Here is a 57,671-nt window from a genome sequence, read left to right on the forward strand (position 1 = left end):
ACCACCTGGGACCAGTTCGTGGACGTCTGCGAACGGCTCAAGTCGGCCGGCATCACGCCGATCTACGGCACCTTCCGCGACCCCTGGACCATCGCACAGGGGTTGTTCGACTACACCGTGGGCGGCATGGTGGACGTGCGCGCCTTCTACAAATCGATGCATGACGTCGGCGAAAAAGTGGGCCCGGATTCCGAGGTTTCCTTCCAGGAGACGCTGCTGGAGCCCGTGCGCCGCATGGTCCAGCTGACCGGCTACGTCAACCCCGACGCCTCAAGCCGGGGCTACGGTGACGGGAACACGGCCATGGCGCAGGGGCAGGCGGCCATGTACTTCCAGGGTCCGTGGGCCTTCGGCGAAATCGAAAAAGCCGGAACGGACCTGGACCTGGGGACCTTCCCGCTGCCGATGACGGGCGATCCCGCAGACCTCAAGGTCCGCGTCAACATCGACCTCTCACTGTGGGTGCCCGAGGCATCAAACGGGCAAGAGGGCGCCCGAGCCTTCCTGCATTACCTCCTGAAGCCGGACATCCAAAACCCCTACAACGCGAAGTTCCTCGGCTTCGGCACGGTCAAGGATGCCCCCGCGGTCACCGATCCCCGGATTGCAGACATGCAGGAATACTACGACGACGGCCGCTTCTACATGGGTGCCTCGCAATTCATCCCGAACACCATTCCCGCCGCCAACTACCTCCAGTCGATCGTCGCCGGAGCAGACGCCAAAAGCACCCTGGCCCGGATGGACGCCGACTGGGCGCGCCTGGCCTTCCGCGCATAACCGGGCATCCCAGACCCATGCATGAAACGGAGACATCCCCATGTCCATCATGACCAAGCCCTCCCCGGACGCGGCGGTAAAAGCCCCGCCACGGGCCACGACGCCGCGGGCACGCAAGTCCCGGGTGGACCCGCTCTACTACCTCTTCCTCCTCCCCTCCCTGGCCATCTTCACGCTGGCCGTCACGCTGCCGGCCGCCCTCGGGTTCGTCTACAGTTTCACCAACTCGATCGGCTTTGGTGACTTCAGCTTCATCGGAGTCCGGAACTTCATCGCCGTCTTCCGCGATGAAGGCATCCTCGGCGCCTACGGCTTCACGCTGGCGTTCTCGCTGGTCACCGTCGTCGTGGTGAACGCAGTGGCCTTCCTGCTGGCCCTGGGCCTCACGTCGCGGATCCGCTTCCGCACGGCACTGCGCACCGTGTTCGTGATCCCCATGGTGATCTCCGGCATCGTGATCGCCTTCGTCTTCCAGTACCTGTTCTCCAACTCGCTGCCGCTGGCCGGCAAGGCCATGGGAATCGAACCGCTGGCCAGCAGCATCCTGGCCAACCCGGACCTGGCGTGGCTGGCCATCGTGTTCGTTACGGCCTGGCAGTCGATTCCCAGCGCCATGCTGATCTACATCGCCGGCCTGCTCACCGTCCCTCCGGAGGTCTACGAGGCCAGCTCCATCGACGGTGCCACCCCCTGGCACACCCTGCGGCACATCACGTTTCCGCTGGTGGCCGGGTATGCGGTGATCAACACCGTCCTTGGCTTCAAGAACTACCTCAACACCTACGACATCATCGTTGGCCTCACCGACGGCGGCCCCGGAGTATCCACGCGCAGCGTCGCCATGGCGATCTTCCGCGGTTTCGAAGGCGGCGACTACGCCTACCAGATGGCCAACGCCGTGATCTTCTTCCTCATCAGCGTGGCCATCGCCCTGATCCAGCTCCGCTTCACCCGTGGCAAAGGAGGGACCGCCGCATGAGCAGCGCGCCCAGCACCATCCCCGCAGTGCCGGCCGCGAAACCGCGGCGGATCCGTTCCGGCCAGGAACGCACCAACTGGCCCACAACGGCCATCCTGCTGGTCTGCACGCTCGGCGTGCTCGTGCCGCTCTTCGTCACCGTCAGCATGGCATTCAAGACCACCGGGCAGGCCGTGGACGGCAATGCCTTCTCCCTGCCGAGCCCGCTGACCTTTGACAGTTTCGCGCAGGCCTGGACCCTCACGAACTTCCCCCGCGGCTTTGCGATCTCCGTCTTCGTCTCCGTCATCGCCGTAACCGGAGAGATTGTGGTTTCGGCGCTGGCGGCGTATGCGATCCTCCGGAACTGGGACCGCCGGATATTCCGCTGGTCCTTCTTCTACCTGCTGGCCGCCATGTTCATACCATTCCCGGTGGTGGCGCTGCCGCAGATCCAGCTCACGGGCATGGTGGGCCTGGACAACCCGCTGGGCGTTGCCGTCCTGCACATCGTGTTTGCCCTGGCCTTCAACACCATGCTGTTCACCGCGTTCCTGCGCTCCATCCCGCTGGAACTGGAGGAAAGCATGCGGATGGACGGGGCCGGCACCTGGCAGGTCTTCTGGAAGCTCATCTTCCCCCTGCTCGGGCCCATGAGCGCCACGGTGGGCATCTTCGCCTTCATCGCCTCGTGGAACGACTTCATGATGCCCTCGCTCATCATCTCCGACCCGGAAATGCAGACCATTCCCGTCCTGCAGAAAATCTTCCAGACGCAGTTCAGCAACAGCTACAACGTGGCCTTTGCCTCCTACCTGATGGCCATGGCCCCGGCCATCGTCGTGTACCTGTTCACCCAGCGCTGGGTCATGGCCGGCCTCACGCAGGGCGCCGTCAAGTAACCCCGCTCCCCCGGAGCCACCGAACCAACCACCTTAAGGAACTCCCTGTGTCCATCACCGCCGCCACGGCACCCTTCCACTCCGACGCGATCCTCTCCGACGACCCCAACTGGTGGCGCCAGGCCTCCGTGTACCAGATCTATCCACGGAGCTTCGCCGACTCCAACGGGGACGGCATCGGGGATATCAACGGCATCACCGCCAAGGTTCCCTACCTCAAGGAACTGGGCATCGACGCCGTCTGGCTGAGCCCGTTCTACCCCTCGGCCCTCGCCGACGGCGGCTACGACGTGGACGACTACCGCAACGTGGACCCACGGCTGGGCACGCTGGAGGACTTCGACGCGATGGCCGCCGCCCTGCACGGCGCCGGCATCAGGCTGATTGTGGACATCGTCCCCAACCACTCCTCCAACCGGCACGAATGGTTCCAGGAAGCCCTCGCCGCGCCGAAGGGGTCTTCGGCGCGGGACCGCTACATCTTCCGTGACGGGCTCGGCGTCGACGGCGGGCTGCCGCCGTCGGACTGGGACTCCATCTTCGGCGGACCGGCCTGGGAGCGCATCACGGAACCCGACGGCACCCCCGGCCAGTGGTACATGCACATCTTCGCCAAGGAACAGCCCGACCTGAACTGGGACAACCCCGAGGTGCGCGCGGACTTCCTGACCACCCTGCGCTTCTGGTCCGACCGCGGCGTGGACGGCTTCCGCATCGACGTCGCACACGCCCTGACGAAGAACCTCGAAGAAACCCTGCCGTCGAAGGCTGACCTGGACGCCATGGGCGAGGCGGCGTACCTCGAAGGCATGCACCCCTACTGGGACCGCGACGAAGTCCACGAAATCTATGCCGAGTGGCGCAAACTCTTCAACGAATACACCCCGCCGAGGACCGCCGTCGCCGAAGCCTGGGTGCATGCGGACCGGCGCGCCCGCTACGCCAGCCCCGAGGGCCTGGGCCAGGCCTTCAACTTCGACCTGCTGCAGGCCGATTTCGACGCCGTCCAATTCCGCAGGACCATCACCAAGAACCTCGCCGAGGCCGACGCATCCGGTGCCTCCTCCACGTGGGTCTTCTCCAACCACGACGTCGTCCGGCACGCCACCCGCTACGGCCTCCCCGTCTCCGGACCGGGTGCCGACGGGGAAATCATGGCAGGGCAGGCGGGCAAGCACTGGCTGCTCGGGGGCGGCCGGCAGGAGGACGTCGACATCGAACTCGGGCTGCGGCGTGCCCGCGCCGCATCGCTGCTGATGTTCGCGCTGCCCGGCTCCGCCTACCTGTACCAGGGCGAGGAACTGGGGCTGCAGGAAGTCGGCTGCGAAATACCGGACGCCGAACGCCAGGACCCGTCCTTCTTCCGCAACAGGGGCGTGGAAATCGGCCGCGACGGCTGCCGCGTCCCGCTGCCCTGGACGGCGGAAGGTACCTCGTTGGGCTTCGGCCCGGGCGGATCCCACTTGCCGCAGCCGGCATGGTTCGCGGGCAGCTCCGTGGAAGTCCAGGAACTCCAGGACGACTCCACGTTGTCGCTCTACCGGCGGGCGCTGGCCCTCCGTTCGGAGCTGCAGGCGGCAGAGGCACTGGAATGGCTGGACACCGGCCGCGATGACGTCCTGGCCTTCCGCCGCCCCAACGGCTGGACCTCCGTGACCAACTTCGGCACCGAACCGTTCATCCTGCCCGCAGGTGCCCTGCTGGTCACGAGTGCGCCGGTTGACGGCGCCTCGCTGCCGGCAGCCACCACAGCCTGGCTGCAGGCGTAGCCGTGGGACTCGGCATCGGAATCGACGTGGGCGGGACCTGGATTAAGGGTGCCGCCGTGGACCTTGCCACCGGTGCGCTGGTGAGTGGTGTGCGGCGGGTGGCCACGCCGGCCGGAGGAACCGTGGCCGGGGTGGCGGATGCCCTCGACCGGCTGGTCGGGGAGCTCGACGCCACGGTCGGATCCGCCGTTGCCGGGCCTGCCGGGCTTCCCGTGGGCGTCGCCATCCCCTCGATCGTCCACCGGGGAGTGGCCAGGTCCGCGGCGAACATGGACAGCAGCTGGATCGGCCTCGATGTCCGGTCCTGCCTGGAGTCCCGGCTGGGCAGGCCGGTGACGGTCGTCAATGACGCCGACGCCGCGGGCATGGCGGAAGCCCGCTGCGGCGCGGGCCAGGACCGGACCGGCGTGGTCCTGGTCCTGACCCTGGGCACGGGCATCGGATCGGCCCTCGTGGTGGACGGCCGTCTGGTACCCAACCTGGAGCTGGGCCACCTGGAGGTGGACGGCCGCAAGGCCGAGTCGAAGGCGTCCGCCGTGGCCCGCGAGTCCGAGGGCCTCGACTGGGCCGCATACGCCGCCAGGCTGCAGCGCTACCTGTCGCATGTGGAGTTCCTGTTCTCGCCTGACCTCATCATCCTGGGCGGGGGAATTTCGGCGTGCAGCCAGGAATACCTCCCCCGCCTGTCGCTGCGCACCCCGGTCGTCCCCGCCGCGCTGGAGAATACCGCCGGAGTGGTGGGCGCCGCCCTCTACGCCGCGGCAGGGCAGGGAGCGCTGCTCCCGGCCTGATCCCGGCACGGGACAGGTCGCTGGGCCGCTGAATTTTCCCGGGTTCGGCCCGCGGCGCAGGGCGGACGACGGCGCGTTGCCGGGACACGCCGTCGTCCGCCCTGAAAAGTGGGGAAAGTCAGCGGCCCGCACCTGCCGCACCCCACCCCAATGTGTGACGTGGCATACTTCGGTACAAAAGCCGCCTGCTTCATTCAGCGCAGGCTTAGCGTCAGCGGAAAGGGCCGTGACATGCAGGAATCCGTCAGCGTGGAGGACGGCCCCCGGCAGCGGGTTCTGGCGGTACTGGCCAGCGAACAGGCTGCCGGCAGCCTCACGGCGGATCCTGCCTTCGGGGGGCGGCTGGACCGGTACCTGCCGCTGCTCACCGGGCTGTTCCGCTCGCTGTATGGATCCCGTCCGGACTGGCAGGACCAGCTGGCGGCGCTGGTGGTCCAGGCCGCCCGGTCCTGGCAGGAACGTTCCCCGGAACTCAAGGCCCTGGACACGGAACGGGAAGCGCACCCGCAGTGGTTCCAGTCCAACGGCATGCTGGGCGGGGTCTGCTACGTGGACCGCTACGCGGAGAGCCTGGAGGGCGTGCGGGCCAGCATCCCGTACTTCAAGGAACTCGGGCTCACCTACCTGCACCTTATGCCGCTGTTCCTGGCCCCGGAGCCGCATTCAGACGGCGGCTACGCGGTGTCCAGCTACCGGGAGGTCAACCCCGCCCTCGGGACCATGGAGCAGCTGCGGTCGCTGGCAGCGGAACTGCGGGACAACGGCATCAGCCTGGTGGTGGATTTCATCTTCAACCACACCTCCGACGAGCATGAGTGGGCACGGAAGGCGGCTGCCGGGGACCCGGAGTACAGCGGCTACTACTGGATCTTCCCGGACCGGACCATGCCGGACGCGTTCGAGGAGAACGTCCGGGAAATCTTCCCCGAGAACCACCCGGGCTCCTTCATCCAGATGGAGGACAGCCGCTGGGTGTGGGCCACGTTCCACACGTACCAGTGGGACCTGAACTACTCCAATCCCGAGGTGTTCCGGGCCATGGCGGGTGAGATGCTGTTCCTGGCCAACCAGGGCGTGGACATCCTGCGCATGGATGCGGTGGCTTTCATCTGGAAACAGCTGGGAACTCCGTGCGAGAACCTGCCCGAAGCCCACACCCTGCTGCGCGCCTTCAACGCCGTCTGCCGGCTGGCCGCACCGTCGCTGCTGTTCAAGTCGGAGGCGATCGTGCACCCGGACGAGGTGGCGCTCTACATCGACCCCGCCGAATGCCAGCTCTCCTACAATCCGCTCCAGATGGCCCTTATCTGGGAGTCCCTGGCCACCCGGGATGTGTCCCTGCTGGCCCAGGCGCTGGAACGCCGGCACAATATCCCGGAGGGCACCGCCTGGGTGAACTACGTCCGCAGCCACGACGACATCGGCTGGACCTTCGCCGACGAGGACGCAGCGGAACTGGGCATCAACGGCTTCGACCACCGCCGCTTCCTCAACTCCTTCTACGTCAGCCGGTTCCCGGGCAGCTTTGCCCGCGGTATTCCGTTTCAGGACAACCCGCGCACCGGGGACTGCCGGATTTCAGGCACGACGGCGTCGCTGTGCGGCATGGAGGACAACCCGGCTGAGGCGGTGGAACGGATCCTCCTGGCCCACTCGGTGCCGTTCAGCACCGGCGGCATCCCGCTGCTGTACCTCGGCGACGAGGTGGGGCAGGTCAACGACTACGGCTGGGCCGAGGAGCCAGGCCATGGGGAGGACAGCCGCTGGGTGCACCGGCCGCACTACCCCGCGGAACAGTACAGACTTCGGAACGATCCATCCACGCCCTCGGGCGCGGTCTTCGCGGGGCTGCGCCGGATGACCGAGGTCCGGGCGGGCACGCCCGAGCTGGCCGGGACGCACCTGGTCGATTTCGAAACCCACAACCGGTCCGTCCTGGCCTACCAGCGGCCCGGCGGGCCCGGGAACGGCACCCGGGTCCTGGTCTTGGCCAACTTCAGCGACTCACCCCAGGCCCTCCCGGCGGAAACCTTCGGCGGATTCGCCCCTGCCGCCGTCGACCTTCTCTCCGAAGCTGAGCTGCAGCTGGACGCCGGCATCACCCTCCTCCCCCGCCAATACCTCTGGCTGCGCGTCACTCCCGTCTGACCTCCCCCTCCCAACTAAGTCGCGCCAAGTGCCCTTTTGAGCCCCTAAAACGGCACTTGGCGCTACTTAGTTGGGAGGGCGGGGGTGGTGCGTGAAACCATACGGATCATGGCCTCCAAGATTGCGTACCAGGGTGAGCCCGGCGCCAACTCCAATATCGCGTGTCAGCAGATGTTCCCGGACATGGAAAGTGTTCCCTGTGCCAGCTTTGAGGACGCTTTTGAATTGGTGGCCGGCGGCGAGGCGGAGCTGGCTATGATCCCCATCGAGAACTCCATCGCCGGGCGGGTGGCGGACATCCACATCCTGCTGCCGCAGTCCAACCTGCAGATCGTGGGCGAATTCTTCCTGCCCATCCACTTCGATCTGCTGGGCATCCCCGGCAGCACCATCGAGGGTGCCACCGAGGTCCACAGCCACATCCACGCCCTGGGCCAGTGCCGGAAGCTGATCCGCGACCACGGGCTCAAACCGGTGATTGCCGGTGATACTGCCGGCTCCGCCCGGGAGGTGGCGGAGTGGAACGATCCCCGCAAGCTCTCCCTGGCTCCCCCTCTGGCGGCGCAGATCTACGGCCTGGACGTCCTGGCCTCGCGTGTGGAGGATGACCCGTCCAACACCACCCGCTTCGTGGTCCTGGCCCGGGAGACGGCACTGCCGGACCGGGACGAACTGCCCGGGCCGGCAGTCACCAGCTTTGTGTTCCGCGTCCGCAACGTTCCCTCGGCCCTCTACAAGGCTTTGGGCGGCTTCGCCACCAACGGCGTGAACATGACCCGGCTGGAAAGCTACATGGTGGGCGACGAGTTCGCCGCCACCATGTTCATGGCCGACGTCGAAGGCCACCCCGAGGACCTCCCGTTGAAGCTGGCGCTCGAGGAACTGGACTTCTTCACCACCGAGGTGCGGATCCTGGGCGTGTACGCGGCGGCGGACCACCGCGTGGGCCGCACGCCTGCCTGACCCGGAAGTCCCCGGCGGGCGCGGGTGCTGCCGACGTCACTGCCGGGATTGGCCTCGGTCGTCCTCCACCACGGCCATGCTGCCTGTGGCCACCGGTGGGGTGAGCACCGATGCGTAGTCGTGCTGGGTGGAGTAGGTGAGGAAGCCCAGGTGCGCCTCGTAGCGGTCCAGGACGTCGTCGATCACCTGCTGCTGGGACAGCCCCATCAGGTCGTAGCCTTCGGAGCCGGTCTGGGCGAACACCTCCACCCGGTAATAGATGTCCGTCTGCCTGGACATGCGGCCGCCGAACATCGGCACCGGCGCTTCGACTGCCTGCACCTGGTAGTGGAAGTCGCGATGTTCCGGGATGCTGACCACCAGGGCGTGGCTGGAGATGCCGGCGTCCGGGTTTGGCAGCAGGTCAAGTGTGGCCTGGTAGCCCTGCCGGGTGAACTCCTTGACCACGTCCGCGAGGGCAGGCCGGACGGTGCCTTCCATGAACAGTGCCACCTGCTTCTTCGACGGGTACGCGCGCATGCTGGCCAACCGCTGCCGCCAGGTGCGGTCCGGCACCTGGCCGCCGTGGGCCGCCGTCGACTGCCGCCGCAGCACCTGTCCTTCCCGCTCGGCCCGTTCCATCCGCAGGGCTTTGGAGAACGAGGCCATCACCAGCCACGCGATGACCGTCACCGGCAGGGCGAAGATGAGGGTGGCGTACTCCATAGTGGTCACCCCGCCTGCTACCAGCATGGCGATGGTCAGCAGCGCCGTCAGGACCGCCCAGAAGATACGCAGCCACTTGGCACCGTCCTGTGATGGGTCCGGGATAGAGGATGAGAAGTTGGACATCACCATGGCGCCGGAGTTGGCGCTGGTGAGGTAGAACAGCATGCCGGACAGGGTGCCCAGCCCGATCAGGAAGCTTGCGCCGGGGAACATGTTCAGCAGTGCGTACCAGCCTTCCTCCGGGCTGGCCATGGCGAGCTGCGCGAATTCCGTGTTCCCACCCAGCACCTCATGCATGGCGCTGTTGCCGAAGATGCTCACGATCAGGAAGTCGCAGAGCACCGGCGCAGTGATGGCGGCGATCACGAACTCCCGGAGGGTCCGGCCGCGGGAGATCCGCGCCAGGAACAGTCCCACGAACGGCCCCCATGCAAGCCAGAAGGCCCAGAAGAACAGGGTCCAGCCGGCCATCCATTCCGAGCCGCCCTCCTCGTAGGCGAAGGTCTGCAGGGTGCGGTCCGGCAGGGTGAACAGGAAGCGTCCAATGTTTTCCACCATGGCGTTGAGCAGGAAGGACGTCTGGCCGGTCACCAGGATGTACAGCAGCATCGCCGCCGCGCTCCAGATGTTGAGTTCGGAGATCCAGCGGATGCCTTTGTCCACGCCGGAGGTGCAGGCGGCAACGGTAAGGACGACGGCGACAATCACCAGGGCAATCTGCAGCGCCAGTCCTTCCTCCAGTCCGAACAGGATGGAGAATCCGACGTTCAGCAGCACCACACCGATTCCCATGGACGTCGCCACGCCGAAGACGGTGCCCACCAGGGTGACGACGTCGATGGTGTCCCCGATGCCGCCGCGGACCCGTTTTCCCAGGAGCGGGTACAGGGCAGCGCGGATGGACAGCGGCATGCCCCAGCGGTAGGCGAAGTACCCCATGGCCATGCCCAGGAGCGAATACATGGCCCAGCCGGCGATGCCGTAGTGGAACATGGTCCACACCACGGCGTCCTGCGCCGCTGCCGCCGTCTGCCCCTCTCCGGCGGGAGGCTGCATGTATTGGGTGATGGGTCCGGTGACGGAATAGAAGAGCATGTCGATGCCGACGCCGGCGGCGAACAGCATGGCCACCCAGGTGAACAGCTTGTACTGCGGCCGGGAGTGGTCCGGGCCCAGGCGGACTTTGCCTTCCCTGGACAGCGCCACCCACAGGACGAACCCGATCACCACGGTCACCGTCAGGACGTAGAACCAGCCCAGGTTCGTGGCGATCCATGCCACCACGGCCTTCATGGTGTTTTGGGCTTCGGACGGCACAAGCATCGCCCAGGCGGAGAAAGCGAAAATGATCGCCGAGGCAATGGCAAACACCCGCCAATTGACGGTGGGCCTGCGTTCCTCGATGAGCTCAGCGGTGGCCTTGCTCAGTTCGTCGCTGGACACCGGCGGGCGGTTTTCAGCGTCGACTGCCGGACGCCGGCGGTCAGTCCCGCCGAGCGTGCTGCGCTGGATCATCGCTGTCGGCTGCTGGTCCCCTGGACGGCTTTCCAATTCTTCGGCCAATGAAGTCCTCCTCCGATCGGCAGCAGGCCGGCCGGGCACCCGTGGCGGGTGGCCGCAGAAGACCCCGGTCCGGAAGAAGGAGGGAGGCCGTGCACAGAAGGGCACTCGCCGTGCGGGCTGCATGCCAATGGTAGTACACGGACCCCCATCAATGGCAACCGGTTGCCTTACCTAGACCTCCGCGCGCTGCCCCGCCCCCAGGAGCGGCGCGAAGAATCCCCCCAGCTCATCCGTCGCACCCAGTGGGAGGACGTGGGCCACGTACTGGTCCGGGCGGACCACCACGACGACGCCGTTGCGGTCCAGGCCGCGCAGGTCGAAGATGTCCGCCGTGGGATCGGTGGCGTACACCTTTTCGTAGTCGGTCAGCTTGAACGGGCCCACTTGTGGCTTGAACACAGCGGGCACAGAGTTGATGTCGACGGCGGTGTGCGGCTGCTGGTAGATGACCTTCAGGTCGAACCACGCATCCGGGTCGGCGCCGGCCGGGGAGGCGGCCAGCGGGGACTCGGGAGACGTGGCAAACCAGTCGGCGAGCCGGTCCGTGGCGGAGTCGGTACCGGGTGCTGCCGCATCGGCAAAGACGTAGATCCGCCAGCGGCCGTCAGCGGTTGCGTGGTGGCCCAGGTGGATGGGGTTGGTGTCCCCCACCCGAACCACAGGCGCGGACTTGAAGCGCTTGCCCACAGGGAAGCCGGCGGCCAGCTCCTGGTGGTCCGCCGACCCAACGATCAGCGACGGCGTGTACTGGGTCATGAACCCTGCCGGGAACTCGGCGGTCTGCACATAGAAGTCCTCAAGGTCGGAGGGGTGCTCGAACTCCTCCGGCTTCTTGGCCATCATGGTGGACCATTCCTTGTCGAAGTCGATCAGGTTTTTCGCCACCACCTGGCGCTCCTCGGAATAGGTGCCCAGCAGGCTCTCCGGGCTGCGGCCCTCCAGGACGTGGCCCAGTTTCCAGGCGATGTTGAAGCCGTCCTGCATGGAGACGTTCATGCCCTGCCCGGCCTTGGCGCTGTGGGTGTGGCAGGCGTCGCCGGTGATGAAGACCCGCGGGGTGCGCGTGCCGCGGTCCTCCGGCAGGACGTCGTCGAACCGGTCCGTGAGCCGGTGGCCCACCTCGTAGACGCTGTGCCAGGCGATGTTGCGCACGTCCAGGGTGTACGGGTGCAGGATGGCGTTGGCCTTGGCGATGATCTCCTCGATGGAGGTGTCGCGGACGGAGTGGTGGCTGCTGGGATCCACTTCGCCCAGGTCCACGTACATGCGGAACAGGTGGCCGCCTTCCCGCGGGATGAGCAGGATGCTGCCTTTTTCTCCCTGGATGGCGCATTTGGTCCGGATGTCCGGGAAGTCGGTGACAGCCAGGGCATCCATGACGCCCCAGGCGTGGTTGGCCTGGTCACCGGCGAGGGTGCAGCCGATGGCCTGGCGCACCTTGCTGCGGGCGCCGTCGGCACCCACCACGTATTTGGCCCGGACAATCCGCTCCTGGCCCTCCCGGGGGCCGGAGGTGTGGCGCAGTGTCACGGTCACCGGGTAGTCGCCGCTGTCCGCAACCTGGAGGCCCTCGAATTCGTAGCCATAGTCCGGCTTGAGGCGGGTGGGTGAATTCGCGGCGAACTCGGCAAAGTAGTCCAGTACCCGGGCCTGGTTGACGATCAGGTGCGGGAACTCACTGATGCCCATCTCGTCGTCCGCGGCGCGGGCGCTGCGGATGATGTTCGCGTGGTTGGCCGGATCCGGCTTCCAGAAGGCCATCTCCGTGATGCGGTATGCCTCGGCGATGATCCGTTCCGCGAAACCGAAAGCCTGGAACGTCTCCACGCTGCGGGCCTGGATGCCGTCGGCCTGGCCAATGGCCAGCCGGCCGGGGCGGCGTTCAATGATGCGGGTGGTGACGTTGGGGAACATGGACAGCTGCGCTGCGGCGAGCATGCCGGCGGGGCCCGTGCCGACGATCAGCACGTCCACGTTGTCCGGGAGCTCCTCGGGGCGGTTCAGGCCGACGCCGGCGGCGGGTTGGATTCGCGGGTCTCCGGATACGTATCCGTGGTGGTGGAACTGCACGGGCTTGTCCTCACTTCGGTGTGGCGATCATCGCGGCGCGTTCTATATCAGAACATATGGTTCGATAATCGAAATATAGGGCTGGCTTCCACTGTACGCCGGATGTGATCCGGGCGACAAGGGGTGATGCGCCGGGATGAAAATCGGCGGCAATCCGGGGGTTGACGGGCCGGCCGGAAGCGGCAATAGTGATCGTATACGATTTCGTACCTGATGAGGAGAGCGGTTTTGAAGCAGGTCAACGGCGACACCCTGGCGGCGGCGCGCAAGGTGATTGCGGTCCACATCAACTACCCCAGCCGGGCGGCACAGCGCGGCCGCACGCCGGCCCAGCCGTCCTACTTCCTCAAGCCTTCCAGCTCGCTGGCCCTGAACGGAAGCACTGTTGAGCGGCCGGCCGGCTGCGAACTGCTCGGCTACGAGGGCGAGATCGCCCTGGTCATTGGCAAGGCCGCCCGCCGCGTATCTATCGAGGACGCCTGGAGCCACGTCTCAGCGGTCACGGCCAGCAATGACCTCGGTGTCTACGACCTGCGCTGGGCAGACAAGGGCTCCAACGTCCGGTCCAAGGGCGGGGACGGCTTCACACCCGTGGGTCCGGCACTCATTCCGGCAGACGCCGTCGACCCTTCCAAACTGCGCATCCGCACCTGGCACAACGGGGAGCTGGTGCAGGACGACACCACGGAAGACCTGCTCTTCCCGTTTGCGCGGCTCGTCGCGGACCTGTCCCAGCTGCTCACCCTTGAAGAGGGCGACCTGATCCTCACCGGCACCCCTGCCGGCGCGTCCGTCGCGAAGCCGGGGGATGTCCTGGAGGTGGAGGTGGGCACCACGGACGGTGCTTTGTCAACCGGCCGCCTGGCCACCACCGTGGAGGAAGGCACGACGGCGTTCGCGGACTTTGGTGCCCAGCCCAAGGTTGACGACCTGCAGCGGGAGGAAGCCTACGGTTCCCGGGAAGCGGCGGGCCTTGCCGCCGTCGGGCCTGTCCTCTCCCCGGAGCTGAAGGCGAAACTTGAGTCCGTGGCCACGGCCACGCTGTCCTCGCAGCTGCGCAAGCGCGGCCTGAACAACGTCAGCATCGACGGACTGCAGGGCACCCGGCCGGGCGGCAAGGTGGTGGGCCTGGCCCGGACCCTGCGCTACGTGCCCAACCGGGAGGACCTCTTCAAGACCCACGGCGGCGGGTTCAACGCCCAAAAGCGCGCCATCGACTCCGTTAACGAGGGCGAAATCCTGGTCATGGAGGCCCGGGGCGAGAAGGGCACGGGCACCGTGGGCGACATCCTGGCCCTCCGCGCCCAGGTCCGCGGCGCCGCAGCCATCATCACCGACGGCGGCGTCCGGGACTACTCGGCAGTCGCGGAGTTGGAGATGCCCACCTGGTTCGCCAATCCGCACCCCGCGGTTCTCGGCCGCCGGCACATTCCGTGGGACACGGACATCACCATCGCCTGCGGCGGCGCCACCGTGCAGCCCGGGGACATCATCGTGGCCGACTCCGACGGCATCCTGGTGATTCCGCCGGCCATCGCTGAGGAACTCGTTGAAGACTGCATCCAGCAGGAAAAGGAAGAAGCCTTCATCTTCGAAATGGTCAGGAAAGGCAACAGCGTGGACGGCCTCTACCCCATGAACGCCGAATGGCAGGCCAAGTACAAGGAATGGGAAGCAGGAAACCACCATGACTGAGGCCACCATGGTTGCCGGCAGCAAGTCGGAGCAGGCCTACCAGGCGGTCAAAGCCCGCATTGTGGAAGGCACGTACACCCCCGGCTACCGCCTGGTCCTGAGCATCATCGCCAAGGACCTCGGCTTCAGCGTTGTCCCGGTCCGCGAGGCGATCCGCCGGCTCGAGGCCGAGGGCCTGGTGACGTTCGAACGCAACGTCGGCGCCACCGTTGCCGGCATCGACCCCACGGAGTACCTCTACACCATGCAGACCCTCAGCATCGTCGAAGGTGCCGCCACCGCACTGTCCGCTCCCCTGATCGACGGATCCGCCATTGCCCGGGCCCGGGCCGTGAATGAGGAAATGCGCGGCTGCCTGGACCACTTCGACCCCGTCCGCTTCACCCAGCTCAACCAGGACTTCCACAGCGTCCTGTTCGAGCACTGTCCCAATCCGCACATCCTGGACCTGGTGCACCGCGGCTGGAACCGGCTCGCGGCCATCCGCTCCTCAACCTTCCGCTTCGTCCCCGGCCGCGCCCGCGACTCCGTGGACGAACACGAGAACCTGCTCCGGCTCATAGAGGCCGGGGCCGACGCCGACACCATCGAAAAGGCTGCCCGCCACCACCGCGCCGCCACCCTGGACGCCTACCTCGCCCAGGCCAACCACTGACACCACTGATCCCCAGATAGGACTTCAACGATGACGACCTCTGTAGAAACCAGCAAGCATCACGTCCCCGAGGACCTGCCCACCCACATCCAGCACTACATCAACGGCCAGTTCGTCGACTCGGTCTCCGGCAAGACGTTCGATGTCCTGGACCCGGTCTCCAACCGGAATTACGCCACCGCGGCGGCCGGCCAGAAGGAAGACATCGACCTGGCTGTCGCCGCCGCCCGCGAAGCCTTCGTGAACGGTCCGTGGCCCAAGATGAAGCCGCGCGAACGGGCCCGCGTCCTCAACAAAATCGCCGACGCCGTCGAGGCCCAGGAGGCCCGGCTCGCCGAACTCGAAACCTTCGACACAGGCCTGCCGATCACCCAGGCCAAGGGGCAGGCCCTGCGCGCGGCGGAAAACTTCCGCTTTTTCGCTGACCTGATCGTGGCGCAGTTCGACGATGCCATGAAGGTCCCCGGTTCACAGATCAACTACGTGAACCGCAAGCCGATCGGCGTCGCAGGCCTGATCACGCCGTGGAACACCCCGTTCATGCTCGAGTCCTGGAAACTCGCCCCTGCGTTGGCCACCGGCAACACCGTGGTCCTCAAGCCGGCCGAGTTCACCCCGCTCTCCGCCTCCCTGTGGGCCACCATCTTCAAGGACGCCGGGCTGCCCGACGGCGTCTTCAACCTGGTCAACGGCCTGGGCGAGGAAGCCGGCGACGCCCTGGTCAAGCACCCCGACGTCCCGCTGATCTCCTTCACCGGCGAAACCACCACCGGCCAGACGATCTTCCGCAACGCCGCCGCCAACCTCAAGGGCCTGTCCATGGAGCTCGGCGGCAAGTCCCCCTGCGTCGTCTTCGCCGACGCGGACCTGGACGCCGCGATCGACTCGGCGCTGTTCGGCGTCTTCTCGCTCAACGGCGAACGCTGCACCGCGGGCTCCCGCATCCTGGTGGAGCGGGCCATCTACGACGAATTCTGCGAGAAGTACGCCGCCCGGGCCAAGAACATCGTGGTGGGCGATCCCCACGACCCCAAGACCCAGGTGGGCGCCCTCGTCCACCCGGAACACTACGAGAAGGTGGCATCCTACGTGGAGATCGGCAAGTCCGAGGGCCGGCTCCTGGCCGGCGGCGGCCGCCCGGAAGGCCTGCCCGAAGGCAATTACATCGCACCCACGGTGTTTGCCGACGTCGCCCCCGACGCCCGGATCTTCCAGGAGGAGATCTTCGGACCCGTCGTGGCCATCACCCCGTTCGAGAACGACGACGAGGCCCTCGCGTTGGCGAACAACACCAAATACGGGCTGGCCGCCTACATCTGGACCCAGAACCTGACCCGGGCGCACAACTTCTCGCAGAACGTCGAGGCCGGCATGGTGTGGCTGAACAGCCACAACGTCCGCGACCTGCGCACCCCGTTCGGCGGCGTCAAGGCCTCCGGCCTTGGCCACGAGGGCGGCTACCGCTCCATCGACTTCTACACCGACCAGCAGGCCGTGCACATCACGCTCGGAACCGTCCACACCCCCAAGTTCGGCGCCTAAGCCAGCAGGCCGCCGTCGTACCCTCCACGCCACCTTTCAAAGAAGAGAGAATCCCATGACCAACTTCGTTCCCACCCCCACCGTCCCGGCCCCGGACATCGTCCGCTGCGCCTACATGGAGATTGTGGTCACCGACCTCGCCAGGTCCCGCGAGTTCTACGTGGATGTCCTGGGCCTGCACGTCACCGAGGAAGACGAGAATGCGATCTACCTGCGCTCCCTGGAGGAGTTCATCCACCACAACCTGGTCCTCCGCAAGGGCCCGGTTGCTGCCGTCGCAGCCTTCGCCTACCGGGTGAAGTCCCCTGCCGAAGTGGACGCCGCCGAGGCCTACTACCGCGAGCTCGGCTGCCGGGTCGAGCGCCGCAAGGAGGGCTTCACCAAGGGCGTGGGCGACTCCGTCCGCGTGGAGGACCCGCTGGGCTTCCCCTACGAGTTCTTCTACGATGTGGATCACGTGGAGCGCCTCACCCAGCGCTACGACCTGTACTCCGCCGGTGAACTGGTCCGCCTGGACCACTTCAACCAGGTCACCCCGGACGTCCCCAAGGGCCGCAAGTACCTCGAGGACCTGGGCTTCCGCGTCTCCGAAGACATCAAGGATTCCGACGGCGTCACGTACGCCGCGTGGATGCACCGCAAGCAGACGGTCCACGACACCGCCCTGACCGGCGGCAACGGCCCGCGCATGCACCACGTCGCCTTCGCCACCCACGAGAAGCACAACATCATCCAAATCTGCGACAAAATGGGCGCCCTGCGCATCAGCGACAGGATCGAACGCGGCCCCGGCCGGCACGGCGTCTCCAACGCCTTCTACCTCTACATCCTGGACCCGGACGGCCACCGCATCGAGATCTACACCCAGGACTACTACACCGGCGACCCGGACAACCCCACCATCACCTGGGACGTCCACGACAACCAGCGCCGCGACTGGTGGGGCAACCCCGTGGTCCCGTCCTGGTACACCGAAGCCTCCCTGGTCCTGGACCTCGACGGCAACCCCCAGCCGGTGATCGAACGCGAGGAAAAGTCGGAGATGGCCGTGACCATCGGCGCCGACGGCTTCTCCTACACCCGGCCCGAGGGTGCACCCGCAGAGGGCTTCAAGCTGGGAGCACAGGTCTAAGCCATGCTGGAGCCGACGACGATTGAGGCCATCGCGGACGAGCTGGTGGAAGCCGGCCGGACCCGCACCCCTGTCCCCCGCCTGACCGCCCGCTACCCGGACATGACCGTTGAGGACTCCTACGCGGTGCAGCAGTTGTGGCGGCGCCGCAACGAGGAAGCCGGCCGGACCCTGGTGGGGCGCAAGATCGGCCTCACGTCCAAGGCCATGCAGGCCGCCACCGGCATCACCGAACCCGATTACGGCGCCATCTTCGACGACATGGTGCTGGACACCGGCTGCTCCGTGGAGTGGGACCGCTACACGCACCCGCGGGTGGAGGTGGAGCTCGCCTTCGTGTTGAAGGACGGCCTCAAGGGCCCCGGCGTGACCATCTTCGATGTCCTGAAAGCCACCGACTACGTGGTCCCGGCCCTCGAGATCCTCGACTCCCGGATCGAAATGGAGGGCCGGACCATCGTGGACACCATCTCGGACAACGCCGCCATGGGCGCCATGGTGATCGGCGGAAACCCGGTCAAGCCGGACGCGGTGGACCTGCGCTGGGTCTCCGCCATCCTCTACAAGAACCAGACCGTGGAGGAAACCGGCGTGGCCGCCGGCGTGCTGGACCACCCCGCCAACGGCGTCCACTGGCTGGCCAACAAGATCGCCGCCCACGGCGACTCCCTGAAAGCCGGGGACATCATCCTGGCCGGGTCCTTCACCCGCCCCATGTGGGTCTACAAGGGCGACACCGTCCACGCCGACTACGGCCCGCTGGGGAGCGTGACATGCCGCTTCGAATAACCGACACCTTCCGGGACGCCCTGGCTGAGCAGAAGCAAAAGGGCGTGGCAGGCCGGCCACTCGCCGGCATGTGGGTGTGCTCCGGCAGCCCGCTGATCGCCGAGCTCTGCGCCGGGTCGGGCCTGGACTGGCTGCTGGTGGACGCCGAGCACAGCCCCAACGGGCTCGAATCCATCCTGGCCCAGCTCCAGGCCATCCACGGCTACCCGGTCCACACCCTGGTCCGGCCGCCGGTCAACGACACCGTGGTGATCAAGCAGTACCTGGACCTCGGCGTGCAGAACCTGCTGGTCCCCATGGTCAACTCGGTGGCCGAAGCCGAAGCCGCGGTGGCCGCCACCCGCTACCCGCCGCAGGGCGTCCGCGGAGTCGGGTCCGCCCTGGCACGCGCCGCCCGCTGGAACCGAGTGCCGGACTATCTTGCCCGCGCCGACAGCACCATCAGCGTCACCGTCCAGATCGAGTCCACCGCCGCCGTCGAAGCGGTGGAGGACATCCTCAAGGTGGACGGTGTGGACGCTGTCTTCGTCGGCCCGTCCGACCTCGCCGCTTCCATGGGCCTGCTGGGACAGCAGGAACACCCCGAGGTGCGTGCCGCCGTCGAACACTGCCTCTCCGCCGCCAAAGCCGCGGGCAAGCCCGCCGGCGTGAACGCCTTCAACCCGGGCACCGCAGAGCACTACCTGGCCAGCGGCGCCAACTTCATCCTGGTGGGCGCCGACGTCGCCATCCTCGCCCGGGGCTCCGAAGCCCTTGCGGCGAAGTTCGTGAAGCCATCCGACGGCGACGAAACCGTCAGCTACTGACCCTTAAGGACTTTTCAATGACAGTTACTTCCGCGCTGCCCAGCGCCTTTCAACCCGAGGCCCTCACACCGGAGCGCGAGGCCGCGCTCCTCGCGTCGGTGCCGACCGGCCTGCTGATCAATGGTGAGTGGGTGGAGGCGTCCGACGACGGCACCTTCGACGTGCACGATCCCGCCACCGGGCAGGTCCTCGCCACCCTCGCCTCCGCCACCAGCGCCGACGCGATCGCCGCGCTGGACGCGGCCGACGCCGCGCAGGCCTCCTGGGCCCGCACCGCACCACGGACCCGGTCCGAGATCCTCCGTAGGGCCTTCGACCTGGTCACCGAGCGGGCCGAGGATTTCGCGCTGCTCATGACCCTGGAAATGGGCAAGCCCCTGGCCGAGGCCCGCGGCGAAGTCACCTACGGTGCGGAGTTCCTGCGCTGGTTCGCCGAGGAAACCGTCCGCGACTACGGCCGCTACCTCACCACCCCCGAAGGCAAGAACAAGATCCTCGTCCAGCACAAACCCGTCGACCCTGCCTGCTCATCACGCCCTGGAACTTCCCGCTCGCGATGGCCACCCGCAAGGTCGCCCCCGCCGTCGCCGCCGGCTGCACCATGGTGTTGAAGCCCGCCAAACTCACCCCATTGACGGCGCAGTACTTCGCGCAGACCATGCTCGACGCCGGCCTCCCGCCCGGGGTCCTGAATGTCGTCTCCTCCTCCAGCGCGTCGGGGATTTCCGGGCCGCTGCTGAAAGACTCCTGGCTGCGGAAGGTCTCCTTCACCGGCTCCACCCCGGTCGGCAAACGCCTGATGGCTGACGCCGCCCAGAACGTGCTGCGGACCTCGATGGAGCTCGGCGGGAACGCACCCTTCATCGTGTTCGACGACGCCGACCTCGATAAAGCCGTTGAAGGGGCGATGGCGGCGAAGATGCGGAACATGGGCGAGGCCTGCACCGCCGCCAACAGGTTCCTCGTCCACGAAACCGTCGCCTCCGAGTTCACGAAAAAGTTCGCCGCCGCCATGGGGGCACTGACCACCGGCCGCGGCACCGAACCGGAAACCAAGGTCGGCCCGCTCATCGACGGTGGCGCCCGGGACGACGTCCACGCCCTCGTCACGGCTGCACTTGATGCCGGGGCCGTGGCGGTGACCGGCGGGGCACCGGTGGACGGGCCGGGGTACTTCTACCAGCCCACCGTCCTGGCCAACGTCCCCAACACCGCCGCGATCCTGGGCGAGGAAATCTTTGGGCCCGTCGCCCCCGTCACCACCTTCAGCAGTGAAGAAGATGCGATCCGACTGGCCAACGCCTCCGAGTACGGGCTCGCGTCCTACCTCTACAGCCGCGACTTCAACCGGCTCCTGCGGGTGGCGGAGCAGATCGAGTTCGGCATGGTCGGCTTCAACGCCGGCGTCATCTCCAACGCCGCAGCACCCTTCGGCGGCGTCAAGCAATCAGGCCTCGGCCGCGAAGGCGGCTCCGAAGGCATCGCCGAATACACCACCACCCAATACATCGGCGTCAACGACCCCTACACAGGCCAATAAACACAGGCCGGTAGGCAGGCCGCACCCCCGGTCAGAGGCCTAACGGCAGATCCGGCCCCTGAAGGCAAGGTCCTGCGAACAAGCCTCTGACCGACGGCCCGCAGGCGGTCAGCCGACGCGCGTGTAGCTGATTTCCGTATCCCCCGCCGGGACCGAGGAAAGTGTCACGTAGGTCCCCTGGGCCTTGTTGGCGTTCCCGGGAAGCTCTCCGGGCAGTGAGACGTAGCTGCCTTGCGGGGTGGGCGGAACCTCAGCGCCGGCGGGCAAGGTGACGTAGCTTCCGCCACGGGGGACGGCGGTGGCGTCGATTGCGCCGGCTTCAATGAGGTAGGACTGCAAAGTCATGGTGCTCTCCTGCGTTTCTGGGTGGGGGCGCCCATTACCCACTTCCCCTGCGGTATTGGGGCAGGAGGAAGCGTGGTTTTCGCTGGTGGGTATGCGGTGCGTTTACCTGGATCCGGGGAGGATTCACCCGGCGTTTCTTGAGGTCTGCGCCGGCCTGAGCACGATAGTAGGCTTAATTTGATTTACTCACAATAGTTGGGACTGAAGATTACGCGGCGGATGCGTCGGCAGGCAGTATGGTGACCGTGCCGGCGTCGCCATCCACCAGGACCTGCTGCCCCGTGACCAGGCGCTGGGTGGCCACCCCGGTGCCAAGGACCGCCGGAATCCCGTATTCCCGGGCCACGATGGAGCTGTGGCTCAGCGGCCCGCCCACATCGGTGACCACCGCGGAAGCCATCGCAAACAACGAGGTCCAGGCCGGGGTGGTAATCCGCGCCACGAGCACCTCACCCGGCTGCATGCTGCCGAAGTCCTGCGGCCCCTCCAGTACGCGGACGCCGGCAGTAATCCGGCCGGAACTTGCACCGACGCCCTTGATGACATCCCCGCTTTGATGCTGCGATCCGGCCGGCATCCACGAGCCGAAGGACCGTTCCATCCACCGGCTCTCGGGCAGCATCTGCGGGGCTGCTGCCTTGGCCTGGCCGCGCCACCGCATCTTCCGTTCCTCAACGGCTGCGGCACGGACTGGCCGGTCAGCGCCGGTAATGGCAACCTCCCCGGCGTCGGCATCCCGGGTTTCGGTGCCCGCCAGGCCGAAGTCCACGGCGGCCTGGAGCTCCTGGAAACGCAGCCAGTACACGTCGGCCGGGCCGGCAAGGACGGCGGAGCCCACCAGCCGCCCGCCCAGCTCGGCCAGCATGCGCCGCAGCAGCGGCCAGGCCAGTCCGACGTCGGCCAGGGCGTCCTCGCGGATCGGCGCGGTTTGCTGGGCCCACCTCAGCAGCCGGAAAAACACCGCGCGCCGGCGCGGACCCAGCCGGGCGGCCATGACGGTGGTGAGCTGCTCACGTCGTTCGGTCAGCTGCCGTTGGCGCTCGTGCGGATCGGTGCCCTGGCCCCGCAGGTAGAACTTCACGGTCTCCAGCAGGGTGGCGGGGTCGTCTGCCGGCACGGGGGTGGCGAAGTCCAGGTTGTAGACGGTGTGGCCGTACAGGTCCAGGTGCTCCCGGAACGCGATGCGCCATTCCTGCCAGAGCACGTCGTCCAGCCCTTGCGGCGGTGAACCGGTGCGCAGGCATCCGGCGAGTTCCGCCGTCGGCCGCTCCAGCAGCGCTGCGGTGAGCGCGGGGTCGCTCCGCGCCCAGCCGGACAGGTCGTACAGGGACTTTTCGGCGCGGATCGGTTCGCTGTCAAAACCCAGCAGGAGCGCCTGGGCCGGCGGGTCGCCGTCGCGCCGGACCAGCTTGTCGTAGAAGGCGCGGAAGGTCAGTTCGCTGGTGGCGGCCAGCGGGATAATCGACTGGACGGCCGTGTAGTAGACGGTTCCGGCGTCCAGGAGCGCCCGGACGCCCGCCAGCAGCTCCTCCCCGGACATTTCGGGGAGCGGCTTCGCGGACCACTCCCTGACCACGCGTTCGTACTTGGGGTGGGAGTATTCGCGCCATCCTGCCACTCCCATGTGCGCCTCGCCGCGGATCAGTGCGCGGAAGGCGGCAGGCGATTTCGCCATCATCCGCCACATCCCGGAGTTGCGGTAGTAGTAATAGGCGTAGCCGTTGATGGTGGGCAGGCCGATATCGCCGTCGCGGATGGCGTTCTTGCCCAGTGCCCCTGCCATCAGGGCCTGCAGGGACCGCGCCACCGCGCCGTCAATCATGTCCGCGAACAAGGGAGTCAGCGGATCGGGCAGCTGTTCCACGATGCTCGCCCGGAAGTACATGCCCTTCGGGTAGGGCAGCGGCCAGGTGTCCGGGACGTCTCCCGCAGGCTCCGGCAGGGCGGTGATGGGACGGGACTGCAGGACGAAGAACCCGTCCGCGGTCCGGGCCCATTCGACGTCCTGCGGCACCCCGAAATGGCCCGCGATCCGCGTGCCGATGGCCGCAAGTCCGGCCGCTGCCTGGTCGTCCAGGACGGGCGCACGACGGCGGGCTGCCGCCACCGGCTGTTCCCGGGTCCCGGTTTCCGCATAAACGGTCATGACGTCCTTGTCCGCCGTCTGCCGCGAGACGATGGCGCCGGTCCTGGCATCGACCACCAGGTTGTCCGTGCTGACTGTCCCGCTGACCACGGCTTCGCCCAGCCCCCAGGCGGCGCTGATGACCGCCTGGTCGCGGCGGCCGTTCGCCGGGTTGGCCGTGAACATTACACCGGCGGCGTCGGCCTCAACCATCTGCTGGACCACGACGGCGAGCCGCACGTCCCCGGGTGAAACCCCTTCCCGGGCACGGTAGGCCATGGCCCGCGCCGTCCACAGGGATGCCCAACAGTCGACGACCGCCCGGGCCAGCGCCTCGGCGCCGCGGACGTTCAGGTACGTTTCCTGCTGTCCGGCGAAACTGGCGGTGGCAAGGTCCTCGGCCGTGGCGGAGGACCGCACCGCCACCGGGACATTGCCGTCCCCCAGCAGACCGTAGGCGGCGGCCAGTTCCGCGGCGATGTCCTCCGGCATCTCTCCGCCGGTAAAGAGTGCACGGATCCGGCCGGATGCTGCGGCGTAATCCCCGGGCGCTGCCTGTGGGGCTACCACGGCCAACTCCACGATGCGCCGGTCAATGCCGTTCGCCTCAGCGAAAGCGCCATAGGCATCAGTGCCCAGCACGAACCCGGGCGGCACCGGCAGCCCGGCCTGGATCAATCCGGCCAGTCCCACCGCCTTGCCTCCGGCCAGGGCAAGATCGTTCCGTCCCACATCCGCCAGGCCATAGATCCAGGTCATGACCGCATCCTTGCTGCCCGCAGGCCGGGCTTGCCGTGAAGCTGACCATCAACATCATGGCACCGGGCCGGGGGCCTGGCCACTGTTCCCTCCGGGTCAACTGTCCTGCGCCACAACACAAGGATCAGTCCGGCAGGTCAACCACACTGGAAGCAACCCGCTACGCCGTCCGGCTGGCGCCCTTGCCTACTCGAAGTGGAGTACACCTTGGAAACCTATGATGCGCTGCTCGCCTCAATCTCGGCCGTGCCCGGAACGGGCCGGACCATTTTCAACCCGGCCACCGGCGAGCCCGTGGGCGAGGCCCCGGTGCACACCCTCGACGTCCTGGAAGAGTCCGTGGCCGGGGCCGTGGCCGCCCAGCCGGGCTGGGCTGCCTTGGGCCACGACGCCCGCTCCGCCGCGCTCCTGAAGGCAGCCGACGCCGTCGAACGCTCTGCCGAAGAACTCTCCCGCCTGCTCTCCTGCGAGCAGGGCAAGCCCCTTAATGGCCCCACGCCCGCTTCGAAGTCGGCGCCTGCGCGGCGTGGCTCCGAGCCACCGCCGGCCTGCCGCTGGAGCCTGAGACCATCGTCGACGACGGCGAAACCCGTGCCGAGCTCCACTACAGGCCCATCGGGGTGGTTGCCGCCATCGGCCCCTGGAACTGGCCCATGATGATCGCCGTCTGGCAGATCGCCCCGGCCCTGCGGATGGGCAACACCGTGGTGGTCAAGCCCTCCGGGAACACCCCGCTCTCGGTCCTCGCCCTGGTCAAGGTCCTCAACGAAGAACTCCCCGACGGCGTCCTCTCGGTGGTCTCCTGCGGCCGCGACGTCGGCGCCCGCCTCACCGAGCACCCGGCGATCGGCAAGGTCATGTTCACCGGCTCCACCGCCGGCGGCCGCGCCATCATCAAGTCCTCCGCGGACACGGTCAAACGGCTCACCCTGGAGCTGGGCGGCAACGACGCCGGCATCGTCCTGCCCGACGCAGACCCCCAGGCCATCGCCCAGGACATCTTCTGGGGCGCGTTCCTGAACACCGGCCAGACCTGCGCCGCGCTGAAGCGCCTCTACGTCCACGACAGCATCTACGACGCCGTCTGCGAGGAACTCACCGCCGTGGCCAAGGCCATGCCGATGGGCAACGGCCTGGACGAGAGCAACGTCCTGGGCCCGCTGCAGAACAAGGCCCAGTACGACGTGGTGGCGAACCTCGTGGAGGCAGCAAAGGCTTCCGGCGCCCGCGTCCTGCTGGGTGGCGACCCGGTTACGGAACAGCCCGGCTACTTCTACCCCACCACCCTGGTCGCGGACATCGACAACGACAACCCGCTGGTGGCCGAGGAACAGTTCGGACCGGCCCTGCCGATCATCCGGTACAACACCATCGACGAGGCGGTGGAGAAAGCCAACGGCCTCGACGTCGGCCTGGGCGCCTCCGTGTGGTCCTCCGACGTCGCCGAAGCCCGGAAGGTCGCGGCCCGGATCCAGTCGGGCACCGTCTGGATCAACCGCCACGGCGCCGTTGACCCGCGCATCCCCTTCGGCGGGGCAAAGCAGTCCGGCTACGGCGTGGAGTTCGGCGTCGAGGGGCTCAAGGCCCTGGGCGTCCCGCAGGTGATCAACGGCTGACCCGCAGCATCACGGGGTTGGACACGGGAGCCCGGCACGCCCTCCAGCGGCGCCGGGCCCCCGTTGCTCGTGGGTGCCTGGTTCACGGTGGGATTGCCCGCGTTTGCGGGCCCGTTCAGCCCATGGCCGGGGCAATGGAGGTGCGTCCGGCAAGACGGCGGCGGGCCCACCGGGCCAGCTTCCTGCCTTTGCCCTGCCACCAGTTGTCCTCGTCCTTGTCGTAATGGAAGCGGAAAATGATGGCCGTGAGCACGAACATGCCCATCACCACGTCGATCCAGGACGAGACCACGATGGCCACCAGGACGGTCAGGGCGTTGGCGGCCACCGCCGGAATGGCCAGGGTGCGGAAGACTGTGCTGGCCACGTAGCGCCGGTGCGACCGCGGCACGGAGAGCGCCCGCACCATGTCGAAGCAGACGCACACCACCACGACGGTCTGCCCGATGGCCAGGAGGATCTGGCCGGGAACCGAACCGCTGAAGGACGCCACGGCCTGCATTCCCGGGCTCATGGCCGGGCCTTGCGTTGAGTACCAAACATCGGAATTACCCCCCGGAAACGAATGGAACCACAGCTGCATCAGCAGTGGTTCCATTGAAGGTTCCGGGCGGTGGGGCCGCACCAGTAGCGGGTACTCAGTTTTTCGGGCCAGGGCGGGAAAGGGCTACCTGCCACCTGCCGCCCGAAGCAGCGCGTGCCCGGGGTTTATTGGCCGATGGCCCGCGGCCGCCACAGCACCACGGCCTGGGACCGGGCCCGGGGGCGCTGGCCGCGGGCCAGGCTCACCACGTCCCCGGCCGCACCGGCGGCGAAAATGCGGGTATCGAAGGCCTGCGGGCGCCGCTCGAGTTCGTCGGTCAGTTCCAGGACGCGCCGCTGCAGGGCCGATACCTGGTTTTCCAGTTCCAGGATGCGCTTGATCCCCTCCAGGGAGACGCCTTCCTGGGACAGCCGCTGCACCTCACGGAGCATGTTGACGTCACGCTGCGAGTATCGGCGCGACTTCCCGGGTGCACGGCTGGGCTTGACGATGCCCAGCCGGTCGTACTGGCGGAGCGTCTGCGGGTGCATGTCCGCCAGTTCAGCCGCCACGGAAATCACGAAGATGGGCTGGTCGGCGTTGATGTCCACGGCACACCTCCTGTGCTAGAGCCGCGCCTTGGCGGCCAGGCCCTCGCGGACGTCGGCGCCGGCCGTGGCCTCGGCGAAGGCTTTCACGGCGGCTTCGGCGTCCTTGTTCAGGTTCTTGGGAACGGCGACGTCGATGGTCACCAGCAGGTCGCCGGTTGCCTTGGAGGTCTTGACGCCTTTTCCTTTGACGCGGAGGGTACGGCCCGACGGCGTTCCCGCCGGAACACGGACCTTCACCTTGTCGCCGTCGATGGTGGGCACCTCGATGTCGCCGCCCAAGGCAGCCTCGGGGAAGGTGACCGGCACGTGGATGCGGAGGTTGTCGCCGTCGCGCGTGTAGAACTCGTGCGGCTTGACGGAAACGGAAACCACCAGGTCGCCGTTGCCCGCCGGGCCGGGCTGGCCCTTGCCGCGGACACGGACCTTCTGGCCATCCTTGATGCCGGCGGGTACCCGCACGTCGATGACTTCGCCGCTGGGTTCGCGCAGGCCGATGGTGGTCCCGCGGATGGCGCCGGCGAAGGAGATGCTGGTGGACGCAGTACGGTCGGCGCCCTTCTGCGGGGTGCGCTGGAAGCCCGGCGAACCGCCGAATCCGCCGCCGAACAGGTCTGCGAACTCCGGCGGGATGCCGCCGGAGGAAGTGTTGAATCCGCCCGCGTGGCGTCCGGTGTTGCCGGTGAACAGGCCGCCGAACAGGTCCTCGAACCCGCCGTTGCCGCCTGCGGCCCCGCCGGGAGCGAACCGGGCGCCGCCGCCCATGGCGCGGATGGCGTCGTACTGCTGGCGCTCGTCGGGATCCGAGAGCACCGAATAGGCCTCGGAGACGTCCTTGAACTTCTTCTCGGCAGCAGCGTCGCCGGCGTTGGTATCAGGGTGATGCTGACGCGCGAGCTTCCGGTACGCCTTCTTGATATCGGCATCGGAAGCGTCCTTGGCAACACCAAGGATCTTGTAAAAGTCCTTGTCCACCCAATCCTGGCTAGCCAATGGCGTTTCCTTTCTTGTACTTACTTGTGCTCTACGCGCTGCATGGGCCCCCGCCCCTACGCCGGGCGGCTGGGATCTTCGATCCCAAGCCACCCGGCTCCGATAGGCCCGATGCCACTCCCGGGGCCCATGCACCGCTCCGAGCTTGTGGTCATCTCACCTTAGGTGACACGAACGCCGAACGCCGGAGTGGATGAGTGGGCCCGGGAGTGGCATCGGGCCTGCCGAAGCGTGGCGGCTGTGGTCCGCAGGACCAAAGCCGCCACGCGAAGGGGCGGGGCCCCCTCATCCGCGGAGGCGTGGACCGGTGCTACGCAGGTACCGCGACGATGACCTGTGCTGCACGGAGGACCCGGTCGCCTGACTTGTAGCCGGAGCGGAGCACCTGGCTGACGGTGTCAACCTCGATGTCTTCGCCGGGCTGCTGGATCAGGGCCTCGTGGATGGTGGGGTCGAACTCGACTCCGGTGTCCGCGATGCGTTCCAGGCCGTAGGTCTTCAGCGCGTTCTCCAGCTTCGTGGCGATCGCGGCGAAGGGACCGTCGGCCAGGTCGCCGTGCTGCCGGGCGGCGTCGACGTCGTCCAGCACCGGGAGCAGGGAGTTCAGGACGCCGATGACGGCCATCTCCCCTGCCACGGCGCGGTCGCGTTCCACGCGCTTGCGGTAGTTGACGTACTCGGCCTGCAGCCGCAGGAGGTCGTTCTTCAGCTCAGCTGCTTCCGCGCTGGAGGAACCTGCCGGAACCCCCTGGGCCACTGATTCCGCTGCCGGAACCTCGACGCCGTTGAGGATCTCCTCAGCCTGGGCGAGGGCGTCGCCGTCGGAATCCTGCGCGGAGCCGCCCTGGGCGTCCTGGGGTGCGGTGCTGCCTTCGGCATGGCCGCCCTCCGGGTGCCTGGCCTGCCCGGTCACCGGGTCAACCTTGCGGTTGTCCCGGATGACCGGTTCCTGGCTGCTGCCCTGGCGATCATGGCCGGCGGAAGCGTTGTGCTCTTCCTCGTTACCGTGATGGGGCATGGTCTACTTCTTCGCTTCGTCTTCGTCGATGATCTCGGCGTCGACGATGTCTTCGTCGTTCGAGCCCGCACCGGCGCCCGCGGCACCTTCGGCACCCGCAGCACCGGTGGCGCCGTCCGGCGAGCCTGCCTGCGAGTAGATGGCCTCGCCGAGCTTGGTCTGGGAAGCCTGCAGCTTCTCGAACGCGGTCTTGACCTCGGCGTCGTCGGTGCCTTCGAGGGCCTTCTTGAGGGCGTCGACGTCGGCCTGGACCTCGGTCTTGACCTCTTCGGGCAGCTTGTCGGCGTTGTCGGCGATCAGCTTGTCCACGGAGTAGGCGAGCTGCTCGGCGGAGTTGCGGGTATCGGTGGCCTCGCGGCGGGCCTTGTCCTCGGCTGCGTGCTCCTCGGCGTCACGGACCATGCGGTCGATGTCTTCCTTGGAGAGTGCGGTGCCGCCGGTGATGGTCATGGACTGTTCCTTGCCGGTGCCCTTGTCCTTGGCGGAGACATGCACGATGCCGTTGGCGTCGATGTCGAATGTGACCTCAACTTGGGGAACACCGCGCGGTGCCGGGGCGATGCCGGTCAGTTCGAACGTGCCCAGCGGCTTGTTGTCGCGGGTGAATTCACGCTCGCCCTGGAAGACCTGGATGGCCACGGACGGCTGGTTGTCGTCGGCGGTGGTGAAGGTCTCGGACCGCTTGGTGGGGATTGCCGTGTTGCGCTCGATCAGGTGCGTCATGACGCCGCCCTTGGTTTCGATGCCGAGGGACAGCGGGGTGACGTCGATCAGGAGGACGTCCTTGCGCTCACCCTTCAGCACGCCTGCCTGCAGGGCTGCGCCAACGGCCACGACCTCGTCCGGGTTAACGCCCTTGTTCGGCTCCTTGCCGCCGGCCAGTTCCTTGACCAGTTCGGAGACGGCGGGCATACGGGTGGAGCCACCGACCAGCACGATGTGGTTGATGTCGGAGAGCTTGATGCCCGCTTCCTTGATCACGTCGTGGAACGGCTTCTTGGTGCGCTCCAGCAGGTCCTTGGTGAGGTCCTGGAACTTGGCGCGGGTCAGCTGCTCGTCCAGGTGGACCGGGCCGTCGGGGGTGACGGAGAGGTACTGGAGGGAGACGTTGGTGCTGGAGGAGGAGGACAGTTCCTTCTTGGCCTGCTCGGCGGCCTCGCGGAGGCGCTGGAGGGCGATCTTGTCCTTGGAGAGGTCGATGCCCTTGACCTTGAGCTGGTTCAGCAGGTAGTCGACGACGCGCTGGTCCCAGTCGTCGCCGCCCAGGCGGTTGTCACCGGCGGTGGCGCGGACCTGGATGGTGGAGAAGTTGTCCTCGTCCTTGCCGACTTCCAGCAGGGAGACGTCGAAGGTGCCGCCACCGAGGTCGAAGACCAGGATGAGTTCGTCTTCCTTGCCCTTGTCCAGGCCGTAGGCGAGGGCCGCAGCGGTGGGCTCGTTGACGATGCGCAGGACGTTCATGCCGGCAATCTCGCCGGCTTCCTTGGTGGCCTGGCGCTCGGCGTCGTTGAAGTAGGCCGGGACGGTGATGACGGCGTCGGTGACCTTTTCACCAAGGTAGGACTCGGCGTCGTTCTTCAGCTTCATGAGGATACGCGCGGAGATTTCCTGCGGCGTGTACTTCTTGTCATCGATGCCCACGGTCCAGTCGGTGCCCATGTGGCGCTTGACGGAGGCGATGGTGCGGTCGATGTTGTTGACGGCCTGGCGCTTGGCGATCTCGCCCACCAGGACTTCGCCGGACTTGGAGAATGCAACGACCGACGGCGTGGTGCGGCCGCCCTCGGCGTTGGCAATAACGGTGGGCTCGCCACCTTCGAGAACGGAGACGACGGAGTTGGTGGTTCCGAGGTCGATACCTACTGCACGTGACATGTGTTGCTTCCTTCTTTCCTTGGAAACTGGTTGGCGCCCGCATGATTGAGCGTTCTGCACTCAACTTTACTCCGGGTCCGGATGATGTCAACCAAAGTTGAGCGCACGGGACTCAACTTTCGAGCCTTGAGCTGCCTGATGGTGGGCCGGGCGGCCGCGCAGCACCGGAATTCCGCGGATCTTCCCACCCCCCACCCGTCGTTTCGCTGTGGGAGAACGGGCAGGATGCTGCCCGGGCAGCATTGATTACGGGGGCGTCGGGCTACGATGCGGGCGCATCGAGGATGGCGCCCAGCAGGCCCGGGAACCGGGCATCCAGGTCCTCGGAGCGGAGCGTCAGGCGCCGGCCCCGGCCGTTGGCTTCATTGCGGACCACGCCCGCCTCGCGCAGGACCTTCATGAGGTGCGACTTGGTGGACTTCGGCATGTCCGGGATGCTGAGCGAGCAGTCGGCCATGTCCAGCGGGCCGGAGCGCAACTGGCGGACAATCGCCAGCCGTTCCGGATCACTCAGCGCGAAGAGCACCGCAGTCAGGGTGAGATCCGCCCGAGAGGGGTGGGAGAGGTTCGCCGGCGTAGCCACGGTTCGATTTTAGTTGAACCATTGGCGCGGTGCCAGTAGGCTGAAGATTCGATTCTTTTCGAACCAATTCTTCCCAAGACGCAGAAGGCGGCCTCCTTTGACGCACTCCCCCGCGGCCCGGCCCCGCGAAGCACACCGCCGGCTGGGCTTTGTCCTTGTCGCGGCTGCCACGGCAGCAATGATGGCCGGAGCCAGCGCCCCGTCGCCCTTCTATCCCACCCTGCAGGAGCAGCTGCACCTGCTGCCGGTGGCCACCACGGGGATCTTTGCCGTGTACGCCGTCGCGCTGCTGGCAGCCCTGCTGGTCTTCGGATCCGTCTCGGACCACCTGGGCCGCAGGCCTGTCATCAGCGCCGCCTTCATCCTCCTTGCCTGCAGCGTCACTGCCTTCCTGCTGGCGGATTCACTGGCGCTGCTGCTGGTGGCGCGCGTCCTGCAGGGCATTGCCAGCGGGCTGCTGCTGACAACGCTTTCTGCAGCCATCGCGGACCTGGAGGCTGAGGATGATCCGGGTTCCAGTGCGGCCTGGAACACTGTGGCCCCGCTGGGCGGGCTGGCGCTGGGCGCCCTGGCGTCCGGACTGCTGCTGGACGTCATGGCGGAGCCGCGCACCCTGGTGTTCGATTCCCTGACTGGCCTGTACCTGGCCTTTGCCGCGCTCGTGTGGGCCGCCCCCGAGACGTCGCCCCGCGCGCCGGGAGTGGCTGCATCGCTCAGGCCGCGTCTCACCCTGCCACCGGCCGCCCGCGCCGGGTTCGTCAGTGGAGCGCCGGCCGTGTTTGCGGGCTGGGCTACCGGCGGCCTGTACCTCTCGCTGGGGGCGGCGATCGTCCACACAACATTCGGCATCAGGGAACACCTGTGGCAGGGCATGGTCATCACCATCCTGGCCGGCGTCGGGGCTGCGGCGGCCGCCGTCCTGCACCGGTTCGGGGCCCGCACCATCACCATCTTTGGCACGACCGCACTCGCGCTGGGAACGGCCCTCTCGCTGCTGGCCATCGGGCTCCACTCGTTCGGCCTGTTCCTGGCCGCCGTGGTGGTGGCGGGCGCCGGCTTCGGCACCGCCTTCATGGGCGTCATCCGCTCCATCAGCCCGCTGGTCGAGGATCACGAGCGGGCCGGCACCTTCGCATCGCTGTTCGTGGTGGCTTACACGGCCTTCGGCATCCCGGCGGTGCTTGCGGGGCTGCTGGCGCCGGTGCTGTCACTGCCGGTCACCACGTACGCGTACGGCGGCCTGGTTACGGTCCTGGCAGCTGTGGCAGCGATCAGCCGGGCCCGCAGCTCGGACGCGGCCCCGGACAGGGATGCAAAGGACAGCGTTTCAACGGACAGCGATGCATCCGGTGCCGGCGCCATGGCCGCGTCCGGCAGCCCGGCACGGCCTACCCAGGGATGACGACGGCGGCCCGGGGGCACGCCGCCGTCGAAACGAACCGCCGCGGGGACTACCGGCCGTGGAGCGGGCCGCGTTCCTCGTCGGTGGCCTGGACCTGGCCGTCGGTCAGGCCTTCCCGGACAGCGTCCTCGCCGCGGACTGCGCCGGCTTCACCGTAGTCCCCGTCGGGGTACTCGCCGTCCTCAAGGTTCTCGGAAGGGACCTCAACCGCCCCCGCCTCGCCGTAGTCGCCGTCCATGTACTGTCCGCCCTCCCCTTCCATGCCGGGGGCGGAGCCGGCCTTGCGGGGTTCCTCGTCAGCGCGGTGTTCACTCATGCGTCATCTCTCCTTCGAGTTCCGCGTCCACGTGGGCGCACTGGCAGTTTATCGAGCAGCAACCGGCGCCAACAGGGTTAGCAGGGCGCTCAGGAATCTGCCGCTTCCAGGCCCGCCACGGCACCCAGGACAGAGAGGTGATGCTCGAACAGCTCGCCGGGGGCCGCGAACGTGTCCGGGCCGTACTGGTTGAAAACCTCGAAGCTGACGGCGCCAAACAAGGCACTCCACACCAGGAGCCCCCGGGCGATAAGGTCCTGGGACATCTCAAGATCGAACTGCGCGCGGATGGCTGCCAGGTCCGCAGCCAGCGCCGCGGGAAAGTGCCCGTCCTGGTGGCCGCCCGAGAGGCACCCGGCCCGGGCAGCAGCGTCCAGGATTCCCACCAGCGAAACCACGACCCGGGTGCCGGGACCGGTGGTCCGTTCCGCGGGAGCTGCGTAGCCCGGCACCGGGCTGCCGAACAGGAGCGCGTAGCTGGCCGGTTCGCCCAAGGCCCAGGAGCGGACAGCCCGGCCCAACGCCATGAAGCGCCCGCGGTGGTCATGTTCCTCCGCCCCGGCAACGGCCTCATCCACCCGGTCTCCCAGCTCATTGAAGGCGTCCACCAACAGCATGGTCAACAGCTCGTCCCGGTTCTCGACATACCGGTACACGGCAGAGGACACCACGCCCAGGTCCCGCGCCACGGCGCGCAGCGAGAGCGCCGCCGCACCGTGGACGGCCAGATGCTGCCTGCCGAGCCGGACAATGTCTGCCACTGTCTGCTCGCGCGCCCGCTCGCGGGGCGTCCGGCGCCGGCCTTGAGGACCTGCTTTCTCTGGCACGACGTCCCGGTTGTGTCCTGAAGCCTCCATGCCTCAAGGATGACACATGAGAGAGCGCCGGCATCTATAGAGAGCACTGCTCTTGACTTATGTACAAAACCCCGGGACTCTTTTGGGAGAGCACCGCTCTCATAATAATTCGAGGAGGCACAGTGTCCAGGCTTTACGTGGTGACAGGGGCAGGACCGGTGGGGTGGGCCGTCACAGAACAACTTGCAGGGCAGGGGCACCGGGTCCGGATTCTGACGCGCTCCGGCAGCGGTCCGGAGCACCCCCTCGTGGAACGGATCAGCGGCAACGCCGGAGATCCGGAACTGCTGCCCACTGTCTTCGCTGGAGCGGAAGCAGTGTTCCACTGCATCCATGGCTCGGCCTACACGGCGGCGGCATGGGAGGCTGAACTTCCCGGTACGGAACGGGCCGTTCTGGAGGCAGCCGGCCGGGCGGGCGCCGTCGTGGCTTTTCCCGAAAGCCTGTATTCCTACAGCCGGCCGGACGCCGTCATGACGGAGGCAGGGCCGCGGGACGCCACAGGAGGGAAACGGGGTGTGCGGACCCGCCTGCTGCGTGCCCGGGAGGCCTCAGCGACTCCCACGGCGAGTGTGGTGGCCGGCGATTTCTACGGCCCAAGGGTCCGGATGGCGCACGGCGGCGAGCGCGTGGTGGCGCCCATCCTTGCCGGCAAGAACGTGAGCGTCATTGGCAGCGCCAGCCAACCGCATTCGTTTACCTTTGTTCCGGACCTGGCTGCGGCCATGATCGCGGCCGCCCAGACGCCGTCCTTTTGGAACACCGTTTGGCACGCGCCCACCGGACCCGCGGTGACGCAGCGACAGCTCACCGAAGCGTTCGCCCGTGCGGCCGGCATGCCTGCCCCCAAGGTGCGCGTCCTGCCGGGATGGCTGCTCCGGGGAGCCGGCCTGGTATCCGGCGACGCACGTGAACTCGCGGAGATGCTCTACCAGTTCGAGCGTCCGTTCGTCATGGATTCGACGCTGTCCGAGGCAGCCCTTGGCATCAAGCCCACTCCACTGGACACGGCTGCTGCCGCCACCGTGGAGTGGTGGCGGCAGCAGGGCTGATCCGCAGGGAGGGGTTTCCCGGTCAGCGGCTGGGAACCTCCTCCAGGGGCTCGACGCCGGGCTCCCGCGGCTTCTCCGCGGGTGCCGTGCGGCTGCGGGCCAGCTTGCCCGGCCACCAGATCTTCGGTCCGATGTCGTAGGCCAGGGCAGGCACCAGCAGCGAGCGCACCAGCACGGTGTCCAGCAGCACGCCGAACGCCACGATGAAGGCCAGCTGCACCAGGAACATGATGGGGATGACGCCCAGGGCGGCGAAGGTTGCCGCCAGGACCACCCCGGCGGAGGTGATGACGCCGCCGGTGACGCCCAGGCCGCGCAGGATGCCGGGCCGGGTGCCGTGCTTGATGGATTCCTCCCGGACCCTGCTCATCAGGAAGATGTTGTAGTCCACGCCCAGGGCCACCAGGAAGACGAACCCGAACAGCGGAACGGTGGCGTCGGCACCCGGGAAGCCCAGGATGTTGTTGAACACCAGGGCCGAGACCCCCATGGCCGCGGCATAGGACAGCACCACGGACAGCACCAGCAGGACCGGGGCCACGACGGAGCGCAGCAGGAGCATCAGGATGAAGAGGATGACCACCAGGACCACCGGGATGATGATCAACAGGTCGCGCTGGGCCGTGGTGTTCGTGTCCAGGGCGGTGGCTGTCACGCCGCCCACCAAGGCACCCGGGTCCACTGCCTTCACGTCGTTGCGGAGCGCCTTGACCGCTTCTTCGGCCTCGAGGGAATCCGCTGCCGAGTTCAGTGTGGCGTTGATGAGGACCTTGCCCTCGCGGACGTCGGGATCGCTGGGCGCCCCGGGGGCTCCGGTGATGGGGACGCTGCCCTGCGCCAGGAGGTAGGCCTCGCCGACGCCGTCGGCCGCCTTGACGGCATCCAGCACTTCCTGCGCCCTGCCCTGGTCCGCTACCACGACGGCGGGGCTGCCGCTGCCGGCGTCGAAGTGGCGCGCCAGGGCGTCCTGGCCGTCCACGGCGTTGGATGCGGTGAGGATGACGTCGGTTTGCGGGACGCCGTTGGCCTTGAGCTGGAGGAGACCGGCCGAGGCCGCCACCAGGAGCAGGACGGAACCGATCCAGATGGTCCGCGGGCGGCGTGACACCAGCGAACCCGTGGCCCGCCACAGGCCTTTCTGTCCTTCAAGCCCGGTGACCAGTTCGGGTTCGCGCTGGTCCGCCGGGACCAGCTTGGGCCGGAAGGGCCAGAACGCGGCCCGGCCCAGGAGCGCCATGAAGGCCGGAAGCAGGGTAAGCGCGGCGAAGAGCGAGCAGACAATGCCGGCGGCGGCCACCGGGCCCAGGGCCTTGTTCGAGTTGAGGTCCGAGAACAGCAGGCACAGCAGGGCGATGATGACGGTGGCGCCGGAGGCCAGGATGGGTTCGAAGGACGCCTTCCAGGCGGTCAGGACGGCGGCTGTCCGGTTGGTGGTGTGGGTCAGCGCCTCCCGGAACCGCGCCACGAACAGCAGTGCGTAGTCGGTGGCCGCACCGATCACCAGGATGGACAGGATGCCCTGGCTCTGGCCGTTCAGCTGGATCCAGCCGGCCTTGGCCATGCCGAACACCAGCAGGATGGCCGCGCACAGCGCAAACACAGAGGTCAGCAGCACCATGATGGGCAGCAGCAGGGACCGGTAGACCACCAGCAGGATGACGAACACCGCGGACAACGCCACCAGCAGGAGGATGCCGTCGATTCCGCCGAACGCTGCCGTCAGGTCAGCAGCAAGGCCGGCCGGTCCCGTGACGTACGTCTGCATCCCTGCGGGGGCGCCCTCGGCGACCGTATCGCGGAGTTCCTTGACGGCTTCCTTGACCTCCACGCTGTCGCCGATGGGGGCGACGAACTGGACGGCCCTGCCGTCCTCGGACGGAATCGGCCCGATCACCGCGCTGCCGAGCTTCAGTTCCTCGATCTTGGTCCGCAGCCCGGCCACCTCGCCCAGCTGCGCAGGGGTGAACGCCCCGGAGTTTTCGATGACGATGATCCCCGGAACCTCGTCTGAGTCCCGGAATTTTGCCTGCCAGTCCTGGGCCTCGGTGGCCTCGGCGCTGGCCGGAAGGAATGAGGCCTGGTCATTGGAGGACACTTCCTCCAGCCGGCCGAAGGTGGGGCCGCCGATCCCGGCAAGTCCCAGCCACACGAGCACCAGGACGACGGGGATAAGCCAGCGAAGCCAGAACGGAACCCGTTCCCGGGCAGCTTTGGTGCGGTTCATGATGCCTTCCATCCACGGACAAGGGGAGTAGTATTTGCTCCAGCATAGATTATCTCCATAATAGAGATAAGTTCCAGTCAAGCTTTTTTGTATCGCGTCGGCCCCGGCGGCTGAGAACCACCCGATGACCGGCGCTGGAGTAATATCCGTCAGTACGCCCGGCGCAGATGCCGGGCGCGGAGCAGCAGGCAGCCTGCAACCAATGACAGGGAGGTGGAGATGGCAGACGACAACGCACAACCGAGTGCCCTTCCACCGGCGGGTCCGGAGTTCGGCCATCCCCTGATCCGGATGCTGCAGGAATTCACCCTCGAAGCCAACCGCTACGTTGATGCCGCCGGCGAGCGCAAGGACATGCACCGCACGGACATGAATGCGCTGGCAGTGATCATGCGCCACACGGCGCGGGGCATCGTGGTGACGCCCGGCCTGCTGCGGAGGGAACTGAACCTGAGCTCGCCGGCAACCACCGCCTTGATCGACAGGCTGGACAACTCCGGCCACGTGGTCCGCGAGCGGCACAGCGCGGACCGCCGGCAGGTCCAGCTGAAGATGACGCCCAAGGCCTTCCGGGAAGGCGGGGCAATTTTCGCCCCGTTGGCCCAGCGGATGGGGACCGCCCTGGCCGGTTTCTCGGCCGAGGAACTGGATATCGCCACGCGCTTCATGGCGTCGATGATCGAAGCGACCGTGGCGGCAAGGACGGAATCCGAATAGCCGCGGCGCGCAGGGGGTAGCGTTTGTTTATGAGTGCGCAGCAGCCTGAAGACGACGTCTACACCCACGGCCATCACGAGTCCGTAGTCCGCGCCCACGCCGCACGGACCGCCGAAAACTCAGCGGCATTTGTCCTGCCACACCTCACCCCGGGCTCTGACGTGCTCGACGTCGGCTGCGGCCCGGGCAGCATCACGTGCGACTTCGCCGCTCTGGTCAGCCCGGGAAAGGTCACCGGACTGGACCGGTCCCCGGACGTCATCGTGCAGGCCCAGGCGCTCGCAGTCGAACGCGAAGTGCCCAACGTGGAATTCCTGGCCGGCAACATCTACGACCTTGACTTTGCCGACGGGACGTTCGATGTCGTCCACGCCCACCAGGTGCTCCAGCACCTCACGGACCCGGTCGAGGCGCTGCGCGAGATGCGCCGGGTGGCCAAGCCGGGCGGCATCGTTGCCGTGCGCGACGCCGACTTCCACGGGATGAGCTGGTACCCCGCCATTCCGGAACTGGACGAATGGATGGACCTGTACCAGCGGATTGCGCGGCGGAACGGAGCAGAGCCCGACGCCGGGCGGCGCCTGGTCAGCTGGGCGCAGTCCGCGGGTTTCACCGACGTCGCGCCCACCAGCAGCAACTGGCTCTACGCCACGGGCCAGCAGCGCCGGTGGCAGGCCCGCGTCTGGGGCGAACGGGTGCTGCACTCGGCATTCGCGGAGCAGGCGCTGGAGTACGGTTTAGCGAACGAGGCCGACCTGGCCAGGATTTCCGCCGGGTGGCACCGCTGGGGCTCCACGGATGACGGCTGGTTCCTGATTCCGAACGGAGAGGTCATTGCCCGGGCGTAGGCCGGGCGGTTTTCCACATAGCCCCCCACCGCCCTGCCGGGGACCGCGCCGCTCCCATAACCTCGGACAATGAGCTACTACGGAACCAATGAGTACTGGGCAGAGCCTTATGCCGTCGAGGTTGACCAAGTAGACTTGGTCAACATGGGGCAGTACAACGTCCAGGAAGCAAAAACTCGGCTTTCCGAACTTCTGAACCTCGTGGAACGGGGCGAGGATGTTGTCATCGCGAAAGCGGGACGCCCCGTAGCCCGGCTGGTCAGGATCGAGCCTCCCACAAGGAGGGAACTTGGGTTCCTGACCCCCCTGCATATTCCGGATGCGTTCTATGAGCGGTGGACGGACGAAGAGATGGGGGCTGCCGGGGAATGAGGCTGCTCCTGGATACCCACGTATTTCTCTGGGCAATCGCTGAGCCAAAGCGGCTCTCCACCAAGTCACGGAACGCAATTTCCAAATTAGAGAACCAGGTCTTCGTCTCGCCGGTGACCGCCTATGAGCTGTCCTACAAGCACAAACTCGGAAAGCTTCCCGCCGGGTCCGCAATTACCGCAAGCTTCGGGCGGCAGCTCGCTCACCTCTACGCCTCCGAGCTTCCAGTCAGCGCCTCCCATGGACTTGCCGCCGGACAGCTCGACTGGGACCACAAGGATCCCTTTGACCGACTGCTGGCAGCTCAGGCCATGGTGGAGGGTTTCACCCTCGTCACCGCAGACGAGGACCTTCAAGCTTTCGAACCCGTGGCCACCTTGTGGTGACCGTTAGGAGGGCGGGCCGGCCGCGTAAGATTGGTCAGTGCAGTTTTCCCTTTGGCTCGCCCTTGCCGGCGCCGGCGCCCTGATCAGTTTCACCCCCGGAGCCGGAGCCATCAACACGATGAGCAACTCCCTGAACGCCGGTTTCCGCCGCTCCATCTGGGGCATCCTGGGCCAGCAGGCGGCACTGGTGGTCCACGTCCTCATCGTGGCGCTGGGCGTTGGCGTGCTGGTGGCCGGTTCACCCCTGGCCTTCAACATCATCCGCTACGCCGGCGCCGCCTACCTGGTGTACCTGGGCATCCGGCAGTTCCTCAGCAAGCCGGCTATCCAGGAGGAACAGGCCGCCGCCCTGCGCTTTGAGCCTGCCGGTTCCATTTTCCGCCGCGGCTTCTGGGTCAACCTGCTCAATCCCAAGGCCATCGTGTTCTTCCTGGCCTTCACGCCGCAGTTCATCCGCCCGGACCAGCCGATCGTCACCCAGTACGCCGTCCTCACCGCCACCATCGTGGCCATCGACATCCTGGTGATGTGGTTCTTCTTCGCCGCCGCGGCGCGCTCCTTCCAGCGGTTCACCCAGACCGAACGGGGACAACTGGTCCTCAGCAAGGTTTTCGGCGTCCTGTTCGTCGCGGTTGGGATCCTGCTGGCCTTCATCCACTGACCCCTGCATCCCTGAGCCCTGGTACCGGATCATCCGGGTCAGGGGGCCGCTGCACACCGGCCGGCATCCCCAACCTTGCCCCTTACCCCTGGCGGACTTTCGTCATGCATCTTTACAAACCCGTCAACTATTGTGAATCGCCGCTGGCCAACCGTGCCCAGAAAGCGCATGCTTAGACGCATGAACTCAACGTCGAGCCCATACCGCGTCATTGCCGTTTGTACCGGCAATATTTGCCGGTCCCCCATGGCGGAAATGATGCTGCGGGCGGCCCTGGAACGCGAAGGGCTGGATGACGTCGTGGCGGTGGATTCCGCCGGCACCACCGGCTACGAGGCCGGCCGGCCCATCGATCCCCGCGCCGCGCGGAGGCTGGCCGTCACCCAGCTCGCCTCGGACCAGCACGTTGCGCGGGAATGGATGCATTCCTGGTTCCGGGAGCGGGACCTGATCCTCGCCCTGGACATCGACCACTACGCCTGGCTCAGCCAGGCAGCCCCGGACAGGGAATCGCTGGAGAAAATCCGGATGCTCCGGAGCTTCGATCCCGCCATGGCCGGCCGGGACCTCCTGGACCAGGGCATCGAGGACCCCTGGTACGGCGGGATCGCGGACTTCGACGCCGTCTGGCACCAGATCCACACCGCACTGCCCGGCCTGGTGGGCCATATCAAGGCGGCGGTGGCAGCGAACCTGCAACTGGAGCGGCAGCCACACTGAAAAAGGTACGCTCTACTCCATGAGCCCAGCCCCCGTCATCATCGCCATTGACGGACGCTCGGGCGCCGGCAAGACCACCCTTGCCGTGGAGCTCGCCGCACAGCTGCGCGCCCACCACAAGGTGTCGCTGTTCCACCTCGAGGACATCTACCCGGGCTGGAACGGCCTGGCCGCCGGGATCGAACGCTACGTCAGCACCGTCCTCGGCCCGCTCAGCCGCGGCGAGGCCGCCACCTGGACCAGCTGGGACTGGGAACGGCATTACGACGGCGAAACCCGGGTCACGTTGCCGGCCGAGATCGTCATCGTGGAGGGCGTTGGTGCTGCCGCGGCCGCCGCCCGTCCCCTGCTGAGTGCCGTCATCTGGGCGGACTCCCCGGAGGAAGTGCGGCGCACGCGCGCCCTGCAGCGCGACGGCGCCACCTATGAACCGTACTGGGACCAGTGGGCAGCACAGGAGGCTGACTGGCTGGCCGCCGATGATGTGCCTGCCGGCGCCGATCTCCGGGTCCGGAACGTGGCGGACGGCAGCGCCCCGGGGGACGTGCTGCACCTCCTGCCGTACCTCCCTGCCCTGGCCCCGGTCCTGGCGCCGGAACTCCCGGGCCGGCGCGGCCTCCGCCTGCTCGCCGAGCGCCTGGAGGCGAGGCCGGACCCCGCCGGACTGTTCGCCTCCCTGTACGGCCGCTCCGCCAACGCCGTCTGGCTCGATTCCTCCAACGCCGACACTGCTGCCCGTCCCGGATCCACGGATCCCACTGCACTCACCGCCGCCGCCCGCAGCCGCTTCAGCATCCTGGCGGACGACGGCGGGAGCTTCGGGCAGGCAGTGGCGCACGCCTCCGGGACCAGCACCATCACCGCCGGTTCGGCCACAGCCACCGTCCCCGGGCCGTTCTTCCGCTGGCTTGATTCCGTGTGGGGACGCAGCGCCGTCGAGGCTCCGGAGACCTACCCGGGGGATTTCACCCTGGGGTGGCTGGGCTACCTTGGGTATGAGCTGAAACGCGAGACCGGCGGCGCGGACGTCCGGGCATCCACCCCTGATGCGGCGCTGATCTGCGCCGGCAGGGCCGTGGTCCTGGACCACGCCGAGGGTGCTGCATGGCTGCTGGCGCTCGACGCGCCGGACGCTGCCGCCTGGCTGGACACGGCGCGGGCGGCAGTCCTTGCGGCAGCCGGGGCGGCAGGCACCCCACCCGCCTCCGCCGGCGGCAGCACCGGCGTCGGACGCGGCGCAATCCCCGCCTTCAGCAGCCGGGACAGCGGCTCCGCCTACCGCGGAAAGATCCTTGCCGCGCAGGGCGAAATCGCCGAGGGCAACACCTACGAGGTCTGCCTCACCACCACCCTGGAAGCCAGGGTGGCAACCGGCTCCTTCGACGCCTGGGGCGCCTACCTGGCGCTGCGCCGGCGCAACCCGGCGCCCTTCGCCAGCTACCTCCGGCTGGGCGGGGTCACCGTGGCAAGCACGTCACCCGAACGGTTCCTGCGGATCGCGTCCGACGGCGGCATGCGCGCCGAGCCCATCAAGGGCACCCGCCGCCGGGCTGCCGACGCCGCAGAAGACGCCGCGCTCCGCACGGACCTTGCCACCTCGCTGAAGGACCGCGCCGAGAACATCATGATCGTGGACCTGCTGCGGAACGACCTCAGCCATTTCGCCGTACCGGGCTCGGTCACCGTGAGCCGGCTGTGCGCCATCGAAAGCTACGCCACCGTCCACCAGATGGTGAGCACCATTGACGCGCAGCTGCTGCCCGGCTCGTCGCGCGCCGAGGCCGTGGCGGCGTGTTTTCCCGCCGGTTCCATGACCGGGGCCCCCAAGATCAGCACCATGGCCATCCTGGACCGGCTGGAAGCGGGCCCGCGCGGCGTCTATTCGGGCGCCGTCGGGTACTTCTCGTTGAACGGGGCCACCGACCTTGCCGTGGCCATCCGGACACTGGTGGTCAGCGCCGGAGGCGACGGTACGGCGGAGCTGTCCCTCGGCGTCGGCGGCGCCATCACCTCCGACTCGGTTCCGGACGACGAGTATGAGGAGATCCGGACCAAGGCGTTCGGGGTGCTGTACACGCTCGGCGCCGAGTTCCCCGGCTGACGCCCTACAACGGCCCGGGGATTACTGGACGGTGGCCGTCAGCCTGGCCACGTTGTCCACGTAGCGGGCGGCGAGCGGCCGTTTCAGCCAGTCCTCCAGGATGAGTTCGTGGGAGATGTCCCGGTAGGTGTCCTCCACGGCCCGCATCTTGGTGACGATGTCCTCGCCCAGCAGCATGACGGACACCTCGAGGTTCAGCGAGAACGAGCGCATGTCCATGTTGCTTGATCCCAGGACGGCCACCTCGTCGTCGATGGTGAAGTGCTTGGCATGGAGCACGAACGGCGCCTTGTACAGGTAGATGCGCACCCCCGCCTCCAGCAGCGCCTCATAGTAGGACTGCTGGGCGTGGTGGACCAGGAACTGGTCGCCTTTCTCGGAGACGAACAATTCAACGTCCACTCCGCGCTGGGCCGCCGTGGTGATGGCGTACAGCAGGGAGTCATCCGGGACGAAGTACGGGCTGCAGATGGAAATCCGGTGCTGCGCCGAGTAGATCAGGGTGTTGAACAGCCGCAGGTTGTTCTCAGTGCTGAATCCCGGGCCGCTGGGCACCACCTGGGCCGTGATGGCTCCGGGGTGCGGATCGGAGGGAAGCTGCAGCTGGTGTTCCAGCGACTCGTCCGTCTCGCCGAGCCAGTCGGTGGCGAACACGACGTTCAGGGTGGTCACGATGGGGCCGCGCAGGCAGGCCATCAGCTCCACCCATTCGCGGCCCGCCTTGCGGTGGCGCGGGTTGTTGTAGGACGGCTCGATCAGGTTTTGTGAGCCGGTGAAGGCCACCTCCCCGTCCACCACCATGATCTTGCGGTGGTTCCGCAGGTCCGGGCGCCGCCACTGGCCGTGGATGGGAAGGAGCGGCAGCATCCTCTTCCACTGGATCTTCCCGGCCTTCAACCGGTCAAGCAGGTTCTTGTAGCCCTTGATGCGCAGCGTGCCGATGTGGTCGAACAGCAGCCGGACTTCCACCCCGCGTTCGGCCGCTTCCTCCATCGCCGTGATGAGGTCGTCCGTGACGTGGTCCGAGCTCATGATGTAGAACTCGGCGTTCACGTATTTCCTGGCCTTACGGACCGCCTGGGTCATGGCCAGGATGGAGTCCGGGTATCCGGGGATCAGCTCCACGGTATTGCCGTCCACCATGGGCAACGACCCCAGCCGCCGGTTCAATTCCGCGGCGGACTTCACCCATTCCGGGCCGGGATAGTCGCTTTCGACGTCGGCGAGCGGCGTGACCCCCGCGCGCACCCTGTCGTTGACCAGCTGCTGCTGTTCGCGGCGCCGGCTGGAGAGCTTGAAGTTCCCGAACAGCAGGAACAGGATGATGCCCACGAAGGGAACAAAGAAGATGCCCAGCAGCCACGCCATCGCCGTGGTGGGCCGCCGGTTTCCCGGGATGATGCCAATGGCCAGCACCCTAATGGCGAGATCGGCCACGCCAAGGATCACCACAACCCACATCGGCGCGGTGCCGGCAAGCGAAAAAGGCCACAACACGAGTTAACCCCCGGGAAGACAGGCTCCCGGCGGACGGTTTCCTCCCGGGGCGCTCCGCCCAGCTTATCCGCGCCGCCCCGCACTAAGCTGGAGCCATGAGCTCTCCCGCCCCTGTTGTCCTCGTTTTCCTTGACCCCGCATTCCCCGACGGCCGGCTCGCTGACGCGTCCCGGCCGCAGCTGATGGTCACGGACCAGGGGGCAACCCGCGGCGACGGCATCTTCGAGACGATGCTCGCGGTGGGCGGCTCCGTCCGAAAGCTGCAGGCACACCTGGACCGCCTGGGTGGATCCGCTGAGGCACTGGACCTGGCCATTCCGGGCCAGGACGCGTGGCGCCGGGCCATTGCCACGGGTATCGCCACACACCGGGACCAGCACCCCGCACCCACAGCCGGGGAAGACGAGCTGGTAGTCAAACTGGTGGCCACCCGCGGTGTGGAGGGGGCAGCTTCCCCCACCGCCTGGGTGCAGGTGTCCGCCGCGGGCGCCGCCGGGCGCCGGCAGCGCGAAACAGGCCTCGATGTGATCTTCCTCGACCGGGGCTACGACAGCGACGTCGCCGAGCGTGCGCCGTGGCTGCTCCTGGGCGCCAAGACCCTGTCCTACGCGGTGAACATGGCGGCGCTGCGCCATGCCCGCAAGCAGGGGGCGGACGACGTCATCTTCCTCTCGTCCGACGGCCGGGTCCTGGAAGGCCCCACGTCAACGGTGCTGCTGGCCCATGTGGAAAAGTCCGACGACGGATCAACCGTCAAGCGCCTCATCACACCGCAGCTGGACAGCGGCATCCTTCCGGGGACCTCCCAGGGTGCCCTGTTCACCGCCGCCAAGGCAGCTGGCTGGGAGCTGGGCTACGGACCGCTGGAGCCGCAGGACCTGCTGGACGCGGACGCCGTATGGCTGATCTCCAGCGTCCGGCTGCTGGCCCCGGTCAACCGGATCGACGGCAAGGACATCGGAACGCCTGCGCTGCGGAAAGAACTGACGGCCGAACTGACCGGACTGTATGCCGGAATCGAGTAAGTGAAACAACTGGTGAAGTCCCTTTTGTGAGTGCAGGTTCGCCCGTAAGGTGTGGACCATGGACTCGCTCAAGCTGCCAATCGAAAACCTTTCCTTCGACGACTGCTGGGAACTTCTTGAGGACGACACGCTGGGCAGGCTCGCCATCGTGGTGGACGGTCATCCGGAGGTCTTCCCGGTCAACTACGTCGTGCACCGCCGCAGCATCGCTTTCCGTACCGCAGCGGGCTCCAAGCTGTGGGGTGCCATGATGGAACGTCCGGCAGCCCTGGAGATAGACGGCTACGACCCCGCCACCGAGCTCGCATGGAGTGTGGTGGTCCGGGGCGACACCCAGGTCATCGAGGACCAGGAGGACATGGACGCCGTGGACAGCCTGGGCCTTGAACCGTGGCAGCCCGGCGAGAAGTCAAACTACATCCGACTGAACGCCAAGGCCCTGACGGGACGGCGGTTCCAGGTGAACCGCCCGGATGTCTGGAACACCCGGCTGCAGGACCGGCGGCGCGCGTCCTTCGAATAGGCCGCGCGAACCTGCTACCGGGCGTACTTACATCGAGGCGGAGTCCTGCTGTCGCTTGAGCTGGCTTTCGAGCCCGGCCAGCAGGATGCTGATCCCCTGGTCCAACTCCTCGGCGCCGTCGTACTCAACCAATGCCGGCGCCAGGGACCGCAGCCGCGGGAACTCCTTCGGGGGCAACCGGTGGAGCCCAAGCCGGAGCAGCGCTTCGTTCTCATCCGGGTCCACGATGTACTCCTGAAGCTCATTGAGGATGTGGCCGTAAAGGAATCCGTAGTAAGCCCGGTAGACGTGCAGTGCGTCCGGAGCACGGAAGCCTGCCTTGACCAGCAGGGACAGGATCTGCTCCAAAGGCCGGAGGGTGCCCAGCGGCCGCAATCCCAGCGGCGTTGACAGCGGGCGGGTGACCAGCAGCGGAACCACATTGGGGTGCCGCAGTGCCAGCAGCCGCAGGTCGTGGGCCAGCGTCCGGAGTTGGCCTTTCCAGTCCGGGTCCGACGGTGTGAGGGACAAGTCATCGAGCACGAGCTCGGCAACGCCGTCCAGCAAAGCGGCGCGGTTTTCCGCGTAGCGGTAAAGGCCCATGGGGTCCCGGCCCAATTCCTGGCCCAGGCGCCGCATGGTCAGCGAATCCGCGCCGTCGGCATCCACGATTTCAAGGGCCTTGGCCAGCACCGCCTCCCTGGTGAGGCGCGGCTTGCCGGGGGTCTGCGTCCCGGCTCCGGTGTCTGGGGTGGCCATGGTGCCCGTCCTTGCGTCATTCATGCACGCCCGCACATCCAGCAGGAGAGGCACTGGGCCTGTGGGGCCGTACCCGGCGGGGCATTGCTTGTGTTGTAGTCTACGGGTAAAGTCTACAGTGTAGATAAGGCAAATATTCAGCCCGAAAGACCCTTTTTGGGGCCATTTACCCTCCGCCGCCCCGTGCAGGGCGTGTGGGAGGTTTGCCGCTATAGCCGAATGGCGACAACCACTGCACTGAGCGAAGGGAAGCCATCATGGCCAATTCGCAGATTGACCTCTTCCTCCAGGAAGCCACCTACCTCGACGAAGCCCCGGAACCCGGCATGAGCCGTGACCGTCTGTATGGGCTGTACACCAGCTGGTGCTTCATCAACCAGCAATCCCCCGGCCCGGAATCCAAGTTTTGGGCCGCCATGAAGCACAGGATCAACCCGAAAAAGAACTCGCTGCGGATGAAGGGGCCCGCCGCCGCGGACTACATAGTTTCCACGTACCCGGACCTGCTTTAGGCATTAGTGAAAATTGTGGACCGGCAGGCTTTCCGCCTGCCGGTCCCGCCATTCCCAGCCATTGCCCGTCAGCGTCGTTCCACCGGACCTTCGCCGTGACGGCAGGCCCGAGCCGCGGCCAGCGGCTGCGAGAATGCCTCATGACCAACTCGACTGACAGGACAGGCTCCGCCGGCTTGGGGCATGGCGTTGGGATACGGCTGCTGGACTCCCGCCACGCGGCGCCCCTCACCGAAGCGTACCGCCGCAACCGCGGGCACCTCGCTCCGTGGGAGCCGCGCCGCTCCGATGCGTTCTTCACCGTGCCGCACCAGCAGGACCTGATCCGGGCCAAGCGGGAGATGTTCAGCCTGGGCACCGAAGTCCCCTGGGTGCTGGTGGAAGACGATGAAGGCCACGGCGAGGAGCGGGTCATCGGAACCATCACGCTCACCGGCATAGTCCGCGGACCCTTCCTCAGCGCCAACCTGGGCTACTGGGTGGACCGGGAGCATGTGGGGCGCGGGATCGGCTCCGCTGCTGTCCGGTTTGTTGCCGGCTATGCGGCGCAGGAACTTGGGCTGCACCGCATCCAGGCAGCCACGCTGCCCGGCAACGCCGCCTCCCGGAAGGTCCTGGCCAGGGCCGGTTTCACGGAGATCGGCATGGCACCCGAGTACCTCGAGATCGCCGGGGCCTGGCAGGACCATCTGCTGCACCAGGTCATCCTGCCGCCGGCCTGAGCGGAGGCCCTACGTGGGGATGATCCGGAACAGGAATTTTGTCCGGACCATGGTCCACAGGAGCCCCAGGATGACGGCGTAGGCGGCGGTGTTGAGGAGTATGTACTCCTGTTGGAGCGACGGAATGTTGGCCACCACGGCGATGAGCACCACGTGCATGATGAACACGTACAGCGTGGCCCGCCCCAGCGGAATGAGGAACCAGCCCAGCGCCCGTTCCACCGGCTTCCAGTAGGCCGAGAGGAACGCGTACGCGGCCACCACCAGGACCAGGACGTTGAGCAGGCGCCCGGGCGCCAGGTAGGTCCGGGCGAAGAAGGCGTCGTACATGGCCCGGTAGGCCGTGTCCGGGATCAGCGCGAGGCGCACGTCGAACCCGTTGGCCAGGTAGGGGTTGCCCCAGGAAAGGAACGTCAGGAAGAGCGCGACGGCGGTGCACGCGGCTACCAGCCACGTCCTCGCCGCGAGCCAGTCCACGATCTTCCGCCGGTGGTATCCGGCCACCAGCCCGATGACGAACAGCACCTGCCACACGAGCAGCGGGAAGGAGTCCTCGAACTGCGAGGGCAGCAGCCGGAACCGGGTCACGGTCCCCACCGCGTAGACGGCCAGGGACCCGGCCAGCACCCAGGCGGCCTTGCCGCGGCTAAGCGCGGCCAGGATCAGCGGGCTGAGCAGCAGCAGCACCACGTACAGGCCCATGACGTTGAACTGCCAGGGCCCGAACTGGAGCAGCAGGATGGCCGGGAGCACCTGCGGGGGCATCGGGAACTGGAACAGCGACTCCATTCCCGCGTAGAGGTCGTACGTGCGTCCCGCTCCGCCATGTCCTGCGCCGCCGGTTCCCTGGTCCACGAAGGTTGTCAGGGCTTCGGTGCGGAAGAAGGGCAGCAGGGACGCCAGGAAGACACCCACCAGCACCACCAGCGCCGTCACGTACAGCTTTCCCGCCCGGCGGGAGGTCAGGTCCACCACTGTTCCGAAGTCCTCCCGGGCCCTGGGCCCGTACACCATACCCACCACGAGTCCGGAGAAGAGCACGAACAGCTCGGCCCCGCTGACAAAGCCGATGGCCTCCTGGGTCAGCAGCTGGAACAGCGAGGTCATGCCCAGGTGGTTGACCACCACGAAGACGATGGCCAGTCCGCGCAGCAGGTCAACCCGGGAGTCCCGTTTTGACGGGTCCGCATAACCCCAGGCCGTGGCGGCACTGACCTTTCGGGGAACCTGCCACAGCGCCACCAGGAGGATCAACAGCGCCGCCCCCACCGTCCAGGCAGCGGGCCCGGCCAGGGTGTTGGACCGGACGTAGGACTGGCCCTGCCCCACCTCCGTGACCGGACCGGTGACCATCGGGGAAGACTTCAGCCTGTCGTGCGCCGCCTGGGCCACGGCCGGGTTGCCCGTCAGCCGCCAGTCGATTCCGGCCACGCCGGTGTCCCTGGTGCTGGTCCGCTCGTCCCATACGAGGGCCGCCGACTTCGCGAACCGGGTGGACGTGGCAACGCCCACCGTCTGGTCCCACCAGGCGGCCTTGACGTCCGCCTCGGACGGGCCGCCGGCTGCCGGGCTGAAGAACGCCGCCGTGTGGAGCAGCATCGGCTTGTCACGGCCGGCCGCATACGTGCCGTAGAAGTCCTCGGAGCCCGAGGACGTCAGCATCTGCTCAAGCTCCCCGGCCCGCGGGACGGTGTTGACCGGTGGGCCGCCGGCAGTGTCGTCGTGGTACGCCGTCAGCGCCACCCAGTCCACGGCGTCGTCACCCGGGTAGTAGGGGGCGTAGGCTCCGTCCGAGCCGTCCCAGCGGCCGTCGCCGTTCGTGTCCAGGAGTGCGAACCCCTCGCTTCCGGGCGCGGGCGCGTTCCTGCTCCTGTCGAAGGGGTAACCCTCACCAAGGTATGGCTCCCACACCATGACGGGTCCGTCGCCGGCGGAACCGTGGAACGCTGCCGCCACCTTGCGGAAGGCGTCCCGGTAGGCGGCCGGCTGCTGGCCCCACTCCACCCAGCTGGCGTTCATGTCCGGGGCGAACCGGATCAGCAGTTGGCCCTTGAACCCCGACGCCAGCCGCCGCAGCTCGCCGGCGAACGCCTCCGCCGCGGCGTCATCGATCTGGTCCAGCGGAACCGTGGGCTTCACGGTGAACATCGCATGGGAGCCCTGCAGGGATGACTGTTCCAGGAAGCCCTGCAGGTTGGCCTGCTCGGACTGGCGGTAGGGAAAAGCGATGTCATGGCCGAACACGGCAGGGGACGCACCCAGCCTCTCGGCGAACCCGGCGGCAGAGTCTTCGCCCCACTCGAGGACCGCACCAAGCATCGGTTTGCCCGGGTCCACGTCGAGGGCTGCTGCCCGCGCTGCGCCCGCGGGAAGCAGCACCGCACAGGCGGTCAGCAGCAGCGCCGAAAGAAGGGACCAGGCCGTGGCGCGGCGAGGAATGCGGGACGGCCTCCCGGTACGTTGTCGCGTGGCTGTACGCATGCTGGTGGAACCCCCCGGTGCCGAAGACCTGATGCGGGGCACTGGCCCCACCAGTACTTTATCGGCCCGCGACGGCGCCGGAAGCCCTGCCGGACGCGCCCACCTGCGGCGATGCCGCCGTCGTACTTCCCGGCACTGCCCCGGCAGCCGGGTGTGACGCCCCGCTGACGGTTCAGTTACGGAACATGACGACGGCGGCGGTGCGGCCCACCGCGGCAGGTGTTACGTTTTTGGGGAGTAATGAGTACCGGTGGCAAGCCCTGACTGGCCGGTCGGCAACCCTCCTTCCACGGCGGGGTGCCTCAGGTGAATACTCGGCATATCGACCGATTCGAGCTGCAAGCGTGAGAGAAGGAGATCCGTCGTGTCTGACGCACCTGCCCCTGAAGAGAGACTTTCCTACCGGCTTGTCACCGGCCCGGACGACCGCGCTTTCTGCGAGCGGATTTCCGCTGCACTGGCGGAAGGCTACGTCCTGCATGGCAGCCCGGCGGCAACCTTCAACGGCAGCAGCGTCATCGTGGCCCAGGCCCTGGTGCTGCCCGCGGCCATCGCGTCCGCGGATGCCGCCGTCGCCACTGCCGTGGACAACCTCGAAGCATCCGGTGATGAACCCGAATTCGACGGCGAGGGCCACGCATGAGCTACGCCGGAGACCTGACGCCCGAGGAAGCCTGGACCAAGCTCGAGCAGGGCGCCATCCTGGTGGACGTCCGCACGGAAGGCGAATGGGCGCACATCGGAATTCCGGACACCAAAGCCACGGACAACGATCCCCTGTTCATCCAGTGGACTTTCCCCGGCGGAATCCCCAACCCGGACTTCATCAAGGACCTCAACGACCAGGCGCCTGAGGACCGGGGTACCGAGCTCGTGTTCCTCTGCCGTTCCGGCCAGCGGTCCATCGCCGCCGCCATTGCCGCCACACAGGCGGGCTTCACCTCCTACAACGTGCTGGAAGGCTTCGAAGGGGAACCCGACCGTTACGGTGAGCGCACCGTCAACGGCTGGAAGAACCGCGGCCTGCCCACCAACCTCGGAAAGAACTAAGTGACCTTCAACGAAGACGCCGCCGGCTGGAACCCCGACACCCAGGCAGTCCGCGGCGGGCTGGACCGCACCAACTTCCAGGAAACCTCCGAGGCAGTTTTCCTCAACTCGGGCTTCGTCTATGAGTCCGCGGCTGCCGCCGAACGGGCGTTCACCGGCGAGGACGAACGCTTTGTCTATTCCCGCTACGGCAACCCTTCTGTGGCCACGTTCCAGGAACGCCTCCGCCTGCTCGAAGGCACCGAGGCATGCTTCGCGACGGCGTCGGGCATGTCCGCGGTCTTCACCGCGCTCGGCGCGCTGCTGGCTGCCGGCGACCGGGTGGTGGCCGCGCGGTCCCTGTTCGGTTCCTGCTTCGTCATCCTCAACGAGATCCTGCCGCGGTGGGGCGTCGAGACTGTCTTCGTGGACGGCCCGGACCTGGACCAGTGGCGGGCCGCCCTGGCGGAGCCCACCACCGCCGTCTTCTTCGAATCCCCCTCGAACCCCATGCAGGAAATCGTGGACATCGCGGCGGTCAGCGAACTGGCGCACGCGGCCGGCGCCACCGTCGTCGTGGACAACGTCTTTGCCACTCCCCTGCTGCAGCGCTGCGGCCAGTTCGGCGCGGACGTCATCGTCTACTCCGGCACCAAGCACATCGACGGCCAGGGCCGGGTGCTGGGCGGAGCCATCCTGGGCACCAAGGAGTTCATCGACGGTCCCGTGAAGCAGCTGATGCGGCACACCGGCCCCGCTCTGTCCGCGTTCAACGCCTGGGTCCTCACCAAGGGCCTGGAGACTATGGGCCTGCGCGTCAACCACTCCTCGGCCACCGCGCTCCGGCTGGCCGAATGGCTTGAGCAGCAGCCGGCCGTCAGCTGGGTCAAGTACCCCCTCCTCAAATCCCACCCGCAGTATCACCTCGCCGCACGGCAGATGAAGGCCGGCGGCACCGTGCTGACCCTGGAACTGGCGCCGTCGGGCGGCCGCTCCGGCAAGGAAGCGGCCTTTGCCCTGCTCGATGCGCTGAAGGTCATCGACATCTCCAACAACCTGGGTGACTCGAAGTCCCTCATCACCCACCCGGCCACCACCACGCACCGCGCCATGGGCCCGGAAGGCCGCGCAGCCATTGGCCTGAGCGACGGGGTGGTGCGCCTGTCCGTGGGCCTGGAGGACCCGGAAGACCTCATCCGCGACCTTGAGCAGGCGCTCAAGCAGATCTGAGCCGGGAGCGTGCCGGCTAGGACTGCCTGACCCGCAGGAGCTCCGGCACGGCTTCCACCTCCGAAGGGTCCAGGGCGTCGCGCATGGTGACCCTGACGGCATGCTTGACCACCGCGCCCAATCCCGCGTCCTCCGGCTGTGCCACCAGCGCCTTCCCGCGCACCTGCCGCTGCTCGGCCGATCCCGTGCCGCGGGCGATAATGTCCTCCACGCCCTGCCGGGCCAGTGCCAGCTCGCCCTGCTCATCCAGCACGGGCGCAAGGTAATCCACCAATGACCGGACCACGTCGGCAGCGCGCGCCGGGCGGAAGTTGCCGAAGTCCAGCAGTTCTCCGCTGAGTCCTGCGCTGCTGGCCTGGAAGGAGGCCATCCTGAGCAGCACCGTGGGTACGGGCGCCGGGTCAACGCCGTCGCGCCATTCCCGCCCGGCTGATTCGACCAGGGCGCGCACCAGGCAGGCGATCAACGCCGCGTCCTCGGCGCGCAGGCATACGTCGGCCACCCTGACTTCGACGGTGGGATGGTTCCTGGAGAGCCGCGCGTCGAAGTACAGCATCCCCTCGTCCAGCATCACACCGCTGTCCAGCAGCCGGGTGACCACCCTCCGGTACGCAGGGTATGTCCCGTAGATCCCGGCCGGACCGGAGGTGGGCCATCTGTTCCAGGCTTGGGTGCGGTAGCTTTCGAATCCCGTGGGGACACCATTCCAGAACGGCGAATTGGCGCTCAGGGCCGTCAGCACCGCCAACTTGTCCCGGATGCGGTCCAGGACGGCCACGCCCTCTTCGGGGGACTCGATGTAGGTGTGCACGTGGAATCCGCAGGTCAGCTGTTCCTGGGCCGTGAGTCCAAAGCGTTCCAGCATCCTGGCGTACCGCGGGTCCGGGGTGGTGTGGCTGTTGAGTCCCAGCGGGGAGGTGGCCAGGGCGGCCACCCGGGCCTGGTGCTTCTGCGCCGCCCGGTCGGCAAGTGTCCTTCCGGCCCGGATCTGGTTCAGGAGCTGGCCGTATTCCAGGCACGGCCGCGTCTGCGTCTCGATCTGTTCCAGCTTCAGCTCGGCACTCAGGCCCATGCCGTCGTCGTCGTAAACCGTCTTGTCCTCGGTTTCGAGCGTGTGCGGATCCCGCGGGCGCGGCCCTGGCGCGTGCGGGCCGTCGGCCGAATCGTCGGCGGCGACCTGGCGCCCGGACAGCAGGGCATCGGCAAGAGCGAGCGGTTCTCCGGTTTCCGGATGAACGATCAGGAGCTCTTCCTCGACGCCGAATGTACGCATACCCACATTGTCCGGCAGGGACGCGCGAAGTGAAGGGACCTTCCCCTTCATGACGAAGCGTGAATGTCAGTCCTGGAAATACTCGATCCTGGCGCCGAGGGTGTTGAGCCGCTCGGCCAGGTCCTCGTAGCCGCGTTCAATCACGTAGATGTTGCGCAACTCGGAGACGCCCCGGGCGGCGAGCATGGCCAGCAGCAGGCAGGCGGCCGGGCGCAGGGCGGGCGGGCAACCCACCTCGGCCGCGCGCCACTTGGTGGGGCCGTTCACGTAGATGCGGTGCGGATCCAGCAGCTGCACCTGGGCCCCCAGCCGGTTCAGCTCGGTGAGGTAGATGGCGCGGTTCTCATAAACCCAGTCGTGGATCATCGTCTGGCCGGTGGCATTGGCGGCGATCACGGCAAAGAAGGGCAGGTTGTCGATGTTGAGGCCGGGGAAGGGCATGGGGTGGATCTTGTCTTCCGGCGCCTTGAGTTCGGACGGTTTGGTGGTCACGTCCACCAGCCTGGTGCGGCCGTTGCGCGCCATGTACTCGCCCGAAATTTCCAGCTGCTGGCCCATCTGCTCCAGCGTGGCCAGCTCGATTTCCATGAACTCGATGGGGACCCGGCGGACCGTGACCTCTGAGTTGGTGACGATCCCGGCGGTGATCAGGCTCATCGCCTCAATGGGGTCTTCGGAGGGGAAGTACTCGATGTCCTCGTTGATGGCGGGCTTCCCGGTGATCCGCAAGGTGGTGGTGCCCACGCCCTCGATGGTCACGCCCAGCATCTGCAGGTAGAAGCAAAGGTCCTGCACCATGTAGTTGGGGCTGGCGTTGCGGATCACGGTGGTGCCCTCGCGGTGGGCGGCCGCCATGATGGCGTTTTCCGTGACCGTATCGCCGCGTTCGGTCAGCACGAAGGAACGGTGCCGCGAGTCAGCCGGCGGAGCCTGCACGGTGTAGAACCCAGCGGTGGCTTCCACCGACAGGCCGAACTGGCGCAGCGCCTGCATGTGCGGCTCAACGGTGCGGGTGCCCAGGTCGCAGCCGCCGGCGTACGGCAGGCGGTACTCGGCGGATTCATCCAGCAGGGGTCCCAGCAGCATGATGACGCTGCGGGTGCGCCGGGCAGCCGCGACGTCCATCGAGTCCAGGTCAAGGACAGCCGGGCGGCGCAGGCGAAGATCGGTGGCGTTGAGCCAGGTGCATTCCATGCCAATGCTGGTGAGCACCTCGACGATCCGGTTGACCTCCTCGATCCGGGCCAGCCGGCGCAGCACGGTGGTGCCGCGGTTGATGAGGCTGGCGCACAGCAGGGCCACACCGGCGTTCTTGCTGCTGTTCACATCCACCGCCCCGGAGAGCGTTTGTCCGCCCTCGACGCGGAGGTGGGTCATCTGCGGTTTGCCCACGTTGACGATGCTGCGGTCGAAGATGGTCTCCAGCCGCTGGATCATCTTCAGGCTCAGGTTCTGCTTTCCCTGCTCCATCCGCGCCACGGCGCTTTGGCTGGTGCCCAGCTCGGCGGCAAGCTGGCCCTGGGTCCAGCCTTTCTCGCTCCTGGCGTTCCTCAGCATGACGGCGACGTGTTCGGCGGTTTCCTGGGTCATGCAGCGAATATATCATAAATGAGTTTTCGCAGCTTCCAAGAAGAGGTTACGCCTCGGTAAGGAGCTCTGTTTATCTTTTCTATGCGATAGATCCACAGTGCGGCGTTGCTCCTTGTCCTTACCGTGATAGCGCGGGAGACTGGAATTGAACGTTTTCCCCAGCGGTAACGGAGCCCATCATGCCCCGGACTCGAGCCCACCTCCCGGTCTTCAGGCTGGCGTGGCTGCTGGTGGCAGCAATCCTGTTCACCTGCGGCGGCCCCGCCTTCGCCGGCTCTTCCGACGATCCGCATGCGACCGACGGCCGGTCCCTGCTGGGCAACGATGTTTCCTGGCCGCAGTGCAACAAAGACCTTCCCACCGGCCAGGCGTTTGCCATCGTGGGCGTCAATAACGGTTTGGCCAACAACACCAACCCGTGCCTGCAGGAACAGCTCGAATGGGCCCGGTCGTCGTCGGGAGCTGCCGCCTCGCAGCCGAAGGCGCAACTGTACGTCAACACCGCCAACCCCGGGAGGGCGGGGTCCTGGTGGCCCGTCAGCGACGAGTACCCCACCGGATCGAAGGTCCACAATCCGTACGGTTCATGCAGGGCCGGGGACTACGGCACCGCCTGCGCCTACATGTACGGCTACGCCAAGGCCTTCGACGCCGCCTACGTCCGCGGTGTCTGCAACCCCGCCGGATACTTCTGGTGGCTGGATGTGGAAACCGAAAACACCTGGTCCAGCAACAAGGACGCCAACCGCACGGTCCTGGAAGGCATGACGGACTTCTTCCACAGCATCGACGCCGACGGCGTGGGCATCTACTCCACCGGCCAGCAGTGGAACCGGATCGTGGGCACCGTCGGCAGCTCCAGCAACCTCTACCCCTTGCCAAGCTGGCTGGCCGGCGCCCGGAACGCTTCCTCGGCCGCCGCGGCCTGCTCCAGGGCTCCGCTGACGGCAGGAGGGAAAGTAGTGCTGACCCAGTTCATCCGCGACGGGCTGGACTACAACCACCCCTGCAGCTGAGGCCTCAGCCGCCTATCCACAGCATGTTCCAGGTGCCGGCCCAGACGGCTGCGGTGACGGCGAGTCCAGCCACGGCCAGGCCGCCCGCCAGGACCCAGGCGTCCAGCAGGCTGTAGGCGGAGACGCGGGCCCACGTCCTGGGCCCGCCGCCGAAACCGCGCGCCTCCATGGTGACGGCGAGCCGGGAAGCCCGCCTGATGGCCTGGACCAGCAGGCCGAAGCTTTGCCCCAGCGTCGCCTTGACCCGCTGCACCAGGCTGCCCCGCGAGCCGACACCTCGGGCACGGCGCGCCATGCCGATGGTCTGCCATTCCTCTGCCATCAAGCCCATCAGTCGCATCGCCGCCAGGGTTCCCAGGACGAAGCGGTGCGGCAGCCGCGCCTTCTGTGCCAGGGCATCGGCAAGGTCTGTCGGGTCGGTGCAGCTCATCAGCAGCACCGCCGGCAACGCGATTGCCAGGCCGCGCAGCAGGAAGCCCACGCCGGTTTCCAGCGAGCCCTCGCTCATGGTCCAGATGCCGGCGTCGATCAGCGTCCGGCCACTGTCCGGGGCCAGGATCGACGTGCTCCAGCCACCCACGGCGGCCGCGAGGATCAGGGGCCAGCCGCGCTGCCACAGCAGGGCGAAGGTGAGGCCCGCCAGGGGGAACACCAGCAGTTCGAACACCAGTGCCACCGAGGCGGACACCCAGTCGATGGACAGGGCCAGCACCACGGTAATGAGGACGACGGCGGCCAGTTTGCTTAACGGATTGGCCCGGGTCAGCAGCGCCGCATTTCCCCGCAGGTTCAGTTCCTGCCTCATGGCCGCCCCGCTTCCGCCGCAAGCTTCAGTTCCGTGCCGCCGAGGGCCGCGGTGAACTCGGCGTCGTGGGTGACGGAGACAACGGCCGTGCCGGCATCCAGGAGTTCGGAGAGGAAGGACGCAAGCTCGGCCCAGGTGTTGGCATCCTGGCCAAAGGTGGGTTCGTCCAGCACCAGCACCTGTGGACTGGCTGCCAGGACCGTGGCCACGGAAAGCCGGCGCTTTTCACCGCCGGACAGCGTGTACGGGTTTGCGTCCACCAGGTGCGTGAGCCGCAGCCGTTCCAGCAACTCGTCCACCCGCTCCGCGCCGTGGCCC

General features: G+C 67.3%; 50 protein-coding genes, 2 pseudogenes and 1 riboswitch (2 of these 53 cut by a window edge). Of the genes and pseudogenes, 32 read left to right on the forward strand and 20 right to left on the reverse strand.

Annotated features, from left to right (window positions below; all coding sequences use genetic code 11):
- The 7 genes from AS031_RS09845 to AS031_RS09875 all read left to right on the forward strand — a co-directional run.
- Nucleotides 1–780, forward strand: the 3' portion of a protein-coding gene (locus AS031_RS09845) for an ABC transporter substrate-binding protein (protein WP_176716527.1). 498 nt of this gene lie to the left of the window's left edge; only the last 780 of its 1,278 coding nucleotides appear in the window; its start codon lies off the left edge, out of view; its stop codon occupies nt 778–780.
- Nucleotides 781–820: 40 nt separating this feature from the next.
- The gene (locus tag AS031_RS09850; protein ID WP_058267954.1) at nt 821–1,759 is read left to right on the forward strand and encodes a carbohydrate ABC transporter permease; all 939 of its coding nucleotides are present in this window, start codon (nt 821–823) and stop codon (nt 1,757–1,759) included.
- Nucleotides 1,756–2,640, forward strand: a complete 885-nt coding sequence (locus tag AS031_RS09855) for a carbohydrate ABC transporter permease (protein WP_058267955.1) — start codon at nt 1,756–1,758, stop codon at nt 2,638–2,640. Before AS031_RS09850 ends, AS031_RS09855 begins: the two co-directional genes overlap by 4 nt.
- 47 nt (nt 2,641–2,687) lie before the next feature.
- Nucleotides 2,688–4,409, forward strand: a complete 1,722-nt coding sequence (locus AS031_RS09860) for a glycoside hydrolase family 13 protein (RefSeq protein WP_176716528.1) — start codon at nt 2,688–2,690, stop codon at nt 4,407–4,409.
- A gap of 2 nt (nt 4,410–4,411) precedes the next feature.
- The gene (ppgK, locus tag AS031_RS09865) at nt 4,412–5,200 is read left to right on the forward strand and encodes a polyphosphate--glucose phosphotransferase (protein WP_141688794.1); all 789 of its coding nucleotides are present in this window, start codon (nt 4,412–4,414) and stop codon (nt 5,198–5,200) included.
- Between the two features lie 231 nt (nt 5,201–5,431).
- Nucleotides 5,432–7,348, forward strand: a complete 1,917-nt coding sequence (locus AS031_RS09870; RefSeq protein WP_058267957.1) for an alpha-amylase family glycosyl hydrolase — start codon at nt 5,432–5,434, stop codon at nt 7,346–7,348.
- Nucleotides 7,349–7,456: 108 nt separating this feature from the next.
- Nucleotides 7,457–8,311, forward strand: a complete 855-nt coding sequence (locus AS031_RS09875; protein WP_058267958.1) for a prephenate dehydratase — start codon at nt 7,457–7,459, stop codon at nt 8,309–8,311.
- Between the two features lie 36 nt (nt 8,312–8,347).
- On the opposite strand, the gene betT is transcribed toward AS031_RS09875, so the two are convergent.
- Nucleotides 8,348–10,534: a choline BCCT transporter BetT gene (gene betT, locus AS031_RS09880; protein WP_176716536.1), complete on the reverse strand. Its 2,187-nt coding sequence runs from the start codon at nt 10,532–10,534 to the stop codon at nt 8,348–8,350.
- Nucleotides 10,535–10,753: 219 nt separating this feature from the next.
- Entirely contained in the window at nt 10,754–12,652 is a 1,899-nt protein-coding gene (locus AS031_RS09885) for an FAD-binding monooxygenase (protein ID WP_058267960.1), read from the reverse strand.
- 228 nt (nt 12,653–12,880) lie between these two features.
- Here AS031_RS09885 and AS031_RS09890 point away from each other — a divergent pair, with 228 nt between their 5' ends.
- The 7 genes and pseudogenes from AS031_RS09890 (at nt 12,881) to AS031_RS09920 (ending at nt 20,811) form a co-directional block, all read left to right on the forward strand.
- Nucleotides 12,881–14,347, forward strand: a complete 1,467-nt coding sequence (locus AS031_RS09890) for a fumarylacetoacetate hydrolase family protein (protein ID WP_058267961.1) — start codon at nt 12,881–12,883, stop codon at nt 14,345–14,347.
- Nucleotides 14,340–15,002, forward strand: a complete 663-nt coding sequence (locus AS031_RS09895) for a GntR family transcriptional regulator (protein WP_058267962.1) — start codon at nt 14,340–14,342, stop codon at nt 15,000–15,002. The genes AS031_RS09890 and AS031_RS09895 overlap by 8 nt, the downstream gene beginning before the upstream one ends.
- Before the next feature lie 30 nt (nt 15,003–15,032).
- On the forward strand, nt 15,033–16,544 hold the full coding sequence (gene hpaE, locus AS031_RS09900; protein ID WP_058267963.1) for a 5-carboxymethyl-2-hydroxymuconate semialdehyde dehydrogenase: 1,512 nt from the start codon (nt 15,033–15,035) through the stop codon (nt 16,542–16,544).
- Between the two features lie 55 nt (nt 16,545–16,599).
- A complete protein-coding gene (gene hpaD / locus AS031_RS09905; protein ID WP_058267964.1) occupies nt 16,600–17,676 on the forward strand; it encodes a 3,4-dihydroxyphenylacetate 2,3-dioxygenase in 1,077 nt (358 codons plus the stop codon).
- A 3-nt stretch (nt 17,677–17,679) separates the two neighbouring features.
- A complete protein-coding gene (gene hpaH, locus AS031_RS09910) occupies nt 17,680–18,465 on the forward strand; it encodes a 2-oxo-hept-4-ene-1,7-dioate hydratase (protein ID WP_058267965.1) in 786 nt (261 codons plus the stop codon).
- Nucleotides 18,450–19,271, forward strand: coding sequence for an HpcH/HpaI aldolase family protein (locus AS031_RS09915; protein WP_176716529.1), 822 nt, complete (start codon nt 18,450–18,452; stop codon nt 19,269–19,271). The genes hpaH and AS031_RS09915 overlap by 16 nt, the downstream gene beginning before the upstream one ends.
- 17 nt (nt 19,272–19,288) lie before the next feature.
- Nucleotides 19,289–20,811, forward strand: a pseudogene (locus tag AS031_RS09920) (NAD-dependent succinate-semialdehyde dehydrogenase).
- Nucleotides 20,812–20,919: 108 nt separating this feature from the next.
- On the opposite strand, the gene AS031_RS09925 reads toward AS031_RS09920, so the two are convergent.
- On the reverse strand, nt 20,920–21,156 hold the full coding sequence (locus AS031_RS09925) for a hypothetical protein (RefSeq protein ID WP_058267967.1): 237 nt from the start codon (nt 21,154–21,156) through the stop codon (nt 20,920–20,922).
- A gap of 208 nt (nt 21,157–21,364) precedes the next feature.
- A complete protein-coding gene (locus AS031_RS09930; protein ID WP_058267968.1) occupies nt 21,365–24,040 on the reverse strand; it encodes a PEP/pyruvate-binding domain-containing protein in 2,676 nt (891 codons plus the stop codon).
- Between the two features lie 207 nt (nt 24,041–24,247).
- Here AS031_RS09930 and AS031_RS09935 point away from each other — a divergent pair.
- A pseudogene (locus AS031_RS09935) lies at nt 24,248–25,656 on the forward strand (aldehyde dehydrogenase family protein).
- A 115-nt stretch (nt 25,657–25,771) separates the two neighbouring features.
- Here the strand turns inward: AS031_RS09935 and AS031_RS09940 are convergent.
- From AS031_RS09940 to AS031_RS09965, 6 genes are all read right to left on the reverse strand, one after another.
- Complete coding sequence (locus tag AS031_RS09940; RefSeq protein WP_058268088.1) at nt 25,772–26,158, reverse strand: hypothetical protein; 387 nt, start codon at nt 26,156–26,158, stop codon at nt 25,772–25,774.
- A 206-nt stretch (nt 26,159–26,364) separates the two neighbouring features.
- Complete coding sequence (locus AS031_RS09945; RefSeq protein ID WP_058267969.1) at nt 26,365–26,790, reverse strand: heat shock protein transcriptional repressor HspR; 426 nt, start codon at nt 26,788–26,790, stop codon at nt 26,365–26,367.
- A 15-nt stretch (nt 26,791–26,805) separates the two neighbouring features.
- Nucleotides 26,806–27,780 (reverse strand): DnaJ C-terminal domain-containing protein, encoded by a 975-nt coding sequence (locus tag AS031_RS09950; RefSeq protein ID WP_176716530.1) that lies wholly within the window; start codon nt 27,778–27,780, stop codon nt 26,806–26,808.
- Nucleotides 27,781–28,090: 310 nt separating this feature from the next.
- Complete coding sequence (locus AS031_RS09955) at nt 28,091–28,798, reverse strand: nucleotide exchange factor GrpE (RefSeq protein WP_058267971.1); 708 nt, start codon at nt 28,796–28,798, stop codon at nt 28,091–28,093.
- A 3-nt stretch (nt 28,799–28,801) separates the two neighbouring features.
- Entirely contained in the window at nt 28,802–30,673 is a 1,872-nt protein-coding gene (gene dnaK, locus AS031_RS09960; protein ID WP_058267972.1) for a molecular chaperone DnaK, read from the reverse strand.
- A 262-nt stretch (nt 30,674–30,935) separates the two neighbouring features.
- Nucleotides 30,936–31,256 (reverse strand): ArsR/SmtB family transcription factor, encoded by a 321-nt coding sequence (locus AS031_RS09965; RefSeq protein WP_058267973.1) that lies wholly within the window; start codon nt 31,254–31,256, stop codon nt 30,936–30,938.
- Between the two features lie 97 nt (nt 31,257–31,353).
- Here AS031_RS09965 and AS031_RS09970 point away from each other — a divergent pair, with 97 nt between their 5' ends.
- Nucleotides 31,354–32,658 carry an MFS transporter gene (locus tag AS031_RS09970; protein ID WP_058267974.1) on the forward strand — a complete coding sequence of 435 codons (1,305 nt, stop codon included), beginning with the start codon at nt 31,354–31,356 and terminating at the stop codon, nt 32,656–32,658.
- Nucleotides 32,659–32,707: 49 nt separating this feature from the next.
- On the opposite strand, the gene AS031_RS09975 is transcribed toward AS031_RS09970, so the two are convergent.
- Complete coding sequence (locus tag AS031_RS09975; protein ID WP_058267975.1) at nt 32,708–32,974, reverse strand: hypothetical protein; 267 nt, start codon at nt 32,972–32,974, stop codon at nt 32,708–32,710.
- A gap of 89 nt (nt 32,975–33,063) precedes the next feature.
- Nucleotides 33,064–33,831 (reverse strand): TetR/AcrR family transcriptional regulator, encoded by a 768-nt coding sequence (locus AS031_RS09980; RefSeq protein ID WP_141688795.1) that lies wholly within the window; start codon nt 33,829–33,831, stop codon nt 33,064–33,066.
- A 122-nt stretch (nt 33,832–33,953) separates the two neighbouring features.
- Here AS031_RS09980 and AS031_RS09985 point away from each other — a divergent pair, with 122 nt between their 5' ends.
- Nucleotides 33,954–34,883, forward strand: a complete 930-nt coding sequence (locus AS031_RS09985) for an NAD-dependent epimerase/dehydratase family protein (protein WP_058267976.1) — start codon at nt 33,954–33,956, stop codon at nt 34,881–34,883.
- Nucleotides 34,884–34,905: 22 nt separating this feature from the next.
- On the opposite strand, the gene AS031_RS09990 is transcribed toward AS031_RS09985, so the two are convergent.
- Nucleotides 34,906–37,107: an MMPL family transporter gene (locus AS031_RS09990; protein ID WP_058268090.1), complete on the reverse strand. Its 2,202-nt coding sequence runs from the start codon at nt 37,105–37,107 to the stop codon at nt 34,906–34,908.
- Nucleotides 37,108–37,326: 219 nt separating this feature from the next.
- Here AS031_RS09990 and AS031_RS09995 point away from each other — a divergent pair, with 219 nt between their 5' ends.
- From AS031_RS09995 to AS031_RS10025, 7 genes are all read left to right on the forward strand, one after another.
- On the forward strand, nt 37,327–37,824 hold the full coding sequence (locus AS031_RS09995) for a MarR family winged helix-turn-helix transcriptional regulator (RefSeq protein ID WP_058267977.1): 498 nt from the start codon (nt 37,327–37,329) through the stop codon (nt 37,822–37,824).
- Nucleotides 37,825–37,853: 29 nt separating this feature from the next.
- Complete coding sequence (locus tag AS031_RS10000; protein ID WP_058267978.1) at nt 37,854–38,672, forward strand: methyltransferase domain-containing protein; 819 nt, start codon at nt 37,854–37,856, stop codon at nt 38,670–38,672.
- A gap of 69 nt (nt 38,673–38,741) precedes the next feature.
- Nucleotides 38,742–39,044, forward strand: a complete 303-nt coding sequence (locus tag AS031_RS10005) for a type II toxin-antitoxin system Phd/YefM family antitoxin (RefSeq protein ID WP_306589672.1) — start codon at nt 38,742–38,744, stop codon at nt 39,042–39,044.
- A complete protein-coding gene (locus tag AS031_RS10010) occupies nt 39,041–39,430 on the forward strand; it encodes a type II toxin-antitoxin system VapC family toxin (RefSeq protein WP_058267979.1) in 390 nt (129 codons plus the stop codon). Before AS031_RS10005 ends, AS031_RS10010 begins: the two co-directional genes overlap by 4 nt.
- 37 nt (nt 39,431–39,467) lie before the next feature.
- Nucleotides 39,468–40,091, forward strand: coding sequence for a LysE family transporter (locus AS031_RS10015; protein WP_058267980.1), 624 nt, complete (start codon nt 39,468–39,470; stop codon nt 40,089–40,091).
- 180 nt (nt 40,092–40,271) lie between these two features.
- Nucleotides 40,272–40,811, forward strand: a complete 540-nt coding sequence (locus AS031_RS10020; RefSeq protein ID WP_058267981.1) for a low molecular weight protein-tyrosine-phosphatase — start codon at nt 40,272–40,274, stop codon at nt 40,809–40,811.
- Nucleotides 40,812–40,830: 19 nt separating this feature from the next.
- The gene (locus AS031_RS10025; protein WP_058267982.1) at nt 40,831–42,912 is read left to right on the forward strand and encodes a chorismate-binding protein; all 2,082 of its coding nucleotides are present in this window, start codon (nt 40,831–40,833) and stop codon (nt 42,910–42,912) included.
- Between the two features lie 21 nt (nt 42,913–42,933).
- On the opposite strand, the gene cls is transcribed toward AS031_RS10025, so the two are convergent.
- Nucleotides 42,934–44,373, reverse strand: a complete 1,440-nt coding sequence (gene cls, locus AS031_RS10030; protein WP_058267983.1) for a cardiolipin synthase — start codon at nt 44,371–44,373, stop codon at nt 42,934–42,936.
- A 131-nt stretch (nt 44,374–44,504) separates the two neighbouring features.
- Between cls and AS031_RS10035 the strand changes: the two genes are divergently transcribed.
- Together AS031_RS10035 and AS031_RS10040 are read left to right on the forward strand one after the other, a co-directional pair.
- Nucleotides 44,505–45,434: an aminodeoxychorismate lyase gene (locus AS031_RS10035; RefSeq protein ID WP_058267984.1), complete on the forward strand. Its 930-nt coding sequence runs from the start codon at nt 44,505–44,507 to the stop codon at nt 45,432–45,434.
- A 58-nt stretch (nt 45,435–45,492) separates the two neighbouring features.
- Nucleotides 45,493–45,957 (forward strand): pyridoxamine 5'-phosphate oxidase family protein, encoded by a 465-nt coding sequence (locus AS031_RS10040; RefSeq protein ID WP_058267985.1) that lies wholly within the window; start codon nt 45,493–45,495, stop codon nt 45,955–45,957.
- Nucleotides 45,958–45,984: 27 nt separating this feature from the next.
- Here AS031_RS10040 and AS031_RS10045 read toward each other — a convergent pair whose 3' ends face one another.
- Nucleotides 45,985–46,695 (reverse strand): TetR/AcrR family transcriptional regulator C-terminal domain-containing protein, encoded by a 711-nt coding sequence (locus AS031_RS10045; protein WP_058267986.1) that lies wholly within the window; start codon nt 46,693–46,695, stop codon nt 45,985–45,987.
- A gap of 257 nt (nt 46,696–46,952) precedes the next feature.
- On the opposite strand from AS031_RS10045, the gene AS031_RS10050 reads away from it, so the two are divergent.
- Both AS031_RS10050 and AS031_RS10055 read left to right on the forward strand, forming a co-directional pair.
- The gene (locus AS031_RS10050) at nt 46,953–47,207 is read left to right on the forward strand and encodes a hypothetical protein (RefSeq protein ID WP_058267987.1); all 255 of its coding nucleotides are present in this window, start codon (nt 46,953–46,955) and stop codon (nt 47,205–47,207) included.
- Nucleotides 47,208–47,347: 140 nt separating this feature from the next.
- On the forward strand, nt 47,348–47,929 hold the full coding sequence (locus AS031_RS10055) for a GNAT family N-acetyltransferase (RefSeq protein ID WP_058267988.1): 582 nt from the start codon (nt 47,348–47,350) through the stop codon (nt 47,927–47,929).
- A 9-nt stretch (nt 47,930–47,938) separates the two neighbouring features.
- On the opposite strand, the gene opgC is transcribed toward AS031_RS10055, so the two are convergent.
- A complete protein-coding gene (gene opgC / locus AS031_RS10060; protein WP_058267989.1) occupies nt 47,939–50,410 on the reverse strand; it encodes an OpgC domain-containing protein in 2,472 nt (823 codons plus the stop codon).
- A 236-nt stretch (nt 50,411–50,646) separates the two neighbouring features.
- Nucleotides 50,647–50,761: riboswitch (SAM riboswitch) on the forward strand.
- A gap of 13 nt (nt 50,762–50,774) precedes the next feature.
- On the opposite strand from opgC, the gene AS031_RS10065 reads away from it, so the two are divergent.
- Genes AS031_RS10065 through AS031_RS10075 form a run of 3 tightly spaced genes read left to right on the forward strand, consistent with a single transcriptional unit; the run spans nt 50,775 to nt 52,669 of the window.
- Nucleotides 50,775–51,053, forward strand: a complete 279-nt coding sequence (locus AS031_RS10065) for a DUF1737 domain-containing protein (RefSeq protein WP_058267990.1) — start codon at nt 50,775–50,777, stop codon at nt 51,051–51,053.
- Nucleotides 51,050–51,460: a rhodanese-like domain-containing protein gene (locus tag AS031_RS10070; protein WP_058267991.1), complete on the forward strand. Its 411-nt coding sequence runs from the start codon at nt 51,050–51,052 to the stop codon at nt 51,458–51,460. Before AS031_RS10065 ends, AS031_RS10070 begins: the two co-directional genes overlap by 4 nt.
- Entirely contained in the window at nt 51,461–52,669 is a 1,209-nt protein-coding gene (locus tag AS031_RS10075; protein ID WP_058267992.1) for an O-succinylhomoserine sulfhydrylase, read from the forward strand. It abuts the gene before it with no gap.
- Nucleotides 52,670–52,685: 16 nt separating this feature from the next.
- Here AS031_RS10075 and AS031_RS10080 read toward each other — a convergent pair whose 3' ends face one another.
- Nucleotides 52,686–53,942 carry a glutamate--cysteine ligase 2 gene (locus AS031_RS10080; RefSeq protein ID WP_058268092.1) on the reverse strand — a complete coding sequence of 419 codons (1,257 nt, stop codon included), beginning with the start codon at nt 53,940–53,942 and terminating at the stop codon, nt 52,686–52,688.
- Nucleotides 53,943–54,008: 66 nt separating this feature from the next.
- The gene (locus AS031_RS10085; protein WP_058267993.1) at nt 54,009–55,532 is read right to left on the reverse strand and encodes a UDP-N-acetylglucosamine 1-carboxyvinyltransferase; all 1,524 of its coding nucleotides are present in this window, start codon (nt 55,530–55,532) and stop codon (nt 54,009–54,011) included.
- A gap of 179 nt (nt 55,533–55,711) precedes the next feature.
- On the opposite strand from AS031_RS10085, the gene AS031_RS10090 reads away from it, so the two are divergent.
- Nucleotides 55,712–56,548, forward strand: coding sequence for a glycoside hydrolase family 25 domain-containing protein (locus AS031_RS10090; RefSeq protein WP_058267994.1), 837 nt, complete (start codon nt 55,712–55,714; stop codon nt 56,546–56,548).
- Nucleotides 56,549–56,552: 4 nt separating this feature from the next.
- On the opposite strand, the gene AS031_RS10095 is transcribed toward AS031_RS10090, so the two are convergent.
- Together AS031_RS10095 and AS031_RS10100 are read right to left on the reverse strand one after the other, a co-directional pair.
- Nucleotides 56,553–57,353, reverse strand: coding sequence for an energy-coupling factor transporter transmembrane component T family protein (locus AS031_RS10095; protein WP_058267995.1), 801 nt, complete (start codon nt 57,351–57,353; stop codon nt 56,553–56,555).
- Nucleotides 57,350–57,671 carry the final stretch of an ABC transporter ATP-binding protein gene (locus tag AS031_RS10100; RefSeq protein WP_058267996.1) on the reverse strand. The gene runs 1,229 nt beyond the window's last position, so the window shows 322 of its 1,551 coding nt (coding positions 1,230–1,551); its start codon lies beyond the right edge, outside the window; the stop codon is at nt 57,350–57,352. The genes AS031_RS10095 and AS031_RS10100 overlap by 4 nt, the downstream gene beginning before the upstream one ends.

The organism is Pseudarthrobacter enclensis, from assembly GCF_001457025.1.
Classification (GTDB): domain Bacteria; phylum Actinomycetota; class Actinomycetes; order Actinomycetales; family Micrococcaceae; genus Arthrobacter; species Arthrobacter enclensis.

Coding starts and splice junctions, on each gene's coding strand:
- AS031_RS10080 (WP_058268092.1), bottom strand. CDS start 53,942: ATGCGTACATTCGGCGTCGAGGAAGAGCTCCTGATCGTTCATCCGGAA.
- AS031_RS09975 (WP_058267975.1), bottom strand. CDS start 32,974: ATGAGTGAACACCGCGCTGACGAGGAACCCCGCAAGGCCGGCTCCGCC.
- AS031_RS10050 (WP_058267987.1), top strand. CDS start 46,953: ATGGCCAATTCGCAGATTGACCTCTTCCTCCAGGAAGCCACCTACCTC.
- AS031_RS09850 (WP_058267954.1), top strand. CDS start 821: ATGTCCATCATGACCAAGCCCTCCCCGGACGCGGCGGTAAAAGCCCCG.
- AS031_RS10005 (WP_306589672.1), top strand. CDS start 38,742: ATGAGCTACTACGGAACCAATGAGTACTGGGCAGAGCCTTATGCCGTC.
- opgC (WP_058267989.1), bottom strand. CDS start 50,410: ATGCGTACAGCCACGCGACAACGTACCGGGAGGCCGTCCCGCATTCCT.
- AS031_RS09855 (WP_058267955.1), top strand. CDS start 1,756: ATGAGCAGCGCGCCCAGCACCATCCCCGCAGTGCCGGCCGCGAAACCG.
- AS031_RS10040 (WP_058267985.1), top strand. CDS start 45,493: ATGGACTCGCTCAAGCTGCCAATCGAAAACCTTTCCTTCGACGACTGC.
- AS031_RS10025 (WP_058267982.1), top strand. CDS start 40,831: ATGAGCCCAGCCCCCGTCATCATCGCCATTGACGGACGCTCGGGCGCC.
- AS031_RS09915 (WP_176716529.1), top strand. CDS start 18,450: ATGCCGCTTCGAATAACCGACACCTTCCGGGACGCCCTGGCTGAGCAG.
- hpaH (WP_058267965.1), top strand. CDS start 17,680: ATGCTGGAGCCGACGACGATTGAGGCCATCGCGGACGAGCTGGTGGAA.
- AS031_RS09940 (WP_058268088.1), bottom strand. CDS start 26,158: ATGCAGGCCGTGGCGTCCTTCAGCGGTTCGGTTCCCGGCCAGATCCTC.
- betT (WP_176716536.1), bottom strand. CDS start 10,534: ATGATCCAGCGCAGCACGCTCGGCGGGACTGACCGCCGGCGTCCGGCA.
- AS031_RS10010 (WP_058267979.1), top strand. CDS start 39,041: ATGAGGCTGCTCCTGGATACCCACGTATTTCTCTGGGCAATCGCTGAG.
- AS031_RS10085 (WP_058267993.1), bottom strand. CDS start 55,532: ATGACCCAGGAAACCGCCGAACACGTCGCCGTCATGCTGAGGAACGCC.
- AS031_RS09925 (WP_058267967.1), bottom strand. CDS start 21,156: ATGACTTTGCAGTCCTACCTCATTGAAGCCGGCGCAATCGACGCCACC.
- AS031_RS10070 (WP_058267991.1), top strand. CDS start 51,050: ATGAGCTACGCCGGAGACCTGACGCCCGAGGAAGCCTGGACCAAGCTC.
- AS031_RS09990 (WP_058268090.1), bottom strand. CDS start 37,107: ATGAACCGCACCAAAGCTGCCCGGGAACGGGTTCCGTTCTGGCTTCGC.
- AS031_RS10055 (WP_058267988.1), top strand. CDS start 47,348: ATGACCAACTCGACTGACAGGACAGGCTCCGCCGGCTTGGGGCATGGC.
- AS031_RS09980 (WP_141688795.1), bottom strand. CDS start 33,831: ATGGAGGCTTCAGGACACAACCGGGACGTCGTGCCAGAGAAAGCAGGT.
- AS031_RS10095 (WP_058267995.1), bottom strand. CDS start 57,353: ATGAGGCAGGAACTGAACCTGCGGGGAAATGCGGCGCTGCTGACCCGG.
- AS031_RS10000 (WP_058267978.1), top strand. CDS start 37,854: ATGAGTGCGCAGCAGCCTGAAGACGACGTCTACACCCACGGCCATCAC.
- hpaD (WP_058267964.1), top strand. CDS start 16,600: ATGACCAACTTCGTTCCCACCCCCACCGTCCCGGCCCCGGACATCGTC.
- AS031_RS10020 (WP_058267981.1), top strand. CDS start 40,272: ATGAACTCAACGTCGAGCCCATACCGCGTCATTGCCGTTTGTACCGGC.
- AS031_RS09895 (WP_058267962.1), top strand. CDS start 14,340: ATGACTGAGGCCACCATGGTTGCCGGCAGCAAGTCGGAGCAGGCCTAC.
- AS031_RS10045 (WP_058267986.1), bottom strand. CDS start 46,695: ATGGCCACCCCAGACACCGGAGCCGGGACGCAGACCCCCGGCAAGCCG.
- AS031_RS09930 (WP_058267968.1), bottom strand. CDS start 24,040: ATGACCTGGATCTATGGCCTGGCGGATGTGGGACGGAACGATCTTGCC.
- dnaK (WP_058267972.1), bottom strand. CDS start 30,673: ATGTCACGTGCAGTAGGTATCGACCTCGGAACCACCAACTCCGTCGTC.
- cls (WP_058267983.1), bottom strand. CDS start 44,373: ATGTGGGTTGTGGTGATCCTTGGCGTGGCCGATCTCGCCATTAGGGTG.
- AS031_RS10090 (WP_058267994.1), top strand. CDS start 55,712: ATGCCCCGGACTCGAGCCCACCTCCCGGTCTTCAGGCTGGCGTGGCTG.
- AS031_RS09955 (WP_058267971.1), bottom strand. CDS start 28,798: ATGCCCCATCACGGTAACGAGGAAGAGCACAACGCTTCCGCCGGCCAT.
- AS031_RS09875 (WP_058267958.1), top strand. CDS start 7,457: ATGGCCTCCAAGATTGCGTACCAGGGTGAGCCCGGCGCCAACTCCAAT.
- AS031_RS09995 (WP_058267977.1), top strand. CDS start 37,327: ATGGCAGACGACAACGCACAACCGAGTGCCCTTCCACCGGCGGGTCCG.
- AS031_RS09870 (WP_058267957.1), top strand. CDS start 5,432: ATGCAGGAATCCGTCAGCGTGGAGGACGGCCCCCGGCAGCGGGTTCTG.
- AS031_RS10035 (WP_058267984.1), top strand. CDS start 44,505: ATGAGCTCTCCCGCCCCTGTTGTCCTCGTTTTCCTTGACCCCGCATTC.
- hpaE (WP_058267963.1), top strand. CDS start 15,033: ATGACGACCTCTGTAGAAACCAGCAAGCATCACGTCCCCGAGGACCTG.